The following is a 57,671-nucleotide window of genomic DNA, read 5'->3' on the forward strand; positions in this document are numbered from 1 at the left end:
GCATGTATTAGGCACGCCGCCAGCGTTCATCCTGAGCCAGGATCAAACTCTCCAATAAAGTTAGTTTGTCTAGCATCATAAAATAAAAATTGACGTTTCACGTTGTTTGTTTCGTTCAGTTTTCAAAGAACTTGTCCGTCGCTCAGAAGCGACTTCATCATATTAACATCTTCATTTTTCGATGTCAACTAAGTTTTAAAATTTCTTTTTTTGTCGTTTTCTGCATTTCCGCATCAGCGACGTTTATTAATATACCATCATGGTTTTTAAATAACAAGTGTTTTTTTTAAAAAACACAAAAAATATTTGCCCTACTTTCTTCTATATAGATACATCTCATCTCCTCTACAGAAAACAACTAACTTAAATTGTATACCAATACACTCTAATTAACCAAACTACATTTCATAATCCCTCCCCAGCTTTTCATTCTCTTCTATATTAAAGTCCATAATCAATTGCTTCTCTTTAGACTAACTAAAAAAACAAATCAATCCACACTCAAAAAGAAAATAACTTCCCCACTTCCTAATAATGCGAACATGCTGATTTTTTGTCCCTCCACACAAATCATTACTAGTTGAAAGAACCAAGTGTTGGCAGATAGCTCCACCCCAACCGAATTCAAGGTGAGAATCTTATTGTCCGACCAATGGCGGGATCGATAACGAAATTCCAACAAAACATCACCTTAAGATTATTGTTAGAATTTTTTTACATTTAATTAATGAAAAATATCCATTTTTTGTTATATAGTAAGAGAGGACGTACTCAACTATAAATAAACCAATGGAGGAATTACTTTATGGATAGGTTAACGAAGTTTTCATTAAAAAACCGCGCCGCTGTTATCATCATGGTTTTTCTCATTTCCATACTCGGTGTTTATTCCGGCTCTAAATTACCTATGGAATTTTTACCTAGCATCGATAATCCCGCAGTCACCGTCACAACCTTATCTCCAGGACTCGACGCTGAAGCAATGACAAAAGAAGTAACCGATCCTCTTGAAAAACAATTTCGCAACTTAGAACACATCGACAACATCACCTCTTCTACTCACGAAGGATTATCACGCATCGATATCGCGTATACATCCAAAGCAAATATGAAAGATGCCACACGTGAAGTTGAAAAGGCCATTAATACAATTAAATTACCTAAAGATGCAACTAAACCGATAGTTAGCCAATTAAATACTTCTATGATTCCACTGGCTCAAATTGCAATCCAAAAGCAAAACGGATTTTCAAAAACAGATGAAAAACAAATCGAAAAGGAAATCGTACCACAACTCGAAAGCATTGATGGCGTTGCCAACGTTATGTTTTTTGGAAAATCAACTACCGAATTATCTATTATACTAGACCCAAACCAATTAAAAGATAAAAACATAACAACGGAACAAATAGTAAAGGTTTTACAAGGAAAAGAAACTTCCACTCCAGCTGGAGCTATTACCGTTAATAAAGAAGAATATAACCTTCGTGTCATCGGGGATATAAAAAATGTAGATGACATTAAAAACATCACTGTTGCACCTCAAATTAAATTACAAGATGTTTCTCAAATTGAACTTAAACAACACTACGATACAATCTCACATATAAACGGCGAAGAAGGCACTGGATTAATCATCATGAAAGAGCCAAGTAAAAATGCAGTTGCAACTGGAAAAGAAATCGATAAAAAAATTAAAGATATAAGTAAACAATATAAAGATCAGTTTTCTATTAAACTTTTAGCATCAACTCATGAGCAAGTTGAAAATGCTGTTACTAGCATGGGAAAAGAAGTAATCCTTGGAGCAATTGCTGCAACTCTAATTATCTTAATCTTTTTACGTAACTTCCGAACGACACTCATTGCTGTTGTCAGTATTCCATTATCTATTTTATTAACACTCTTTTTACTACACCAATCTAACATCACACTTAACACTCTAACACTTGGTGGTTTAGCCGTTGCAGTTGGACGTCTCGTCGATGATAGCATCGTTGTCATTGAGAATATTTTCCGCCGGTTACAAAAGGAATCTTTCTCTAAAGATATTATTCTCGATGCAACGAAAGAGGTCGCCGTCGCAATTACTTCTTCCACCTTAACAACGGTCGCTGTTTTTCTACCTATCGGCCTCGTATCAGGAGTAATCGGAAAATTAATGTTACCTATGGTATTAGCGGTCGTATATTCTATACTATCGTCCTTAATCGTTGCACTAACAGTTGTTCCACTTATGGCTTTTTTACTACTCAAAAAAACAAAACACAAAAAGCCAAGTTCTTCACCACGATATGTGGCTACATTAAAGTGGGCTCTTTCGCATAAATTCATTATTCTACTTACTTCTTTTTTATTATTCGCAGGATCGATTGCTGCCTATGTATTACTACCGAAAGCGAATATACAATCTGAAGACGACACAATGTTATCTATTAATATGACTTTCCCAGCTGATTACGCTCCTGAAACACAAAAACAAAAAGCCTTTGATTTCGAAAAGAAGCTACTTTCTAATTCAGATGTAACGGATGTTATTTTACGAATGGGATCTAGCGCAGAAGATGCACAATGGGGGCAAACGACCAAAAATAATCTCGCAAGTATATTGGTAGTCTTTAAAAAAGGTTCTGATATTGATCAGTATATTAAAGAGTTAAAGAAAGAACATAAAACTTTTGAACCCGCTGAACTTGATTATATAAAAATGAGTTATTCAAGCTCTGGCGGCGGCAATAATTTGCAATTCAACGTAACAGCCACTAACGAAACGAATTTAAAAGAGGCTGCTACTATCGTCGAAACAAAACTAAAAGATATGGATGATCTTTCTAAAGTAAAAACGAATTTAAAAGACTCTAAGAAAGAATGGCAAATCCATGTTGATCAAACAAAGGCCGAACAACTAGGATTAACACCAGAATTAGCAGCTCAACAAGTAGCATTCCTTATGAAGAAATCACCTATTGGTGAAGTTTCAATCAATAACGAAAAAACTACTATTATGATAGAACATAAAAAAGAAAGCATTACTAAACGAGAAGACATTTTAAACACAAACATACTATCACCTATTAATGGAGCAATTCCTTTAAAAGACATTGCAACTATTTCAGAAAAGCAACTTCAAACAGAAGTCTTCCATAAAGATGGGAAAGAAACGATTCAAATTACCGCAGAAGCTTCAAATGAAGATTTAAGTAAGGTAAGCGCAGAAGTGAACAAAGCAATAACCGACTTAGATTTACCTAGCGGAGCAAAAGTAAACATCGCAGGCGCCACTGAATCTATGCAAGAGAACTTCACAGATTTATTCAAGATTATGGGGATTGCAATCGGGATTGTATATTTAATTATGGTTATTACCTTCGGGCAGGCGCGTGCTCCTTTTGCAATCTTGTTCTCCCTGCCATTAGCTGCTGTCGGCGGTATTTTAGGATTAATCATTTCAGGAACACCAGTTGATGTAAATTCCTTGATTGGAGCATTAATGTTAATCGGGATTGTCGTTACAAACGCTATCGTATTAATAGAAAGAGTACAACAAAACCGGGAACACGGTATGGAAACAAGAGAGGCCTTGCTTGAAGCAGGTTCCACTAGACTACGTCCAATTATTATGACAGCTATTACAACAATTGTTGCTATGCTACCACTCCTATTTGGCCAATCACAAGCAGGAAGTATGGTATCAAAAAGTCTAGCCGTTGTTGTCATCGGTGGTTTGGCAGTCTCAACTGTTCTTACATTAGTAGTCGTTCCAGTTATGTATGAACTATTAGATAAAATCGGGAGAAAAAGGCGCTCTCGTAGAAAAATAAGCACTTCTACAGAAACACCTGATATTTAAAAGAAAAGGGTTATCTTCATGAATGAAGATAACCCTTTTCTCTACCTATTCATATAATCCATCATTTTTTCCGCATACCGTTCTAGAGATTCACTAGAATCCACAATAATATATTCACTATTTAAAGGTCTTTTACTACCATTTAACCATTTTTTAAAAGCTACTTCTGACTCTACCTTTTCAATTTGACTGACCATACGCTTACGTGTTTGCAACCTATTATTAATCTCTTCCATATCATTCACATAACACTCAATATATTTATATTTCACACCATGTTTATTAGACAGCTTAATTCCTTTTTCAACCATTCCTTCATATAGACATGGACTATCCAATATCACACTATGCCCTTGTTCTAAATAAGAATCAATCAATACCCATTCAACATCGTATGATACTCCTACAACAATCGTCGATTCAATCCCTTTCATTTCTAATGATTGCAACAATGCGGATTTCAAAACATCATGATCTACAATTACAGCACCTGTTAACTTCGCAATATACTTAGAAACTGTCGATTTTCCTGCCCCAGGAAAACCTGACATTTGTAAAAAAAACAATTCCTCCACTCCTTCAGTTGCACCTATTCGTCTATACAATCAATTACAAATTCAACAATCATTACATCCATTCCTTCTATCATTAAAATACAAAAACCCCCTACTTATAAGTAGAGAGTTCCCCTTTACAGCTTATGCAGCTTTTACCTTCTTCGTCGTTTTACTTTTTCTTTTCGCTCCTGTAAAACGTTTGTGCAATATAGATGCTACTAAGCGTGAAATAACATTGAATAGTAATACCATAATAATTAATACAGCTGCAGATTTTGTCGCAATTAACTTCGCATCTGGGATAATCCCTTCAGAATTTAACTTCCAAATGTGAACCGCTAACGTTTCAGCTGGTCTAAATGGATTTAAAGGATGAGCAGGACTTGAGAAATCCGCTGCTGAATTTAAAATTGGAGATGTTAAACCCGCTGTATAAATTAATGCCGCCGCTTCACCAAATATACGACCTGCCGCTAAAATAACACCTGTAATAATTTGTGGTAGTGACGACGGAATAATAATACGAGTAATCGTTTGCCACTTTGTTGCACCTAATCCAAGACTCGCCTCTTTCACATTAGAAGGAACCTCTGAAATCGCATTTTCACAAACACGCGTTAAACCTGGCAAGTTTAAAATCGTTAAAGCAAGGGCACCACCCATTACTGTGTATCCCCATCCTGTCATTGTAACGAACACTAACAAACCGAACAAACCAACAACAATAGAAGGTAAAGATGCCATTGTCTCAATACATAAACGAACAAAATTTAAAAAACGCCCTTGTTTTGCATATTCTGCCAAATATATTCCAGCACCTAATCCAAGGGGAATAGATATAATAAGCGTTATAACAAGCATATAGAAGGAATTGAATAACTGCGGACCAATCCCACCACCAGCTCTTGTATTGCTTGGTTCTCCAAACAAGAAATTAGGATCCCAAAAACCCCATCCCTTTTGTAAAATCTCAAATACTAAGAACACTAGCAAAGCTACAACTAAAGCCGCAACCGCATAAAAGATACCTGTCCAAACTTTATTTACCGTTCTTGCATTCATTATTATCGCTCACCTCTTTGCCCAATTGCTCGAATTACTAAAATAAACAGGAATGAAATAACAAGTAAAATCATTGCTAAAGTCCATAGCGCATTGTTCCAAGCAGTTCCGTTTAATGTATTTGTCATGTCCATTGTCAAAATACCAGTTAACGTTGCTGTCGGACTATATATTCCTTCTGGTAATTTAATCGTATTCCCAATTACCATTTGAACCGCTAACGCTTCACCAAAAGCACGCGCTAAACCTAAAACAACACCTGTTAAAATCCCTTTTTTCGCAGCAGGAACAATTACCCGGCTAATCGCTTGCCATTTCGTTGATCCTAAACCATAAGAAGCTTCTAAATAATCAAATGGAACAGAGCGTATTGCATCAGAAGCGATACTAGCAATAGTAGGTAAAATCATAATACTCAGGACAATAATACCCGCAATTAAACTAAACCCTACTCCTCCAAACGAATCACGTAATAGCGGTACTAAAATTGTAACCCCTAATAATCCGTATACAACCGAAGGAATACCAACTAATAATTCTAAAACAGGCTTCAATACTTTATTTCCAAACTTCGGCGAAATTAAATTCATGAATATAGCAAGAGCTATAGCAATTGGCGCACTAATAATAACCGCACCTAACGAAACTACCGTTGAACCTACAATGAAAATTACAGCCCCGAAAGTTCCCTCATCAGCATTTGGACTCCATTTTGTCGATGTTAACATCTCAGTAAACGAGATACCACTTTGCGTAAAAGATTGAATTCCTTTACCGCAAATAAATGCAATAATAGCTAATGTAACTAAAACAATAAAAATACCACAAAACGTAACAAGTGATCTTCCTATATATTCACTTTTCACGTAATTAATTTGTTTTTTCCCCTTCATCACAGGACAGACCCCACTTCATAAATTGAAATGAACAGGACTGGCCTTGCAGCCAGCCCCATAAATTTTATTACTTATTTAATTTAGACATTGGAATATAACCCATATCTTCTACTTGCTTTTCAAAATCTTTCCCTTTTACATAGTCAATGTAAGCTTTTGTTGCTTCTTTTGCCTCACCTTTCGTTACCATGTACTCGTAAGACCAGAATGGATATTTACCAGACGCAATGTTTTCAACTTTTGGTTCAGCACCATCAATTTTCACTGTTTGTAGCGCACCTTTTTTCTCGCCAACCATGTAAGACATTGCTAAATAACTTACTGAACCTGGAGTAGAGTTAATCGCTTGCTCTACTGCACCGTTAGAATCTTGTGTAGTACCAGTTCCGTCATTAATTTTCGCGTCTTTCATAATTGTTTTTTCAAATGTAGCACGTGTACCAGAAGAAGCCGGACGGTTAATTACGTTGATTTTTTCATCTTTCCCGCCTACCTCTTTCCAGTTCGTTACTTTTCCAGTGAAGATATCTTGTACTTGTTGTACTGTTAAATTATCAACTTTTACATCTTTATTTACGACAAGTGCGAACGCAATACCCGCTACCTTGTTATCTACTAATTCTTTCGCCTTATCAGCATCTTTTATTTTATCTGCAGATGGAACATCTGAGTTACCAATTTGGACTGCACCAGAAGCTACTTGGTTAATTCCAGTTCCACTACCGCCACCTTGCACTTGAATAGAAACGTTTGAATTTTTCTCCATAAATTTCTTTCCAGCTTCCTCTGCAAGAGGTTGAAGTGCTGTAGAGCCTGCAGCTGCTATCGTACCTGACAATTCTTGTTTTGCATTATCGCTTCCTTTAGCATCTTTACCTGATGTCTCTTCTGCTTTTCCACATCCCACTAATGAACCCGCTACCACTAAAGCTGCTAAAGAAAATTTAATACCCTTTTTCATAACCATGTCTTGTACCCCCATTTGGATTATCACTTTTCACATTTGTCTACTTCTTTCGAACACAAATTCATTGTAGGACAATAATATTATGTGAGTGTTAAGCAATTTTTAATTTTAAGTAAATGACGATAATACTCCTTAAAAACTAGGAATCCCAACATTTATAGTTAAAGAACCCAACAAAATCCACACTAATTAAGCTGTAATGTAAATTTACTCTTAACAATGTAAATTCAATGTAAATGTTTTTCGCTCTTTTCCCCTTTTAGTTAAAGTTACATTTACAATTCCGCTGTATTTTGTTACTTTTACACACCTAATTTATGCACATTACACAGAATTTCAGTAATATTTTTTAGTACAACTAAATAAATTGGAACAATTCTAAAAATAAATGAATATTTTTAAAGTACCAATTGACAGCATCATCCAATGTAGTCTACTATATTACTAACAAAAAGTTTACCTAAGGAAACTTTTTAAACTTAAACTAACAATATAGAGATGAGGTAACTTTTATGGTATCGGCTAATATAAAACCACTTTCCGAATTTAAGACTGGAGAGTTTGTACAAATTGAGAAGATACAATTAGAAGGAACTATGAAACGACGTTTATTAGATTTAGGATTTATCCCAGGCGCAACGATTAAAGTATTACAACGCAGTCCACTTGGAGATCCGGTCGCTTATCAAGTAAGCAACACCACTATTGCACTACGCAAGGAAGAAAGTTCCCTTATTTTCGGGGTATTAATAGGAGATGATTTCAGATGAGCAAACATCGCATTGCTTTAGCTGGCAACCCGAATACCGGGAAAAGTACATTATTTAATACTTTAACAGGCTTAAAACAACATACTGGAAACTGGACGGGAAAAACTGTTTTAAAAGCTGAAGGGGAATATGAACATAACGGTAGTAAATATACATTAATAGATTTACCTGGAACTTACTCACTATATTCAAATTCTGCGGATGAAGAAGTAGCAAGGGATTATATTATATTTGAAAAACCAGAAGTAACTGTAGTTGTTATCGACGCAACTGCTATGGAGCGAAATTTAAATTTAGCACTTCAAGTGATGGAAATGACGAGCAACGTAGTCATTTGTATTAACTTAATTGATGAAGCTGAGAAAAAAGGCATCGTTATTAATGAAAAGAAATTAGCAAAATCACTCGGTGTACCTGTAGTTAAGATTTCCGCTCGTAACCGAGTAGGCATCGGTCATTTACTAAATGTCATTGCCAAAGTAGCAAATAAAAAACTAATTCCAACACCAATTAAAATTTCTTACAGCGAAAAAATCGAGAATATGATTCAGGAATTAGAACCACAAATTTATAAAGTGTTCGGTGATACGTATCCAGCACGTTGGATTGCGTTACGTATATTAGATGGAGATAAAAATTTCTTAACTACACTTCAAAAACACCATAATGAACCACTTGTAAGGGAGGTCGTAATGAATGGAATCTCACTCAGCCAGTAAAGCTCTTCCATTAGACTATATTATTCAACATGCACAAGCACTATCAAAAGAAGATATACGAGATGATATTGTCGGAGATATTTATCGAACATCTGCAAGCATATGTAAAGAATCTGTTCAATATACAAATACGGATAAATTGTATCGTTCTGAAAAACTAGATAAAATTTTCACATCTCCAATCTGGGGATTCCCAATTATGCTCGGTATTTTATCTATCATTTTTTATCTTACAATTGCAGGCGCTAACGTACCATCTGATATGATTGCTGAATTCTTCGGATGGGCCGAAGGATATTTAACATCTTGGTTCCAAGCAGCACATGCACCTGAATGGTTACATGGCATTTTAATACTTGGTTTATTCCGTGGTATCGGTGCTGTTATTAGCGTTATGTTACCACCTATGGCCATCTTTTTCCCTATGTTTGCACTATTAGAAAACTACGGATACTTACCACGCGTTGCGTTTAATATGGACCGCTTATTCAAACGCTCTGGTGCACACGGTAAACAATCTTTAACAATGGCAATGGGCTTCGGTTGTAATGCAGCAGCCATTATGTCAACACGTATTATTGAATCACCACGTGAACGTATGCTTGCAATCTTAACAAACAACTTCGTTCCTTGTAACGGTCGCTGGCCTATGTTAATTTTAATGGCTTCATTATTTATGGCTGCTGGTTATACAGGTAGTATGCAAACATTGGTTACTGCTGGCGTTGTAGTTGGAATGGTTGTAATTGGTATCGTTATGACATTAACCGTTTCTTGGGTACTATCAAAAACAGCTTTAAAAGGCGTTCCAACTCACTACACACTTGAGTTACCGCCGTACCGTAAGCCAAAGGTTTGGAATACAATTGTGCGTGCAACACTCGATAAATCAGTTTATGTTTTAAAACGAGCTGTAGTTGTAGCTGCCCCTGCGGCTGCATTAACTTGGTTACTAGCTAATATTTTCATCGGTGACACAAGTTTACTTATGTATTTTGTAAACTTCCTAGATCCATTCGCTAAAATGTTAGGACTTGACGGCTTTATTCTAGCTGCTTTCATTCTTGGACTACCAGCGAATGAAATTGTTATCCCGATTTTATTAATGTCTTACTTATCAACCGGAGCTTTAACTGAAATAGATGATTTTAATCAAATTAAAAATCTATTCTTAGAAAATGGTTGGACTTGGTTAACGGCGTTAAACACAATGTTGTTCTCACTTCTTCATTTCCCATGTGGAACGACACTGGTTAACATATATAAAGAAACAAAAAGTGCAAAATGGACATTCTTATCGTTTGCAATCCCTACCGTTATCGCAATTGTTGTGACATTCCTCTCTACACAATTGGTACATTGGTTAGGGCTTGTATAAAAACAAAGCATACATAGAAGGTATCCCCCTTCACATATGCTTTGCGCGAAAGAAACCTGAAATTATTCAGGTTTCTTTTTTTGCACATCAGTATTCCAAGGCTGCGCTCCATACGTTGTGATTTTTTTATGAATGTAGTATACGGTTCCCGGAAGAACTGCCATTAATATTGTGCAACTAATCCCTAATCCAGTAAACACCTTCCATCACCTTACTTTACTCTTTTTGGTAAAGCTGAACCCGAATGTTCAATTGTTGGATGAACATGAACAGTAACCTCAGCATCACTAAAGTAATTTTCACCTTGATCCCAATTCTTACTTATTTTTTTCCACTCCTTATAATTATGCCGCTTATATACTTCCCCTAACTCTAATACATCTACCTTATATTTTTTTTGAACAAGCTGAATGGATTTTCGGATGCGCGTCTCCATTTCCTTCGAAATATCCTTCTCTAAACGTTTTTCATTCAAGACCTTTTTATGATCACTAAAGTGTAACTCAGCTATTGTACCTTCCAAATATAAGTGAATATTAAACTTTGGTTTTGTAATATTCTTTGTAGATACTTTAATTTTCCGACGCAACTTATGAATTTCATATGTAATAAGTTGATTCTTTTTGCGGATGGTAAAAAAACCTCCAATTTTTTTACCTATTATATAATTCATCCCTAATGTTTCTTCCCCATTCAAACTACCTACACACTTATTATCCTTCCCACGGAACAACGCTGCCCCGTTCATTTGTACACCTTGCTTTGTTAATTCAAGAATAGGTAATACGAAACTTCGGTTCGCAATCATCTTTTCCTGAACCTCACCAATTCTTGCAGCCTCAACCATTTGAGCATTTTTCGGAGGATGTTCAGCTAACATATCAATATACTGCGCTGGTAAATTTTCAGGCTTAGCGCTCTGTTTCAAAATAGCTTCTGCATCTTTGTCAGAAACGAACAAACGAATATTTCGTCTCATCTCATGATCACGAATATATACATCTAACGTATTTTGTAAAACATATGGATTCCTTAATAAATCTTTAGAAAAAATTATCACTTGTATATGTGGAAAGAATAATGAGCGACTAATTTTTTTTGCGATAATTCGTATTTGCTCAAAGACACTATCTGCTTTCGCACTCACATTAATATAATTTTCGCTATCTCCACCACCTTGTCCCCCTTGTTGCGCTAGCTTACTGGGAAGCACCATCTGATACGTCCCTTTCATAATCGGATTTGATTTATTTTTTTTCACGATATCATAGGCTGCACCTACTACAAATCCTCTTTCTTCTATTTCTTCTAGCTCAGAACACCCACTGATAGATCCAACTAAAACCATAAGCATTATAATTTTAAGAAGGTGTTTCATTTCTACCATTCCTTCTTTTTATTTTATATACAATAAAAACTAACAAAGGTGCTAACACGACAAACCCCATATCTATCCAAGCTAAATAAGTTCCATAATTTGATAAAGCATTTAAACTACTAGGTATCATATTCACCATAAAAATAATCGGGGCACTTACAAAAATGAAAACATGTTTCTTCACTTTTGGAAACATAGCGCAAAATAATAAAGATGCGACGTCATAATACATGGCCGTAGTGTTATAAATAGTAATAATCCATGTTGTAAAAAAAATTGCATCAAATCTTTCTAAAAACCCTCCACCAATTTCAATTTCTTTCCCTAATTCAATTGTTGGGTACGTCAATCCACGAGTTGTCATATACGTAAAAACACTAATACAAGTTACATAAATTAAAATGTACGACAACACATTTACCATTACCGCTTTCGCAACTGCCAATGGTGCTTTTTTTGCCGCCTTATCATTCAGCAACACAGCATAAAACAGAGCTACTTCAAATCCAATAAACGTAAAAATAGAATTTTTAACTCCAACAGCATATTGACTTACTTTCGTTTGAAAAGCTGGTAGTAAATTATTTATTTCCATTAAATTTATATTCAGTAAAGAAAGAAGCACGATCGCAATTAAAACAATAGGTAAAAATAGAACATTTAACCTTAATAAGGCCGCTCTTGATCCCGCTATTCCATAAATAACAACTAATAAGAAGAAGAAAGACAGTAGTTGTATTGGTGTATCACTAAATAAATATGTTTGAGAAATGACTGAAATCATTCTCGATTCATATGCTGTCAACGCAGCAAACGTTAATACTAAAATGCTACTAATCGTGTATGCAACAGGCTTTGTCAAATGCGCACTCGTATATTGAACAAAGTTTTGTTTCGGGAATAAAATAGCTACCCTCGTTACAAACCAACCTAAAACTGCACAAACCAATCCACCCAAAAGCAAAATAATCCAACCGTCCGAAAATAAGGTTTGGTTAGCGATATCTCTTGGCATAGACAATGCCCCTATACCAATAATGGTCGAAGATACCGCAAACCCAATTTCCCGAGATCCAATCTCTTCATCGCCATACTCAAATGGTTTCAATTATTCTCGCTCCTTTGGACGTATTGTAGAATCCTTCGTTTGTAAATATTCCGGTCTCTCTTTCAACATTGATTTTGGCAAACGAATAAGCTCTTCTTTCCAATCTTTATAAAAAGCTGGAGCTATAGGTGTTGTATAAGGAATACCAACACTCTTCAAGTTTGTAATATGAACCGCAAGTGCAATAAGCGCTAAAATAATTCCATACAATCCAAAAGCAGTCGCCGCTAATACAAAGACAAAAAGTAAAATTCGAAACGTAATTGTGATGCTATACACCGGAAGTGAAAATGTAGCAATTGCTGTAACCGCAATAATGATAACTAAAAATGGATTTACAATTCCTGCGTTCACCGCTGCTTCTCCAATTACAAGCCCACCTACAATCCCAATTGTTTGTCCCATCGGTTTCGGCAACCTAATTCCCGCTTCTCGTATTAACTCCATCGTTAATGCCATCATTAATGTTTCTATATATGCAGGAAACGGAACACCTTCTCTTGCCCCAGCAATCGAATAAGCCAATTTAGAAGGAATAAGTCCTTGGTGATATGAGACGAGCGCTACATACATCGCCGGCATTAAAACTGCAACTATACCAGAACCCATCCGCAAAATTCTTAATAAAGTCCCTATTACCCAACGCTCATAATGATCTTCCACAGATTGAAAAATATCAACAAACACTAGCGGAGCTATAAGGGCAAACGGTGATCCATCCACCAAAATAGCTGCCTTTCCTTTCGCTAATGAGGCCACAATATTATCAGGCCTTTCCGTATTCAAAAACTGCGGAAACGGTGACAAATTATTATCTTGAATTAATTGCTCAATTGTACCCGTCTCAAAAACAACATCTGTCACTATGGATTGAAGACGCCGATCTAGCTCTTTTACAATGTAAGGATTAATAATGTCTTCTATATATACTAAAGTCACTTCTTTTTGGGATCTCTTCCCCATAATATAAGATTGAAATCTCAGCTTTGGGTCACGTAAACTACGGCGAATTAACATTTTATTCACGTTAATATCTTCATTTAATCCTACCCTCGGTCCACGTATTAAATCTTCTGTTACTGGCGGTTCTAAACTTCTTTTTTCCCAAGCTCTACTATTTATCACGATAGCAGTTTGAATATTATCAATTAATATAACTGTATCTCCCGCTAAAATCGCATTTATAATATCCGGAAATGTTGTCTTCTTACCAACTTCTGCAATAGAAATAAAGCGATCTAATAATGTTTGAACAACAGCTTCATCTTTTTGTATTTCTTCATATTGAAGTGTACGAACTACATATTTATAAACATTATCCTTATCTGTTAACCCACATAAAAAGACAACAGCACAGCGTGTAAAACTACCAGCAAGGGCAACTTCCCTAATTGTTAAATCATTAGGCGAACCTAACTCATCCCTAATTTCTTTCATAACTTCAAATAAGTTACCTTTTAACTCTAACAAGTCCCCCACCTAACTTCCTTTTTAACAAGTTTTTAGTTAGATTCCGCTAATAGAAGAAAATATATACAAAAAAGAGCTATCTCTTTTCAAAGATAGCTCTAGCATATGGATTACTTTTCTACTATTATATTGTCCGCTTTTATAGACACATTTTTCGTGAACCCGCTAACGATAAACATCACAATCATATTCATTAACAACGCAACTATACCTACATTTAAATCTTTTATATATTGAGGGAAACCCGGAAACATCGTAGCTATAGTTGAACCAGATAAAGTAATATACGCCACCACTAACAACCCAATCCCCATGCCCGCAATTGCTCCTTGCTTCGTAATAATCTGACGTGGAAACAAACTACATACAAGTGCAGGGAAAAGTTGTGTCACTATACTATATCCCATTAAAAGAAGTGCCCCTATCGTTTCTCCACCTTTAAAAGTAAACAAAACAGCTACAAGCGTTACTACAGGAACAAATAATTTCGCTGCTTTTGCCACTTGTCGATCCGAAGCAGATGGGACCATTGTTCCGTAAATATTTTTCGCTAATAATGTTGAAGCGGCCATGACAAGCATAGAACCCGGAACTAATGCCGTTAAAACTCCAGCACTACCAATAATCCCAATAAACCAAGGATCAAAAGTTTGAAGAGCCAGACGGAATAACGAAAGGTCTACATCCCCTCCCTTCAATCCAGGAACTTGTAAGATAGCTGCGAACCCTGCAAAGAACACGAAAAGTAAAACTAAAGAATACAGTGGCATAATGGCCGCATTTTTACGAAATACTTTTTCATTTTTTGCAGAGAAAGCAGAGGCGAATGTATGGGGCCACATATAGAAACCGAGAGCTGTTAATACAATAGTAGAAACAAACCAAGAAATGCTCATTCCTTCATCAGGTAAAGATAAAAATCCTGGTTTTGCTGCTTCTACAGCTTCAAACATCGGCTGAAATCCTCCGTAATAATGGTACGGTAAATATATACCTAAAAACATAACGATAAACAGGATCATAATATCCTTCAAAGCGGCCGTCCAAGCAGAGCCGTGTATACCTGAAACCATTACATATATCGTTATAACAATTGCGCCAATCCACACTGCGATAACTGGTGATACCCTTCCGTAAGACGCTTCCGAAACGATAATTCCTAATCCTTTTAACTGTAAAACAAGGTATGGGATAATCGAAATAACCCCAATGATAGAAACAATAAGGCCAAGTGCCTGACTCTTATATTTCTTCACAAAAAAATCTGGCTGTGAAACTAGATTATGCTCTTTTGCATATTTCCAAACTGGTGGTAATAAAAAATAAGATAAAATATAAGCTAATGCACCATAACCTAAAATATAAAAAGTAGGTGCTCCTTTACTATACGCCCATCCACTTCCACCTAAAAATGTGAATGTCGTATAAATTTCACCTGCCATAAGAAGAAAAACAAAAATAGTACCAAAGCCTCTTCCTCCAACTGACCATTGCTCTAAATTCATATCTTTTCCATGTTGTGCCCGAATTCCTAAAAATAGTGCGAGAAACAAAAATAAAATAATAATAAGTAATGCGGTCATTTTATATCCCCCTTATTAGCAGGATCAAATACGTACACAATCCCCATACAAAGAGATGCAATAAGCACTGATAATAATACCCAAAATAATAAAAATGGCATCCCTAATATGTAAGGAGTAACTGAATTAGCAAATACGGGTCCAACAACTAAACAAAAAACTGGAATAAGCGCTAATACGTGTATTTTCTTCATCTCATTCTCCTTTACTTATAAAATTCATAATGGATGATACAAAAACTTCCACGCCAATCGGTAATGCATCTTCATCAATCGTAAAACGAGGGTGATGGTGAGGATATATAATTCCTTTCTCTTTATTTCCCGCTCCGATAAAAAAGAATGTCCCTGGCGCCTTTTGTAAAAACGCTGAAAAATCTTCTCCAGCCATCGTCGGCTGTAAACGAGTAACTCGTTCCCTTCCATAAAGCTGTAATGCTGTTTGCTCAATAATCTCTGTAACTTCATAATCATTTACTACTGGACGATATCCATATTCATACGAAAACGCATATTTCGCTCCATAAGCTTCCGTTACATGCTTTACAATCTGTTCAATCCTTTTCTCTGTTTCTTCTCGCAACTCATGTCTTAAACTCCGCACTGTCCCTTCAATCTCCGCTTGTTCTGGAATCACATTATGGGTTGTCCCAGCGTGAAACTGCGTAACAGATACTACAAGAGAATCTAACGGATTCGTGAGGCGAGATACAATTTGCTGAAGCTGCGAAACCACTTGTGTACCAATTGCAATACTATCAACAGTTTCATGAGGGATTCCAGCATGTCCGCCTTTTCCTTCTATTATAATTTTAAAAACATCTGGGGCAGCCATTGCAGGACCATAAATTACACCTACTTTTCCAACCTCTAACGATGCCCAAAGGTGAGCACCAATAATATAATCGACCCCTTCCATTACACCCGCTGCAACCATTTCCTCTGCACCACCAGGAAAGTTTTCTTCAGCATGTTGGAATAGAAAACGAATCTCCCCTTTAATCTTCTCTCTTGCTTCTACTAACTTATGTACAACTCCAAGTAATATCGCTATATGTCCATCATGGCCACATGCATGCATCACACCCGGATATGTAGAAATAAAGTCAAACTCATTTTCTTCATGAATAGGAAGAGCATCCATGTCAGCTCGAACCGCAACTATTTTACCAGGCTGCTTTCCAATCAACCTTGCCATTACACTATATTTTGTAGGTCTTGATACTTCTAAACATGGGATTTCCCGAAGTATATCGAACACAAACTGCGATGTTTTCTCTTCTTGAAAAGATAACTCTGGATACTTATGAAAATGCCTTCTCCACTCAACTAACTGATCCTTTGACAAAACAAGTTCTTTTGCAACATCCATTTCTCTTCTCTCCTTCTTCACCAAGTTAAATGTTATTATAACGTGAATTGTTAACTTTTAAAAGAATCTTCTGAATTTTCCGTTATAATAACTTAAAAATAAAAAGCCATCAAAAAGACGGCTTTTTCATTATTATAAAATAGTAATTGCTTGTTTCCCCATTTGCTCCCAGGCTTTCTCAAACTCTGCTCGTGGAACAGCGAAACGCGGATTATTTTTTAGAGGATCATTTACATATACAAAGTTTTGATCGTATCCAACTACTACTACACTATGCTCAAAATATGTAATTTTCACTTCACCAGAGCTTGTATTCCATGTTTCAAAACTACTTTCAGCTAGCGGCTTAAACGTTGTATTAATAATAACCCATACTGGAGAACCAGAACTAATTACCTTATATAGATCATTCACGTCTCTATCTGTTAAATTAATTACTTTTTCAGAAACATATTTTTCTGCTAAATTAAAGATTGGTTTATTGTATACACCATATCCCGGTTCAGCTTTCGTATAAATATTTCCAACAAATCCCTCATAAGGATTTCCACGCAAACCATTTTGTTCAAATGGAACTCGATGAATTTCACTAGCAAGCTGCATCTTATCCACTTGCACACCTTTATATTGTAGCAACATAGCTAAACTTGTCACTTCACATCCACGAGGTAATTCTGGTAACTGCTTTATAAACGGAACATTTTCAATCATAGCCGCTTCTTTCATTTCAGATAGAAAATCTAAGCGTAGCACTTGTGCCTTTTGTATAATCTTATCTTTCCCTATAAAAAACGCTGCAGCAAATATAATTCCAAAAACAAAAAGATATTTTAACTTTTTCATTTTAAACAAAACTCCATTAATTATTATTTTACAGACATACCTTCTACCATTGTACCTTTCTTCTTACTAGTTTGCTAGAAAGATTCTGTGAATTATTGTTCACAACTACATCGTTATAAAATTCTAATTATTTTTAATAAAAAGAAAAAACAATATACTTTTTAGCAACATTTTGCTAAAATCAAAATTATTAACATGGTGAAGATATCACTTTGTTAATAAACACATTCTTAGAGTATTTAGTCATAGTTCGTTTTTTTACATACTCCATTCATTTCATAGCAAATAAACTGAGTATGTGTCACATCCCCCACTAATGATTAAAAACTCAGAATGAAAACCAATTAACACATTTAAGAAAATAACGGGGTGAGGGGCATATGAATCAACAAGTAGAACAAACAGATTTAAAACGTACAATGAAAAGTAGACACCTATTTATGATCGCACTTGGTGGTGTTATCGGAACTGGCCTATTTATGGGATCTGGTCAAATCGTCCATAACGCCGGCCCTGGTGGTGCTATTCTTGCATTTTTAGTCGGTGGATTTGTTATGTATTTAACGATGTTATGTCTTGGTGAATTATCCGTAGCTATGCCAGAAGCAGGTTCATTCCAAAGCTATGCAAGCAAATTTATTTCACCTGGTTTTGGTTTTGTTGTCGGTTGGATGTATTGGTTAAATTGGGCTGTTACAGTTGGAGTAGAGTTAACAACTGTAAGTATTTTAATGAAACGCTGGTTTCCAGACGTTTCTTCGTGGATTTGGTGTGTCACATTTGCGGCAGCACTCTTTCTTGTAAACGCTTTATCGGCAAAAGCATATGCAGAAGCAGAATTTTGGTTCGCAAGTGTAAAAGTCGCAACTATTGTTGTTTTCATCGTACTCGGTGGTGCAGTTATGTTCGGTCTACTAGACTTTAACGGAAAACCAGCTCCAATGCTTCATAATTTCACTGAAAATGGCGGCCTATTTCCAAATGGTGCATTAGCTGTTCTTCTTACGATGATTACAGTAAATTACTCCTTCCAAGGAACAGAATTAATCGGAATTGCTTCAGGAGAAAGTGAAAATCCTGAAAAAACAATTCCTAAAGCAATCAAAAATACTATTTGGCGCACGCTATTCTTCTTCGTCCTAGCAATATCAGTTGTTGTAGGTTTACTCCCGTGGCAAGAGGCTAATCTAGTCGAAAGTCCATTTGTACTTGTATTTGATGTAGCTGGTGTTCCATATGCAGCAGACATTATGAACTTTGTTATTATTACAGCTGTATTATCCGTAGCCAATTCTGGTCTATACGCAAATTCGCGTATGCTTTGGGCGATGGCAAAACAAGGAATGGCAAGTCCAGCATTTACGAAATTAACTAAAAAAGGCGTACCACTAAACGCATTGATTTTCAGTCTAATCTTTGCAAGTCTATCCCTATTAACAAGTGTATTTGCAGCAGATACTGTCTTTTTAGTTTTAACATCTATCGCAGCAATGGCTGCTGTTGTCGTTTGGATGTCAATTGCGGCTTCACAGTTTTTCTTCCGTAGAAACTTCGTGAAAAGCGGTGGTGACATAAATGATTTAAAATATCGCACACCACTTTATCCGCTCGTTCCAATCGTAGCGTTCTCACTCAATTTCATTACATTTGTTAGTTTAGCTTTCATTCCAGATCAGAGAATCGCTCTTTATTGCGGCATTCCATTTATGGTCATTTGTTACATTTTATATCAAGTGAAATATAAAAAAATTGTCACATTTGAACAACAACAGACTATTTCACAAGAAATAAACTAAATATACGAAATATTCAGCTATCTTTCTTATGATAAGATAGCTTTTTTCTATTTCTTGGGTATCCTGGTATAACTTTATTTATCTTAAAATTTTCACAATCGCATTTTTCTCTGGAAAATAGTTTACAATGTAATCAAGTTACAAATGATATTCACCTTAAAAAGTGTGCATTTGTGTCTATTTTTTAACAATATCTCAAAAACTATTGCCTTCTATAAATTAATAGGTTTATATTGTTTTATTGGCATAGTTTCAATCCAAGGAGAAAGGAGATTTTCAATCGTGCAACTAAAGAAAGCGTTTTGGAAGTTGGCTTCGCTTCTTCCGTTATCATTACTTCTGTTCCTCGGTGGCTGTGATAAAAAACTCGCAGTATTAAATCCGCAAGGACCTGTTGCAAAAGCACAGTATGATTTAATTGTTTGGTCATTCTTGCTTATGTCATTAATTATCGCAATTGTATTCATCTTGTTTACAGTCATCTTGATTCGTTATCGTGAAAAACCAGAGAATATGGACTATGAGCCACCTGAACAACACGGTAACACATTATTAGAAATCATTTGGACGCTTGTTCCTGTTATTATCGTTATCGCATTATCGATTCCAACAGTAAAAGCAACTTATGCTTCGGAAGAGGTTCCGAAAGAGTCCAAACATATTAAACCAGTGGAGATTTATGTTACATCTGCAAACTGGAAATGGTTATTCAGTTACCCAGAGGAAAAAATTGAAACCGTTAACTATTTAAACATCCCAGCTGGTGTACCAATTCAATTCAAACTGACTTCTGTCGGCCCAATGAATGCTTTCTGGGTACCAGAACTTGGTGGTATGAAGTACACAATGGATGGCATGATTATGGACCTTTATTTACAAGCTGATAAGCCAGGTTCTTACCTAGGTCGTAGCGCGAACTTCTCTGGTGAAGGATTTACTCACATGGAGTTCGAAGTTGAAGCAAAAACTAAAGAGAAATATGACAAGTGGGTTAAAGAAGTACAACAAACTGCTCCTAAACTAACAGAAGATAAGTACAACGAAATTGTTAAACCTGGTGTAGTTGGTCGTATGACATTCTCTAGCCATCACTTAAGTTATGTAGATCCAAAATCACTTGAATATTGTGATTACAACTACTACAAAAACAAAAAATAATAGCTATAATTCCAACAGATTGGAGTGAACACAGTGAAGCTTGATGAATTCTTTGTCACAGGTGACCCGATTATTTACGGTGCAGACGCTTCTATCGTTCTTGTGACATTAGCAATCATTTTCGTACTAACAAAGTATAAAAAATGGAAATGGCTTTGGGACGAATGGTTAACAACTGTTGACCATAAAAAGATTGGGGCCATGTATATTATCTCTGCGGTTATTATGTTATTCCGTGGTGGTATGGACGGTTTAATGATCCGTGCACAGTTAACATTCCCAGAAACAACTTATTTAAACGCTGAACACTATAACGGAATCTTCACAACACACGGTACAGTTATGATTCTTTTCATGGCGATGCCATTCGTTATGGGATTAATGAACCTTGTAGTACCATTACAAATTGGTGCTCGTGACGTTGCATATCCGTTCTTAAATGCTTTAAGTTTCTGGTTATTCTTTGTCGGAGCAATGTTATTCAACATCGCTTTCGTAATCGGTGGTTCTCCAGACGCTGGGTGGACTTCTTACTTCCCAATGGCAGGTACAGAGTTTACTTCTGGTGTAGGAAATAACTACTACGCAATTGCATTACAGATTTCAGGTCTCGGTACGTTAATGACAGGTATTAACTTCCTTGTTACTATCTTAAAAATGCGTACACCTGGTATGACTTTAATGAGAATGCCAATGTTTACTTGGTCAATCTTAATTACAACGATTATCATTATTTTCGCTTTCCCAGTATTAACAGTTGCTCTTGCATTAATGACATTTGACCGTCTATTCGATGCTCACTTCTTTACGATGGCGAGCGGCGGTATGCCAATGTTATGGGCCAACCTATTCTGGGTATGGGGTCACCCTGAAGTATATATCGTTATTTTACCGGCATTCGGTATTTTCTCTGAAATCATTAGTACATTCTCACGTAAACGTCTATTCGGTTACAGTGCGATGGTATACTCAATGGTTGCAATTTCTTTACTAAGTTTCGTCGTATGGCTTCACCACTTCTTCACGATGGGTGCAGGTCCAGCGGTTAACTCATTCTTCTCGATTTCGACAATGGCGATTTCGATTCCAACCGGGGTTAAGATCTTTAACTGGTTGTTTACACTGTATAAAGGACGTATTCGTTTTACAGTTCCAATGCTTTGGTCATTGGCATTTATTCCAAACTTCGTAGTCGGTGGGGTTACAGGGGTTATGCTTGGTATGGCAGCAGCTGATTATCAGTACCATAACAGCTACTTCCTAATCGCTCACTTCCACTACGTATTAATCGCAGGTACAGTATTCGCTATGCTTGCTGGATTCACATTCTGGTATCCAAAAATGACTGGTCATATGTTAAATGAACGCCTAGGTAAATGGACATTCTGGATCTTTATGAGCGGATTCAACATCTGTTTCTTCCCAATGTACTTCTTAGGTTTAGACGGTATGACTCGTCGTATGTACACTTACTCTGAAAGCCTTGGATGGGGATGGCTAAACCAAATCGCATCTGTCGGCGCAGTAATGATGGGTATTGGTTTCGTACTTCTTTGTTACAACGTAATTTGGAGTGCTCGTCACGGTGAACGTGACACAACTGGAGATCCATGGGACGGCCGTACACTTGAATGGGCAACTCAATCTCCTGTACAACATTACAACTTCGCGCAACTTCCTGAAATCAAAGAAGCTGATGCTTTCTGGTACATGAAAAAACGCGGAGAAACAGTTACACCAGCAGCAGAAGATATCAAACCAATTCACATGCCAAGTAACTCTGGTGTGCCTATTATTGCGTCTTTATTCTTCGGTCTTGCAGGTTTCGCATTAGTATTTAGCTGGTTCTGGCTTGCAGCAATCGGCGGCATTGGTATTTTAGCTTGCTTAATCTATCGTTCATTCGATTACGATGAAGGTTACTATATTAGTGTTGATGAAATTAAAAAATCAGAACATGTAGCATGAGAGGTGAAATGATATGGCGGCTTTAGATAAAAGCTTACCTTTGGAATATCAATCCGAACAAAGCAGATTGAATATCCTAGGATTCTGGATTTTTCTTGGGGCTGAAATTATGCTGTTCGCAACACTTTTCGCCTCTTATCTAGTACTCGCTGGTCGTACGGCAGATGGCCCAACACCAGCACAACTGTTTGAACTTAAAACGCTTTTAATTCAAACATTATTACTTTTAACAAGTAGTTTCACATGTGGTATCGTGATTCACGAAATGCGTAAGCACAACCAAAAAGCAATGCTTGGATGGTTCGTCCTTACATTACTTTTAGGTGCAGGCTTCCTATTCTTCGAGATTGAAGAGTTCATTATGTATATTGGTGAAGGCGCAACAATTCAAACAAGTGCCTTCCTATCTGGATTCTTCGTTCTTCTTGGAACACACGGAGCCCACGTAACAGGCGGTATCATTTGGGCAATTTGTGTTATTATCCAAATTTTAAAACGAGGTTTAACACCAGTTACAGCTCGTAAAGTATTCATTATCAGCTTATACTGGCATTTCCTTGATCTAGTTTGGGTCTTTATTTACACACTAGTTTACTTGAACGGGATGGTGGCGTAAATGGGTCAAAATAACAACCAAGCAAACGGGCATGCGCATAGCGGATTCCCTTGGTCACACGTTTTCGGATTTATTTTATCGCTTGCACTAACGTTTCTAGCTCTATACGTGGCACTTTACACAAACCTGCCACTATCAACGATCTTAACTACCATTATCATAATGGCTGTTGCGCAAGCGTTGTTACAATTAATTATGTTCATGCATTTAAAAGAAGGAGAAGGAAGAGTTCAAATTCTTACTATGATTTACAGTTTCTTCGTTGCAACTGCAACAGTTGGTTTAACTGTATGGATCTTCTTCTCAATGTAATGTACATGAAAAAGACTGCTGAGATTCCTCAGCAGTCTTTTTTTATTCCCTCTCCTATTACATCCACATTACGGAATTAACAACAGAATCATGAAAAATATACTTATTATGACAAATGTTAAGAAAACTCTTTCTTTATGAAATCGAATCCATATGCGTTGCTTTTCTACCTATTATATGGCTAAATAGGTACTATATTTATTTGAAGGGAGAGAACGCAATGGAACATCACACTTCTGTTCTATCACTTATGGTTGTCGTTGCAATCGCGTTTTTCGTTCCCCTTTTGTTACAACGCTTTAAATTAAAAGCACTTCCTGTCGTTGTTGCAGAAATCATCGCAGGAATCTTTGTAGGTAAAAGTGGGTTTAATATTATTGAGCCAGATATGTGGCTTCAAGTCTTATCGACACTAGGATTTATCTTTCTTATGTTTTTAAGCGGTTTAGAAATTGATTTTTCTATCTTTAAACAAAAAGGGAAAAAGAACACGACAAACGAACCAAACACATTCCAAGCAGCAAGTATTATCTTCTTATTTATTTTCATCTTATCTTATGCCCTATCACTACTATTCGTATGGCTAGGATTTGTAGATAATGCAATGTTTATGACTTTAATCATTTCAACAATTTCTTTAGGTGTTGTCGTACCAACATTAAAAGAGAATAACTTAGGAAAAACAGCAATTGGGCAAATCATTTTATTAGTCGCTGTTATTGCGGATTTAGTTACAATGATTTTACTCGCTGTATTCGTCGGATTAAATTCCGAAAGCGGCCAAAGCATGTGGCTCCTTCTTCTTCTATTCGGCGCTGGTATTGTTATTTACTTCGTTGCAAAACGTTTTAAAAATATTCCATACTTGGATAGCTTAAAAGCTGGAAGTGTACAAATTGATACACGAGCTGTTTTTGCACTCATCTTAATATTAGTTGGGTTATCTGAATCCGTTGGAGCTGAAAATATTTTAGGTGCCTTCTTAGCAGGTGTACTCGTATCATTATTATCACCAAATGAAGATATGGTTGAAAAACTGGATTCTATCGGATACGGTTTCTTCATTCCTATTTTCTTCGTAATGGTTGGTGTAAATTTAGAGGTTTGGTCTATTTTTAAAGAGCCTTCTAGTATGCTAATGATTCCAATTCTAATTGTAGGACTCTTTATTTCAAAGCTGTTACCATCACTCGTTTTACGAAAATGGTATCCACGTAATATCGTACTGGGGAGTGCCATCTTATTAACATCGACACTTTCTTTAGTTATTGCAGCTGCACAAATTGGTGAAAAGCTAGGGATCATCAGTCCAAGTTTATCTGCTTCCCTTATTTTAAGCGCAGTTATTACTTGTATTTTTGCGCCTATATTATTTAAAAAGATGTTCCCAAAAGTAGAAACGCAAAAACCAAAAGTTTCTATTATTGGTGCGAGCAGAATTACCCTTCCGTTATCACTTGATTTAAAACGAGAAGATTATGACGTAACACTATATATGATGCGTCAAAACAAAATAAATGATGAGGAAGCGAAATCACATGACTTCCCTATCGTGAAATTAGATGACATCACAATCGCATCGTTAACTGAACAAACAGCCTTTCATGCAGACCGAGTTGTTGTTGCAACAAGCGATGATGAACAAAACTTACTATTAGCAGAACACGCAAAAGAACTAGGTGTTGAACATGTTATTGCAAGTGTAGAAGATCCACTTCTACAAGAAAAAGCAACACAAGAACATATCGCCGTATTCTCAACAATTAACTCTACACGTATTCTATTACGTGCGCTAATTGATAAACCGAGTCTCGTTCGCTTAATTACAACAGCAAACGAAACAGTCCGTGAAGTTGAACTACGGAGCAATAAATATAACGGCGTTGCACTTCGTCGCCTTCCGTTTTTAGGTGATGTACTAGTCATTCAAATTTATCGTGGGAATAAAGCATTAATCCCACATGGTGATACAAGACTACAACACGGTGATACATTACTTGTAACAGGCTCAAAAGAACATATCGATACACTAAAAAACATATTAGAATAAAAAATGCCCCTCACATAATTGAGGGGCATTTTTTTCCATTTCATATGGTAAAATGTTACTATCACATATTATGAGGATGGATTACATTATGTCTATTATAACTTTAGCTCTCTTATTATTAGCCGAAATACTCGTGGCCATTATTCTCATCGGTGTTAGTATTGAAATTTGTAGTTACGGATGGAAAAAGTCAAATGGAATAAAATACTCTTGCCTCTTACTTTCACTCCTTCTCGGAACCACTAGCATACTCGGGCTTTTCGCTGCCCCTGCCTATTTCTTTATACAATTAACAGAAAAAGCGTTATAAGAAAGGATGTTAATATGATTACCGTGAAAAATATTGATGGATCTGAAACTTACGTATTACGTCAAAAAATTTTGCGCCCGAGTCAAACATTAGCAGATTGTAAATACCCTTCCGACTATGAAACAGACAGCTTTCACTTAGGAGCATTTATAAATGATAAACTGATTAGTATCGCTTCCTTCTCAAAAGAAATATATCCTGACCTACCTACAGGTATTCATTATCGACTACGAGGAATGGCCACATTACCTGAATTTCGAAACAACCACGCTGGAAGCTCCTTAATTCAGAAAGCAGAACAAATCTTACAAGAGCGTCAAGCAAATATGCTATGGTGTAATGGCCGAATTACTGTAGCTGACTATTACAAGCGCTTAGGTTTCCAAGAACATGGTGAAATCTTTGAAATTGAACCAATTGGCCTTCATAAAGTACTTTATAAAAGAATATAAGAAAAGCTTTCCTCAATACGGGAAAGCTTTTCTTATATTTCAATCTTCACTTTTTATTTTTTTCATATATATGTATATAAACAGGCTAGGAACTAAAAAACAAGCAAACATAATAAGTCCTGTCATACTAATTTCTTTTATTGAAATATCTGGTGTTACAAAGATACAAATAGCTAAAATTCCAATAACAATACTTACTGGAACGAATAATAGCTTCATAAAATAACTACGTGGTACTCCCCCTGTATGCTCATACACTTCCACTGAATTTTTCAAGTTTAAAAAGTTAATAACTATGATCCCGCCCATAAACACCATTAATAAATCCGAAACACTTTCATATCCTGCATCTTGCAAAACGTAGCGGTAAAAAACAATACCTAGTATGAAAATATTTTGTAAGATGAAAACGAGCCTAATATGTTTTAGCCCCTCAATCATTAAACGTTCATCTTTCATGATTCTCATTCCCTCACTCCTCTTCCTCCCAAAATAAATCATTCAATGTTTTGTCTACCGCATAACAAATTTTCAAACACAAATCTAACGATGGATTGTATTTCCCCTTCTCAATTAAACTAATCGTTTGCCTTGTAACTCCTACTTTTTCTGCTAATTGTTGCTGTGTTAAATCTAACTGAACACGCGCGACTTTTATTTTACTTACAGCCATTCATGTTCCCCCTCCATCTATATTGTAACATATATATTCCATTAAGTAATTTATATTTTGCGTGACTGATTATAGTTTCACTTTATTATACACAAAAAAGGGGCCTCTCATAAGAAGCCCCCTCTCCTATATCTATATTATAAGAATAAATGACATCCAAATAAAATTGTAAATAAGTAGAGTAGCGGATGTACTTCCATCCCTTTCCCCTTCACAATTTTTAAGACTGGATACACTAGAAATCCAATTGCAATTCCATTCGCAATACTAGATGTTAACGGAATACCAACAAAAATTAAAAATGCTGGTAATGCATCTTCAAATTCATTCCAATTAATATCACGAATACTTTGTGCCATTAAACTACCTACAATAATTAATGAAGGAGCTGTAATAGCGGCTACACTTGATAAAGAAGCAATAACAGGGCTAAAGAATGCTGTTATAATCGTTAGGCCGACTACTACAATACCTGTTAATCCCGTTTTACCACCTGCAGCAATACCAGCTGACGATTCGATCGTCGCTGCTGTTGGGCTTGTCCCAAAGATAGAGCCTGTAGTACCGCCAATTGCATCCGCAATAAATGCTTTACCAAAACGTTTCTCTGTATTATCTGTAATTAAACCTGCTTGTTTAATTAAACCGAGTAATGCTCCTGTTGTATCAAATAACAGTACAAGTAAAAATGAAAATACAACGCCATATAATCCGTATTCAATTACATCTGAAAAGGCGTTAATTGGATTTGAAACGATAATCCCCTCTGGTAAATGAGGCATCGCAACAATTTTATCCGTAAACTTCAGCTGCCCTGTAAAGAAGGCGATAATTCCTGTCACAATCATACTAATAAATAATGCACCGCTCACACGCAATGTCATTAATACCGCCGCCAAAATCAAACCAATTAAAGTTAAAATAACGGCTGGAGAATGGAAATCACCAATCGTAACTAAGTTAGATGGATGATCAACGATAATTCCAGATAGACGTAATCCAATAAAAGCAATAAATAACCCAATTCCACCTGCAATTGCATGTTTTAAACTGTCAGGAATTGCGACAATTAGCTTTTGCCTAAATGAAGTGAAAGATAATAAAAGAAAAATGATACCTGTTACAAATACTGCTGAAAACGCAATGACATATGTAATCCCCTCTGCCTGTTGAACAACAGAATAAGCAAAATACGCATTCATTCCCATAGCTGGAGCAATAACAATCGGATAGTTAGCTAAAAACGCCATACATAGCGTCCCTACAACAGTCGCAATAATAGTTGCCGTAAAAGCTTGATCAAATGGTACACCTGCATCAGATAATATTTTCGGATTGATGACAAGAATATACGCAAATGTAAAAAAAGTTGTGATGCCAGCTAAAAGCTCTTGCTTCACAGAAGTGTTATATTTTTGTAATTGAAACATGGTTATGTACCCTTCCTACATCTGAATTATTATCACACATTCTTTTCTTACTAGTATGTGAGAAAATATAATACTTAATCTTAACAATCAATAAAAAGAAGAGTCAATATATTCGCTAATAGTTCGAATTTTAAGTTTAAGTCTGACAAGCACAGATGTAGTACAGTTAATAATGATTATTTTTGTAGCATAACAGATAGAAATGTTTTATAATTTGAAATAGTTAAATATTTAGTAAACGCATTCAAATATCGTTCACTCTACAAGGGGGATTCTTCTTATGCAGCACACAAACAAATCTGGAACTTTAAACCGCGGTTTAAAAGAACGACATATTACTTTAATGTCACTCGGTTCAGCTATTGGCGTTGGACTATTTTTAGGATCTGCTTCTGCTATTAAACTAGCTGGCCCTTCTATTTTACTAGGCTATATGATTGCTGGACTCGTTATTTTTTTCATTATGCGAGCACTCGGAGAAATGGCAATTGAACAACCTGTTGCTGGCTCTTTTAGTAAATATGCATATGATTATATTGGACCACTAGCTGGCTATATTACCGGTTGGAACTACTGGTTCTTATGGGTTGTTACTTGCATGGCTGAAATTACGGCTGCTGGCATTTACATGCAGTACTGGTTCCCAGATATTCCGCGCTGGACTTGGGCGTTACTCGCTCTATTATTAATGAGCGCTTTCAACTTCTTATCCGTAAAAGTATTTGGAGAACTTGAATTTTGGTTTGCTCTCATTAAAATTGTCACAATTATCTGTATGATAGTAGTCGGAGCTGGTATTATTTTATTCGGATTCGGAAACGGTGGTATCGCCACTGGTATTTCAAACCTTTGGTCACATGGTGGCTGGTTCCCAAATGGTTTTTCTGGGTTACTCCTCTCCATGCAAATGGTGTTATTCGCTTATTTAGGCGTTGAATTAATCGGTGTTACAGCGGGTGAAGCTCAAAATCCGAAAAAAACACTCGCAAAAGCAATCGATAACGTATTTTGGAGAATATTACTGTTCTACGTTGGGGCTCTATTCGTTATGATGGCAATTTATCCATGGAACGAACTTGGTGAAAAAGGAAGTCCATTCGTATTAACATTCCAACAAATCGGTATCGCAAAAGCAGCAGGAATTATTAACTTTGTCGTATTAACAGCAGCTCTTTCTTCTTGTAATGGTGGTTTATTTAGTACAGGCCGTATGCTATATACATTAGCTCAGCAGAAAAAAGCTCCTGAAAGATTCGGTCGTTTAAATAAAAATGGCATTCCAAGTCAAGGAATTGTAGCAACGGCAATCGTTTTACTCATTGGCGTTATATTAAACTATCTTGTACCTGCAAAGGTATTTACATGGCTCACTAGTATTTCAACTTTCGGAGCAATTTGGACTTGGGGCATTATATTAGTCGCTCAAATCAAGTTCCGTAAAAGTTTACCTGCGCAAAACAAACAAAAGTTATCGTATAAAATGCCTTTATACCCAATAAGTTCATACTTCTCACTCGCTTTCCTTGCACTAGTCTTATGTATAATGGCGTATTCAGAAGATACAAGAATTGCATTGATTGTTGGCCCAATTTGGCTTATTGGTTTAGCTATTGTGTATTACATGAAAGGTTTTCATAAAATTGATGAAACACCTAATTCAAAAATTAGTTAAACAAAACATCCCTTCCTTATTACTTGGAAGGGATGTTTTTATATCTATATAAATATTTCTCAACAAAATTCACGGTATTTTTACAATTTTTTAATATTTTTTATGTTTTCCGTCTTTATTTTTACAGAAAAATAAATTACATTATTAAAGCACATATATTTATTATTAGGGGGATTCTTCTATGAAGAATAAAAAATGGATTACATTTTCTTTAGCAACAGCAATTACACTAAGTATAGGGGGTTCGTTCATACCATCTACTTATGCCGAAAGCTCTGTAGACCCAGCTCCTGAAATTGCTGCAAAAGTTGTAAATCAAAACAATGGGAAGAAAGTATTATTCGATAATACACACGGTCAAACGGCTGGGACAGCTGACTGGGTTATTGATGGTGGCTTTTCTGATTTCGGAAACGGCATTGCCCAAAACGGATATCATGTAAAAGAACTACGTAAATCAACACCGATTACATACGAAGATTTAAAAGGCTACAATGTGTTTATCGTTCCAGAAGCAAATATTCCTTACAAAAAATCTGAACAAGATGCTATGTTACAATACGTGAAAAATGGCGGTAGTATCTTCTTCATTGCCGATCATTATAATGCAGATCGTAATAAAAATCGGTGGGACTCTTCTGAAGTATTTAACGGATATAGACGCGGTGCTTGGGATAATCCAGCAAAAGGAATGTCTAACGAAGAAGCCAATTCACAAGCTATGCAAGGAGTAGAAAGCTCTGATTGGCTATCTGACAACTTCGGTATTCGATTCCGCTATAACGCAATCGGCGATGTTTCCGCTAAAAATATTGTATCACCTGAACAATCATTCGGAATTACAGAAGGGGTTTCATCTGTAGCAATGCATGCTGGTTCTACTTTAGCAATTACAAATCCAAAACTAGCAAAAGGACTTGTTTATCTTCCAGAAAACCCATCAAAATGGAATAACGCTGTTGATAGCGGTGTGTATAACGGCGGTGGTGTTGCAGAAGGTCCTTATGCTGCTATCGCAAAAGTAGGACTTGGAAAAGCTGCCTTTATTGGAGACTCTTCTCCTGTTGAAGATGCTACGCCAAAATACGTTCGTGAAGACTCTGGCCAAACAAAGAAAACTTACGATGGATATAAAGAAGAAAACGATGCGATCTTACTAGAAAATATCGTAAATTGGCTATCAAATAAAGAAACATTTACAAGTTTAGACCAAGTAAATGGTTTACAACTTGATTTACCTACCACTTTACAAACATTTGAACAACCAAGCTTATCAACTGAGCCACAACCTGAACCTTGGAGTGCGCCAAATGCAGGTTATCAATGGTTTAATACAAATACTTTTAAACCTGGTTCATATGGCTATAACGGTGCAGTAACAGCAAATGACTACGTAGTTACACACCCTAGCACTCTACCAAACAATGAAGTGTTCCAAATCAAAATTCAAGTAAATAACTTACTACCAAACACAACCTACAATAATTATTCTTTAGGTATATTTACTACTGGCGGTACACAAGTAGCAAAAGTTCAAAATACAAACGGCACTTGGCCATCTACTTTCGGATATAGTAGTGCATTTTCTTTCACAACAAATAGCTTAGGTTCTGCTGAAAAAATTGTGAACGTACAAATCGATCCAAATACGACTGGACAAGCAACACTTCGTCTACGCCAAAATACAACAGCGAAATATAATGAAGCTGTAACGATTAATAAGAAATAATGAAAAAGGCCATCCTTATACGGATGGCCTTCTTCTCACTTCTCTTCTTTTGAGAAAAACATTCTTGAAATAACGATACCTATACTTCCTACGATTAAGAATAACACTGCCCTAATCATCATTGAAACTTCTGGTAAGTCTAGAAGGAATAACTTTCCTATCGTTACGACTAACACGACTAAGCCGGCATATAATATTTCATTCATATTTTTATTCCGTCCAAACCAAACTGCAAATAATGCATATACCATCCATAATAACGATACGGATACACTTATTATGCTTCCATCTGTGGACAAAACTTCACCGATTCTCGTAATTGTAATAAATACAATCACCATAAACCAATAGAGTATTATAGAATACATGTACTTGCCAAAGCTCGCTAATACTTCTTTCGCTTGTCTCATGCAATAATAGAATGTTCCTATTAAAATAAGATGAGCAACAAAGCCTGCCGAAATAAATTGATCAAACGGACTAAAAATAGTCTGTATCATTCCAATTGCGTAAACCGTCGCACTAACATACAATTTTATCTGTTGTTTTCCTTTAATAGAAGTCACCATACCGAGGAAACCTTGTAATAATAGTACAATCGCTGCATTCACTAAACTATACTCATATAAAATCGCTAAACTAAATGCTCCCATTGCGAAACCAAATAAAAGATCTGTAAATGTAGAATGTCTATTCTTCCTATATTCAAACACGAACATAATAGCGTGCACGAGTGCACTTATCATTAACCCCCATGTTGTAAATTCAGGTATTCTTGAAATGGCTATTATAAAGAAGACTGCATTCGCACTAAATATCGCCAAGCGTGGTTCTACTATAAAACTTCTCTCCGTAAACATATGCCAAAATAATAGTAAGTGAATCAAACCATATACTACTGTTAACTGGACTTGCAAATCCTCTACTAACATTGACATAACAGCAAAGAAAACAAAAAGCACAATAGCAGCGACAACATAAGAAATCATATATAAATACTGATAACGATTTTTCAACGCATACCATAATAAGCTAAGCGTTAGTATCGTCTCATATCCAAAGAAAATATACGGATTAGGAGTCGTACTATTTAATAAGAATGGCACGAAGAAAGCTCCTACCGCTACGAAGATAGTAAGATATTCCGATTGATACCTCTTCGCTATATAAATACCTAAAATGACCCATACGATATTACATAGAAACGCGACGTTCGCTGGAATAAATCCATATAAATAATGTGCCGCAAATGTCGTTAAAACTATACCTGTAATACTTCCTCCTGCTAATACTAACCCTAACGCTTGCCGCTCTCGTTTAATTTGAATATCCCCTATATAATAAAAACCGATTGATAGGACAATACCAAACATAATTCGTATTGCTGGTGTTAATAGTCCAGCATCTACCCCTGCTTTAAATAACCAGATTACTCCAAGTAACATAATACCGACAAATATGCGTGGCAACCACGTTTGGCAAAACTTAATAATATTAAATGGTTCTGGTTTAAAAACAGCTATATCTACTTGTTTTACCTCACGCTCTTGCACAGGCTCTTTTATTGTAACTACTTCTTCTTTTGTTTTTTCTTCCATTACCGTTTCAATATATTCTTTCTTTTCCGTCTTAACATGTTGCTGAGCATTTTCTACTTTTATTCCTCTTTGTTTTGCTTTCAATTCAAAAAGCGCTTCTTGCATTGTTTCAATTGCCGTTTCGAGCGCTTCTATTTTTTTATTTAAATCCTCCTTCATATACTCCCCCCTCACCACTAATTTTTTCACTCAACCTATATATTACCAATTACCTTTATCATACTCTTAGTCTATTCATTTCCAATGCTATTTTTCCAAAAAAAGAAAGGTGTTTTCCGAAATAGGAAAACACCTTTTACTTATTTATTCTTATTTAAAACACTACTCACGATAACACCAATACAAGCACCTATAATAGCTGGAGCAATCCACCCAACACCTTCTGTATAAAACGGAATGTATTTTAATACTGATGCCCACTGATTCAACATTACATTTTTATTGAAAATATCAACTGCACTAAATACCGCTACAATTACAATTGTAACTGGATATATGCATACATACTTCCCAATATACTTGTGAAATAGCCCTAAAATAATAAGCGTTAGTGCAACTGGGTAAATAAATCCAAGAATTGGTACTGATACTTTTAAAATTTGTGTTAATCCTAAATTAGCTAAAATCATACTAACAAAACTTAAGATAAATGCCCAAACTTTATACGCTACTTTTGGAAATGCACTTGCGAAAAATTGACTACAAGATGTAACAAGCCCGATTGAAACACATAAACACGCAATCGTAAAAATAAGGCCTAATAAAACGACTCCGCCTTGTCCAAATAATGTAGTCATCACTTGTGCTAACACTTGCGCGCCATTATCAAATGTCCCCAATGAACCACTCATTGAACCAACATATCCAAGTATGACATAAATAATAGATAATAATAGTCCTGCACCAATTCCAGCAATACTCATATATTTCGCTAAACCTTTATCATCTTCAATACCTTTTGCACGAAGAGCATTTGCAATCACAATCCCAAAAATTAAAGCTGCTAATGCATCCATCGTTAAATATCCATCTAAAAACCCTTGGAACATAGGTGCTTGTCCATAGTTTCCAGTAGCCTCTTTCACACTACCTACTGATGTAAACATGCTTTTTATAAAGATAAGAGCAATCATACCTAATAATAACGGTGTTAAAACCTTTCCGAACAACCCCATTAATTTAGACGGTGATAAACTTAACCAGTACACAATACTAAAGAAAACAACTGTGTAACATAATAAGATTACGCTACCTGCTTCCGGGAATAGCTGACCCGGTCCCATCTCAAAAGCTAGACTTCCTGCACGCGGAATGCCAAGGCCTGGTCCAATAAATAAATACACGATACACGGAAAAATAATGGCGAATGAAGAATGAACTCTACCCGCTAGCGTTTGAAAACTTCCTGCTTTCGCAATCGCAATAACTCCCAATATAGGAAGACCTGTTGCTGATATAATAAATCCTACTAATGAAATCCACACATGTTCTCCTGCTTCATACCCAAGAAAAGGCGGGAATATAAGATTCCCTGCTCCAAAGAACATTGAGAATAACATAAGACTAATAAGTAAAATTTCTTTTTTCTGTAACAATTTCATCTCTTTCTCCTTCTTTAATTTCATCTTTTATGAAATCAATTCCACATATAAAAAGTGCAAAAACCCGCTTCCTTACAAAGAAAACATAGTCCATAGTCTAACACAAAAGAAACACCCATTCTATAGCTATCCCTCTTTTCCAATTTATTCTGAAAAATCAACCTTTATTGACTTATAATAGTTAATAAGGTAAAATATTAAATGTACAAAATTATTAACTTTGTTTTTGTTTGTGTCAGGAGGAAAATAACATGGAATCAGCGATACAACTAGAAAGAGAACAACAAAGAAAAAAGAAACATCCTCCCGGTTTATACTTACTCTTCTTTACAGAAATGTGGGAAAGATTTAGTTACTATGGATTACGAGGATTATTAACATTATATTTAACGACAGCTTTAGTAAGCGGTGGTCTTGGGTTTAGTCCCGCATGGGCACTCTCTATTTACGGATTTTATACTGGAGCCTGTTATTTCACACCAATGATTGGTGGATACTTAACAGACCGTTTTCTAGGTAGACGAAAAGCGATCACAATTGGTGGTATAACAATGGCAATCGGTAATCTTACACTATTTGCCTTACAAAACCAAGTCGGCCTATACCTCGGATTAGCGCTTATTATTATCGGTAACGGATTCTTCAAACCGAACATCTCTACACTGGTTGGGGAATTATACGAAGAGAACGATCCAAAACGTGATAGTGCATTTACCATTTTCTATATGGGTATTAATGTCGGATCATTTTTAGCTCCACTCGTTTGCGGATTTTTATCAGAAAATTTATTCAAAACAACGGTTGATGGCGTTGTACATTACGGATTCCGTTACGGATTCTTAGCCGCTTCAATCGGAATGATCATTGGACAAATTTTATTTACAACACTATCAAATCGCTTCCTTGGTGATATCGGTAAAAAACCAACTCGCGATTTACAAACAACAGATGGACAACCATCAGTAGGAGATACACCGTTAACAAAAAAAGAAAAACAACGTACTGCAGTTATCGTCATTTTAACATGCTTCGTTGTCTTCTTCTGGGCTGGCTTTGAACAAGCTGGTAGTTCATTAACATTATATACAAACAAATTTGTAGACCGCTCTGTGTTCGGATGGGAAGTTCCAACATCTTGGTTCCAATCGGTCAATCCATTATTTATTATTTTACTTGCTCCAGTCATTTCGGCATTATGGGCAAAACTTGCAACTAGAAAAAAAGGGGACCTAAAAATCCCAACAAAAATGGGACTTGGTATGATCTTGCTCGGTATCGGTTATATCATTCTCGTTATTGCTACATTAAAAACAGGTAGTGATGAACATAACATTGCAGAAAAAGCAAACTTACTATTTATCGTCTTTACGTATCTTTTCCATACGTTAGGTGAGCTATTCTTATCACCTGTTGGACTATCAATGGTTAGTGCACTTGCCCCAGTAAAACTTGCTTCTTTATTAATGGGAGTATGGTTAGCAAGCTCAGGAATCGCCAACATTTTAGGTGGACAACTTGCAAGCTTCACAACTTCACTTGGATATGCTGAAGTATTTACAGTTATTGGCGCTGTAGCAATTGTATTAGGTTGTGTTTTATTATTAATTTCTAAGAAATTAGTGAAATGGATGGATTAAAAAAAGATGAGGGATTTCCCCTCATCTTTTTTATGCTTTCTTACCTTTTTCTATAGCTTGCTCATACAGCTCTTTATGTTCTTTATATTCACTTGGCACGAAATTTTTATAGAAGAATGAGAGCCAGCTATCTCCCTTTTTATATCCTTCCTCTCGAATTTCCGCTGCTTTTTTATTTGATTTAAATCCTTCAGTAAACCATTTCTTTAACGATTCATTCTTTTCATACTTAGCAGGAACTTTCAAATCATAGTTCTCAAATGCATACTTATATCCAGATTTTTCCACTGCCTTTTTTGTAGACTTATAGCCTTTTTCATACGCTGTTTCATATGCTTTCACGTATACATCTTTCTCTCTATTTCCAGGATTCTTCTCAGCTAGTTTCTTACCAGCATTCTCTCCTAGTTCAGCTTGCTCTTTTTCAATTCTTTCTGTTCTTTCTTTATTCCCTACTTTGAATCCGTCTGCAAAGTTCGACTTAAACTCTGGGACAACTTGACTATCATCCATTGCCTCTTGCGCTAAACCTTGTTCTTTTCCTTTTTCGAAATGCGTTTTCTTCTGCTCTTCTAAAGACCATGCCGCAACATAAGCAGTTTTAAAAGCTTCTTTATATGTATCTGATTTTCCAGCTAAATGTGATTCCGTATCATTTTTCCCTGCTTTAAAATCAGTTTCTCCATCCTTTTGTCCCTCAAGCTGTCCTTTTTCCATATCAGCTTGACGCTGTGCTTCCTCTCGCTTACGTGCCTCTTCTGCTTTTCTTTGTTCCTCGGCTACACGTTGACACTCCTCTTCAGCTTTACGTTGCTCTTCTGCCGCACGTTGTTTCTCTTCCTCTACCTTACGCTGTGCTTCTGCTTCACGTTGTTTTTCAGCCTCTGCATTGCGCTGTGTTGCTGCTTTTCTTTCAGCTTCTACAGCACCATTATTATTTTGACTAGGAGCTGGACTCGTTGCACCACTACTAGAAGCTGGTTTATTGTGATAATGATATTCCCCGTACTGTAATCCCCATTTTTCACAATTTGTACGACATGTATGCCCACCATTAGCATCTGTACGCCCTGGATGCGCATAGACTGAAATTGGAGCTACTAATAATGCTACACTTGTTGTTAAAAGAAGTTTTTTCGCCTGTTGTTTCACTCTTGTTCCTCCCAAAATATAGAATTCTAACTTTATTATACATAAATAGAAAAATACTTAAATATCAACTAAAATATTCTATTATTTCTTAACATTAGTAAAAAAGAAGGTCAACTCTTTAAAGAGTTGACCTTCTTTTTACTTCTTCGCCTTCGTTCCTACTAAATCACCAGCAACAACATAACGTTTAGAATTATCTTTCACTGATACACATGTAATTAGCGTTATCTCATCTTTCCCATGATCCTCTACAACTTCCCATTTATCAGGAGTTACTTCAGATACACCAGTAACCGCATATTCATATTCATTTTCATTATCATACAAATAAATTTTATCACCTTTTTTTAGAGACGCTATATCACTAAATAAAACACCTTTTTTAGACATGTTATGTCCTGCTAATGCATAATTCCCTTTTCCCATTACTTGATTTTCTTTTACTGTTGCTGCACCTGATAATAGGTTTTTCTCAGTAGAAGACTTTAAAACAGGAAGTTCTAATGAAACACTTGGGATCGAAATACGACCAATTACTTGTTTCTTATCTAAAGATGCGTTCGCTACTTCTGCCAAGTCTGGTTGATTAATTTTCGAAGCATCTACAAATTCCGTCTCATGTTTTTCATAATCCATCTTTTGGACAGCCTGTACATTTTCAGTCTGTTTCTTTTCAGCTTGATATCCATCATAAAATGGCTTGCCGATTAATACACCACCTACAACAAATAGGAGGATTGCTACTATACTATAAATTCTTTGCTTATTCATATACAATTCCTTTCCCTTACAAAATCTTACTCTACATAAAATGATAAGATAATATTGCTATATGTACAAGTATAAGCTGAAAAGAAACCTTCTTGCCGGTGCAAGAAGGTTTCTTTTCAGACTAACTTATTTCTGTACAATGATACATAAAAAACTGTCATTTGAACAAAAAGCATAAAAAACAAAATATATAATGGATATCCAGGAATATATAAATTTGCTACAGGAGAAAGTGTTAAAAATCCAATAGCAATAACTACTCCATACCAAAATGAAATAAACGTTGTCCGGCATGCCTTTTGCGTGATTTCTTTTTCCCGTTCATCTTCTTGTGGAAATAATAATGGATACATCCAATAAGAGAGAGCTTTATGTTTCTTCTTTTGAAATTTATAAAAAATCGACGTTATAATAGCTACAATTATTAACAATCCTAATGGTATCATATTGATTGTTACTTCAAATGGAAATTTCTCAGTTTCAATAATATTTGCCAGCTCTATCCAAGCATAATAGAGTTCAATAAATGCCCAACAAGCAATCACGAATCTCATCACATTTACAATATAAGAAACAGCAAGTTTATTCATCCTCTTCCCCCTCCTTATTTAAAACAAACACATCTTCCATCTTTAACTGAAATACATCGCAAATCGTAAGCGCTAATAACAAGGAAGGAACATAATCTCCTTTTTCAATTGCCGCGATTGTTTGTCTCGTCACTCCAACCTTTTCTGCTAATACACTTTGCGAAAAATTAAATCGAGCTCTTAATTCCTTCACTCTACTTAAAATGGTCAAATTTACCACCTCTCACCACCATTGTATGCTACCCTTAACAAAATGTAAACTCAACTTAACATTATAATTACAAAAAAATCCAACTTCACATATTGTAAAGTTGGATTGCATATTAATTTAAAATTTTAACTTTAACTGTTCTTCTACCCCACTCATTAGCTTGAGCTGAGTTTGGCATTAATAAATCAATAATATGCCCTTTTATTGCACTACCAGTATCTCCAGCAATTGCTGTTCCATATCCTTCTACATATACAGTAGAACCTAGTGGGATAACAGATGGATCTACAGCAATTAATTTCATGTTTGGATTTGCAGTTAAATTATGTCCTAACCTAGATTTTACAGTTTCACCCGGTTTATAGCCGTTTTCAGATGGGTCAGCTGTATAAGCGGTTGCTGTTACGTAAAATTCTTTTCCACCTTGAGTTGGTTTCGTATCAGGCTTAGACTCTGTTTCTGTATTTTTTGCTACAGGTTCAGCTGGTTTACTAGCTTTCTCTTGCTTTTGCTTTTCAGCAATTTCCGCTTGTGCTTTCGCTAAAGCTTCTTGCTCAGCCTTTGCAGCTGCTTCTGCTTTTGCACGTTCTTCTGCTGCAATTCTTGCTGCTTCTTGTTCACGAGCAATTGTTTCTTGTACTGCCTTCATATTTGACTCAATTTTAGCTTTTTCTTCTGCTGCTAAATTAAGTTGGCTTGCAATCTGGTTATATTTAGCTTGAACTGTTTGTAAGTTATCTTGACGCTTTTTCAAGTTATCTTGCAAATCAGCTTGCGCTTTTGCTAATTTTTGTTTGTCTACTACTAAAGATGCTTCTTTTTCGTCAATTGTTTTCTTGTCTGCTTCAATTTGACGAAGATCTTGTTCCTGTAGACGTAAAATTTCTTTATCAGCTTCTAGAATAGTAGAAACTGCGTTCATACGTTGTAAGAAATCTGCAAAGTTTTTTGACTCTACTACAACTTCTACTACTAAACTTGTATTTGAACTGTTTTGAACAGAAACCATACGTTTCCTCATAATATCTTTACGAGCAAGGACTTTATCCTCTAAAACGACAATTTCTTCCTTTTTTTGCTCAATCTGCTTATGTGTTTCATCAATTTTACGTTGAATAGCAGCTTGATCCTCTTTATTTTTTGCAATTGTATTATTTAAATTATGTAGTTCGTTTTCGATACCTTGAATTTCTTTACTAACAGCTTGCTTCTCTTGCTCTTTCTTTTGCATATCTGCATCGTTTTGCTGCAATTGCTGTTGCATGTTGTTAAGTTTCTCGTCGTTTGACTCTGCTTTAACAGCGACTGTACTAGATAGACCGATAATGCCTGCTAATACAAGACTACTGATTCGCTTAAAATAGTTCATAATCCGACTCCCTTCTTATACAGTTATACATGATTTATTTTACAGTTTGTTTACAATACCATTAAATACAGTTTATTTTTCATGACGAAAAAAAGGGAATTATGCATAAAATGTAATAGATTCTTAAATATTTAACAATTCCTATATTTAAAAATTATAAAAGATGCTAAAATCCAAATATAGAGAAAATATAACTTCTAAAGGCGGTTGAAATAAATATATGTTTACGCAAAAGAAATCTCTCCAACATAAAATTGATCAATTAGAAAATCGTATCCAGGAACTTGAAGCAAAATTAAAACAAAAGGATATTGAACAACAAGAGACCATTTCTTCTATCCACGATCGTGTACAAAGCGTTGTTCAAGAGCATAAACTTGTAAATAACCAGCACAATACGCTTCAAAGTTTAGTTCAACAATTAAGCTCATGTTTCGAAAATGTTTCAACACGTACGACACATTCCAATGAATTGAATAACGAAATGTTACAAAAAGAACAAAGCTTAATTCAATCTATTGAAGAAATTATTGATTGTTCTAACGAAGGAAAAGAATCTGTTCATCGTTTACTTATTGTAATTAATAAATTAGGTGAACAATCTCAGCGCACGTCTAATAGTATGAATCATTTAAGTGAACGCTCAAAAGAAATCGAGCAAATTGTAGAAGTCATTCAAAACATTGCAGCACAAACAAATTTACTTGCTTTAAATGCAAGCATTGAAGCTGCACGTGCTGGAGAACACGGTAAAGGCTTCGCTGTCGTTGCCAATGAAGTAAGAAAACTAGCGGAAAGTACAGCAGAAAGTACAAAAAACATTGGTAACTTAACGAAAAAAATTCAAGAAGAAATTGAAAAAGCATACGATAATACAAAAGATAATTTGCATTTAGTCGATGAAGGTGTAGAAATGAGTGCTGATACAAATGCTAGAATTGAAAATATTTTAATTATGATTCAAACGTTACAAAACGGTGCTACTAATGTTATTAGAGCTATTGAAAACCAAAAGTCTTGTAATGATGATATATTACGAGAATTCGCTAATACACAACAAATGTTCCAAAAGTTAAATACTACTATTATGAATCACATTCATGATGCTGAGAAAGTCGATGTTCAATTAACGAAAAGTCTTGAAGAAACAGTAGGTTCTCATTAATAATAAAAATCCCTTATACTGTTATAAGGGATTTTTATTATATTTCGAATATTTATTTCTTCTCAATATTCATCCGTATCTTTGTTATAATGGACAAGTTGTTTCTTTCAACTATTAAACAAGGAGGTTATTATGGAACAATTTTACTACATTTTAAAATATTTAATTCTTGGTCTGTTCCAAGGACTAACAGAACCGATTCCGATTTCTTCAAGCGGTCACCTCGTTTTAGCACAGCATTTGCTAGGACTAAAAATAGAAGGGTTTAGCTTTGAACTACTTGTTAATTCAGCTTCATTATTAGCTGTATTACTTATTTATAGAAATGATTTAATTCGTCTAACGAAGAATGGTCTATCTTATATATTTACAAGAGCAGAAGATGCAAAATCAGATTTCTTCTTTATTATTTACCTTGTTATTGCGACCATTCCAGCAGGTGTTATTGGTGTTTTATTTAAAGATTACATCGATCAGTACTTAAAAGGTGTGAAAATGGTTGGGATTTCCCTTCTTATTACCGCTGTCGGCCTTTGGATTATTAGAAACTTGCGTGGACGTAAAAATGATGGCGATCTTTCTATGAAAGATGCAATCATTGTCGGATTAGCACAAGCTTGCGCACTAATTCCTGGAATAAGCCGATCAGGTGCAACAATTGTAGCAGCGATGTTACTTGGTATGAAGCAGGAAACGGCTCTTCGTTTCTCATTCTTACTATATATCCCTGTTAGCTTAGGTGGTTTATTACTAAGTATTACAGACATTGCAAAAGATCCAAATCTAGACACATTATTCGTACCATATGTCGTTGCATTTATCGCAACATTTATTATGACGTATATTTCGTTAAAATGGTTTATGAACATTATGGCAAAAGGAAATTTAAAATATTTCTCTTTCTATTGCATTATCGTAGGTGTACTTACTCTTATTTTCTTATAAAGTGAAACTTGCAAATCAAAAGCGAGTCATTCTATTACACTAGGATGACTCGCTTTTTTATGCGTATACTTTCTTTTCTTGACAATACAAACGAATAACATGTTTATTTTGTTGAAATACATCATGCGTTAGGCGGATAATAATAAAATTTCGTTTTATTTGATCATCATGAACAAAAATCTGTTCTCCCTCCTGAAAACGCCATGCACTTTCAAAAGTTGTAATATGATCCCCACTTACAGAAAAAAGTTCATATCGCATATCTTGTACCCTCTCTCAACTTATAATAATCATAATATCCTCATATTAAATTTAGTATAACTTAATTCTATTGAAATTTGTAATTTTTTCTATTTCTAAATATTTCAATTTTGTTTTTAGGCTCTTTTAACGTTATAATGATAAACGAATTTTCATTGAAAGGAGCTTCATTTTGACTGCATATTTATTTCCAGTAAAAACAGCATTTATTTTATTTCCTATTTTAGCAATGTTTCTCTTAATACCTTTTTTAATATTTAACTACCGAAAGTATGGTTATTTAAATAAATGGCGTTCATTGATTTTGTACTCATTATTACTTTACTTATTAAATGCCTATTTTCTTGTGATTTTGCCGTTACCACAAACATATGATACTTGTAGCCTACAACCGGCTAATACGCAGCACATGCAACTATCACCATTTTATTTCATACAAGAAATTAGTAATCATACTTCGGCAATTTTAACGAAACCAGCTACTTATTTCTACCTATTAAAAGAATCTGCGTTTTTACAAGTAGCATTTAACGTTCTATTAACCGTTCCATTCGGTATTTACTTACGTTATTATTTCCGACGTAGTTTCTTACAAACAATTTGTATTTCTTTTTGTCTTTCACTCTTTTTCGAGCTAACACAAGTGACTGGACTATACGGTATATACAATTGTGCGTACCGCTTATTTGATATAGACGATCTGTTTTTAAATACATTAGGCGGCATAATCGGCTTTATCATTGCACCAATATTTACGTACTTCCTTCCGAAAGCAAGCGAATTAGATAGTCATATTGATTTAGAAACGAAACCAGTCGGATTCGTTCGTCGCTTTATCGCGATGCAAATTGATTGGATTTTCTTATCCATCGTTGTACCTGTCATTAAAAACAAAGGAAATTCTTTCTTTGTTTCTAATATTCAATCTTACACGAACATATACGAACTCATTTTCATAACGTGTTCGATCTTTATTTACTTTATTATCATTCCATACTTTACGAATGGAAAGACAATTGGTAAAGCTTTACTTCGTATTTACGTGAAAGGAAAATCAGATCGTATTACGTTGAAGGAACTATTCATCCGTTATGGTATATTCTATTTCGTTTTAGGTGGAATCAATTATATTCTTTCTAGTAGCTCTATCTTAAATCTTAAAGAACCTTTAGTATTAGTAGTTATATTATTATTCCAACTCGTAATTAACGGTCTATTTATTATTCATGTTTTATTACATATATTTAGTCGTGATAAGTTACTATTTTACGAGCGAATTAGTCAAACAAGAAATGCGATCGTACTAAAAAAAGCTGACAAGTAATACTTTGTCAGCTTTTTTTCATAATCGTAAATAACTTTTCTGTGTAAGGGTTTGAAAACATTTCTGCTTCATCTAATAATTTCCTCACCTTTAGAAACGAATGCAATTCTGGATATATATTTTGTAATTTTTCATACGTTAACGTATGCATTTTCCCCCAATGCGGGCGTCCTTCATACTTTAGAAAAATTTTCTCCACCTCACCAAAATAAGCAGCATACTTCATACCTTTATACATATGAACAGCTATATACGCAGAATCTCTTCCATACGCTGGACTGAGCCATATGTCATCCCTTTTCACATAACGGCATTCAATTGGGAAGTGTACTTTATACTTTTTCTTTTCAATAAGGTTTGAAATTTCTTCTACAACGGCCTGCATATACTTTGAAGGAACACTATACTCCATTTCATAAAATGGAACCGCACGCGATGTAGCAAATACTTCATAACTCGGACCAATTATTTTTGTATTCGGTACAGCTTTAGCCGATAATCGACTTACTCCTTTACTTATAGAAGGAAACCATTTACATCCTTTAGATAACAAAGAAAACATCTTATTTTCTAGTAACTCTACCTTTAATTTATGCCATTTCAAATCACTTTTTTTACCCGTTGTTTCGTTTGTAACTTTCACTTGCACTTCATCTGAATAAGGAAAAACAAAAAATTCAAAGTGGCGATTCTTCTTATATTCTTCTAATTTGTTCATTACAGTAGATAATGATTGTTTTTCACTTTCATACACAAGTGAATACGCCCTGATAACTTTCAATTTTATCCTTACAATGATACCTAGCATCCCAAGTGACAACTGAAAGGCCCTCCAATATTCTACATTCTCCGTTTCCGAACAAACTATAGTCTCACCTGTAGATAAAACTGCCGTAACCTCTATAACTTGTGTTGATAAACTTCCAAAGGTAATACCCGTTCCATGCGTCCCCGTACTAATTGCTCCTGCAATAGATTGTGAATCAATATCCCCTAAATTTTCTTGCGCATAACCTTTTTCCTCAAGTAACTTCCCTAGCTCATGTAACTTTGTTCCTGCCCATACTTCGGCAACCATTTTCTCCGTATCAATATTCACAATTCCCTTCAATTCATCTAAAGAAACTAAAATTTCTTCCGTTTGCACAAGGGGTGTAAACGAGTGTCCTGAACCGACAACACGAATTTTCTTCCCTTTCTTGTGCGCAAGCTCTATAACTTCTACTACATCTTGTATACTTTCTGGATACATCGTATAATGCGGTGTTCCTTCTACATTCCCTGTCCAATTTCTCCATTTTTGTCCCTTTATAGAAAGCATTGCCCATCCCCCCGATATGTTGAATACTCCCCAACAATCTCTCCTTCTTTCACACGATATAAAAACGGAAACCGCTCACATAATTCTCCAGCTTTACTATGGCGAAACAAGATAGAATCTCCTATCTCTACTCGTTCCTCACCATTATAGAAAATCGGTGTTTGCACTTCACCCGCGCCTTCTACAGCTAAGAGTTTGGCACCACCCGGCCTCCAAATTTCAGGTTCTTTATCTTTCCCAATTGCGCCTGAGGCAATATATCCACCACCTAGACAAGTGTAAATTGTTGGGGCTGGTTTACGCACAACTGGTAAAGCAAATCCGACAGCTGGATGAAATTGCACCTCTTTATAATAATCAAACAGCTTCGGGGCATAAAAAGCCGAACCTATTGTAATCTCTGAAACTGAATGATCTTGCTCAGTTGTTTTTATACTTCCTGTGCCTCCCCCATTTACGAACCTTAGTTCAATACCTAGATTTTGTATTTCTTTTACGATATGTCCTCTTCTTTCTTTAACTTCTAACACTGATTTCTTCTTTAAATGTGAAATTACTTTACTTTTCACTCGTTGATTCGGTATGCGATCTCCTACACCAGCAATTTGGGCTTCATATCCCATTACACCATCTAATATTAAAAATGATGATTCTTTCAACCTTTTTACTATTTTCAAAGCACCTTGCACATCTTTTACCGGTGATCTTTTGACCCCAAAATGGAACTTAAGAAAACGACTACTCATATCAATATCTAAACAAACACGAAAACATCCTTTAGATTTCTCAGCAATTTTTTCTAAATAAACAATATGATCTTCACAATCCACCATACAAGTTATAATGAGCCCTTGCTTTGTTAGCAAACTTATTTCATGTAACGCTCTTTCATCATAAGCAGGATATCCGAGCAATAAATCATTGAATCCTTGTTCAATTAAAAATAAAGCTTCCCTAGGTGAAAAACACATGATACCTTGAAATCGTTCATTTGCAGATAAAATCTTTTGCATAACCGGAACAGAACGTAACGATTTACTCGCTATACGAATCTTCTTATTTCCACTTAATTCTATAATCGATTGAATATTTCTATCTAAAGCCACTTCATCCAAAAATGCACACGGTAATGGAACTTCTTTAAAAATTCCTCGATCCACATATTTCTCTCCTCTTCTCTATATGTCTTATACATATTGGAAAGAAAGTTTAAATTTCCTCTTACAAAATAAAAAAGTTTCTTCCTATTAAGAAGAAACTTTTTAGGACTACTTCATAGAAATAGTCGCCTCTACTGGATAATGATCAGAGTAATCATTATATGTATATTTTTTGAGCCATGATGTAACAGTCCACTTTGGAGATTTCGGTTGTAATACTTTATTCTCTATAAATGACGGATTCGCATGGTCCTTACTTGCAATAATATAATCTAAATACTCGGCAGGGCTATTAGGAAAATTATATTTTGCAATACTGTTTGTCGTTGCATCCCAAGTTGCTGTATGTCCCGTATAAGATGGAATTGACGCATGTAATGTTTTAAACATCCATGCGTACTCTGAGTCACTATTGTTCTCAGCATTTATTTTATTCACGTTCATATCACCACCAAATAGGACGTACTCGTCATTTGGTATATTCTTATTTTTAATAAAATCTTGAATTTCTTTTAGCTGGTTTGTACGTACAGATGCAGGTGAAGTTTTTCCGCACATACTATCTTCAGCCTGCAAATGCGTCCCAATTACATGAACGAAATGATCATTTTTCTTAATTTTCGTGTATACAAATCCTTTATTCGATAAATTATCCGGTCCGCATCCTTTTGCAAATACATATTGAATCTTTTCAACGATCGGCCATTTGCTCACGATTGCAACGCCCCCATCTTCAGGAGTTGAAGATGAATAGCTACCTAACGTTTTATCCCATTCATTTCCGTTACTACGACCTAATACCGCTGTTTGATTTGGATATTCTCGCTTCAAATTTCCTAACAAACGATCTGATGCGCTATTATCAAACACTTCATTTAATATAACAACGTCTTGATTCTTAATATAATCTGCCGCCCCAATTAAATCAGCACGCTCACTTTGTCCCCAGTTCGGATATAAGTTAGTTGATAACATGTACACATTATGCGTCATCACTTTCAAAGTGTTGTTTTGATCTGTAGACGTGTCTGCTTGAGCTGAAGATCCTCCGTATAAAACTCCTAAACCAATCCCAAAGCTAAGTACACCTTTTAGCAATTTACCTTTCATGTTCCATACCTCCATGTGTATAGTAATAAAAAGGTCAAATACTCTATTGTGAGATTTGACCTTTTTTAAATACTTAACGATCTCCGTACGTATCAAACCAAAGCTGAATGTATCCAGCAGTAACACGTTGTGCATCCATTAATCGCTTACCTGTCATTGGTGTAACTTCAGCGCGCCATTTATCTGCATATTCTTGTGATACAGCTGCTTTTACGAACCAATCTTTCGTATTATCATTTACAATTCCAGAGTAATCTTGTTTCGCTACTACTGCCGCTCCATGAATCCACTCTTCTGGATTTGTACCTTTCCAGTTCCAATATCCATTTCCATCCGTTACTTTATAATTATCTTTTATCGTATCTACAAAGTTTTCATATTTAGAATGGAACCCTTGTGGATATGAAAGATTTGTAAAGTTTGCCGCATGCATCGGTTGGTTTACATCTCCTAAATAATGAAGAGATAATCCTAAATAGAAGAATGCTTGTTTCATATCTTTATTTTTGTATGATTCACCAGCTAATTTAAAATATTTAGCCCCAGTTTCTTTTGCCTGCTTTGCAAATGGAATATATGTTTTTCCATTGTCTGGATCATAGAAGTGTGAAGCAAATGTGCTATTATCATAATAAGGATTTTCATAGTCAGCAGCATAAATACCGTTCTCTAACTCCGTACGCCATTCATTTAATTGTGCTACTCGATCTTGTTTTACAAGTGTTGTATTGCGAGACATAATATCAATAGCACGGTTTACAATCCATAAATGAGAGTTTACGCCTTCTTTATGTTTATCTTCAGCAGACCAGCGGTGAACTATTTTTATTTTACTTCCCCCATCGTTCTCATGAGCAAATGCAACGCTTTGTAACGGAGCTACTAACGTAATAGCTGCTGCTAAAGCAAGTACTTTCTTTTTCATCTGAAATCCTCCATTTTATAATTGAATTATTGTAAACTTTTTGTTAGGATCCTATGATGTCTTCTGGTTAACCTATGACTAGAATATCCCACCTTTCATGAAATTTCTATCACTAAATTAAAATATGCAAATGTTCATATCATTATAACTTTATACACAGTGAATATAATGAATGAATACACTTTCATTTTAATAAACTATTATTAAGGCTTGTCTAAACTAATGTAAAAAAAGAGTAAAGCATCTGAATGCTTTACTCTTTTTTTCTACTCGATAATATACTTGGCAATTGCACATTAACTGCCAACTTATGAATAAATCCAAACACTAATCCAATCCCAATAAATATGTATAAGATTGTAAATATCTTTCCGAAATCAGTTTGCGGACTAAAATTCCCATCACCAACAGTCGTCAACGTGACCACACTAAAATATAAAGCGTCAAGAGGACGTAATCCTTCAACTGTACTATAAAAAATCGTACCCGACGTTAATGTTAAAAATGTTAATACGAATAATACTTGAAATTCTTTATCTTTCCATGCTCGTAAACAAGCTTTTAGCATCCGTTTCAATGTCAACATAAATGAAAGCATTAGACTTCCCCTTCCAAACAAAATACCTTTAGTTACAGGAAAGTCTATCACCTTTCTGTACAGAAAAAAAGTAGCCCTCTTCTATTTCTAGAAAAGAGCTACTTTTTACTATTCTATATTATTTAGGTGAAACAAGAATTTTCACTTGTGTTTTATCTTTTACAAGTGCTTCAAATCCTTCTTCAACAACTTGATCTACTGTGATTTTTTTCGTAATTAATTTCTCTGCTTGAATTTGGCCAGAGCTAATTAATTTAATAACAGCTGGGAAGATATGACGGTATCCTAAAATACCAATCACTTCTTTTTCTTTTAGTACAAGATTGTTTGGAGTAATTGTTGCGTCTTTTTCCCATACACTAACAATTACAGTTTGTCCTTCGAAACTTGTACTTTCAATCGCTTGACGAAGTACTACTTCAACACCTGTTACTTCAAAGCTCACATTTACACCTAAACCATTTGTTAAGTTACGAATTTCTGCTAATACATCTTGAGTAGCTGGATTTAATACGTAATCCGCACCTGCTAATTTTGCTAACTCTTGACGTTCTTTAGAAAGCTCGACTGCAATAACAGGAGTTGCTCCTGCTGCTTTAGCTGCTTGGATAACAAGAAGTCCAATTGGACCACAACCAAATACTGCTACAGCTTCCCCTTCTTTTAATTTACTTTGACGTACTGCATGAACTGCTACAGCTGCTGGTTCTACAAGTGCACCTTGTTCATACGTCATTTCATCTGGAATATGGTGAACCATATCTTCTGGTACTACTGTATATTCAGAGAAACCGCCGCCTTCTCCGCCAAGACCGTGGAAAACAAGTTGTTCACAAACATTGTAATGTCCATGTTTACAAGCTTCACATTTACCACAAGAATAAATTGGTTCTACAACGACGCGGTCTCCCACTTTATGAGATGTAACACCTTCACCGATTTCAACTACCTCACCGCTAAACTCATGACCTAAAATAACCGGTGCTTTTACATGTGTTAATGGATGCTCTTCTGTTGGAATAAAAATAGGTCCTGCTAAATATTCATGCAGGTCTGTCCCGCAGATACCACACCATTTCACTTTAATCTTAACTGCTCCTGGTTTTACAGTTGGTTCTGGTACTTCTTCTACTCTTACATCACGTTGATTATGCCAAAGTAATGCTTTCATTTTATACATCCCTCTCTATGTATATACTTAACCTGGTGAAGTTTACAAATCTATTATAATACTTCTATCCATATATTTCAAAAAAACAATCTCATTTCCACTAAATTTTAACAAATAACGTTCAATATTTTGTCACTTTGTACTTTTTTCCACATCTGTTAATTCAATTTCATTGCGGTTGAAATTAGCATTATGCCATAATAGCATAGGAGAGGTGAATATCGCTTGAAATATTTTATTTACTTTATTGTTATCGTAGCGTTTCTAGATACATTTTCACAATTACCTATTATGAGTACGTTCGCTCAAAGTCTTGGAGGATCCCCTCTTATTATTGGACTAGTTGTCGGCATGTACTCATTTGCTAATATGATCGGTAATATTATTGCTGGCGTTGCTGTCGATAAATTTGGTGCAAAAAAAATACTTTATATAAGCATGGGACTTACGAGTTTCATAGTCTTGTTATACACCGTTGTTCAAAGTGGTGAACAACTATTAGTTGTGCGCTTTATGCACGGCTTTAGTGACGGATTTTTAATTCCTGCTGCCTTTACGTTTTTATCAAAACAAACAAATTCAGCAAGACAAGGTAAGGCAATGGCTCTATCTGGTGCTGCTGTTGGAACAGCAGCAATTGTAGGACCTGCTTTCAGCGGGATTATGAAAGCAACTGCTGGTATAGAGTGGGTGTTCATTACCATTTCTATTTTAATGGTTCTTGGTACAATCGTATCGCTCTTCTTCTTACCAAATAACGTATCAAGAAAAGATACTTCAAGAACACAAATGATGAACAAAGAGGATATGTTTGAACTATTGAAATCAGAACCGTTATTACAAGCATATATTGGTGCTTTCACACTCATGTTTTCACAAGGAATTGTCACTTATATGCTACCAGTGAAAGTTGAGGCATTAGCACTTAAAGCATCTACAACAGGCATGATGTTAAGTGTATTCGGCATTACCGCTATCCTCTTCTTCTTACTACCAACAAATCGTATTTACGATCGATTTAATCGTTCAAAACTAATGCTAATTGGTATTGCAGTAATGGCATTAGCATTATCTTTACTTGGATTATTCTCAACAAAAGGTATGCTCTTTATCGTTATGATGATTTATGGCATTGGATTCGCTATCCTTTTCCCATCCATAAATGCATTACTTGTTGAAAATACGACAGATGATAAACGCGGAAAAGCATTCGGATTGTTTTATGCTTTCTTCTCATTAGGAGTTGTTGCTGGATCCTTTACAGTTGGAGCAATCGGGGCATCCCCTAGCGTCAGCTTCGTTATTGGAACTGCATTCTTATTAACATTTGCCGGAATGATTTACGTAAGAAGCAAAGTAAAAGGCAGAGACAAAGTAAAAAAGACAATGATAGGATAATTCCATCATTGTCTTTTTTTAATGATAAACTTCTATTCAACTTTTAACTTTCAATAAGCCGTATTTAATAAACAATATGGCATTATATTTTTCATAGAGATAATACAATGGATAACAAAATAAGAAGAAAATAAGTACAGTTGGTACACCGTCTATAATAGAAAAATATTTTACTAGTAATTCCTTAATACTCTCTCCAATTATAATAAACAGTGGGATTATACAAATTGCTGCTAATATTAAGCACGGTGTGATCCTCATTTCTTTTAGCCTCACTTTACAGTGTGGACACCTGAATGAAAAAGGATGCGGGAGATCCATAATATGTTGCGCAGTAATATTCCCTTCACACTGTGGACATTCAATTACTTCTTTCATTTTACTCACTCCTTTCTATTCATAAAAAAGAGCACTATCCAATAGCGCTCTTTTATTACCGAATATATTACTTTTGTGTATAGCCAAGTAACAATGTAAATAAATTAAACTGTAAAGGCAATACTACATTTCTTCTTTTACAAAAAAGTGTATCAATACCAACGATACTTCGACAATTTCCTCGGAAATATTTCCTTTACCTACATAATTTGATAAACTACATACGAACAGACACTTGTATTACATAAGCTAAAATAATAACTTAATGTACAAATTAAAAAGCACATTCTTCATATGAAGAATGTGCTTTTATGTTATTAACGTTTAATCCAAACAGCGCCTGCTGATTTATCCTCTGCCTGTCCAACAACTTGGAATTTAAGTCCAAGGTTTGGAACTTTTCTTCCTGCGTCTGCAATTTGTTTGTTACTATATACTTTTGAATCATCAAAAGTTGTAACACCTTGTAATCCAGAATAGTTAAACTGTCCACGTGTGAATGAATTTACACTCCATGCTGGTGTTTGATCAAATGAAAATGCAGCGTCTGCAATTTGCATACCAGTATTACCGTAAGTTGGTTTTCCGTTTAAATTGCCAACAAGTGCCTCTGGGTGAGAATCTACAACACCAAGGAATCCTTCACCTGGATGCATCCCAACCCAGTTATCTTTAAAGCTATCATCTGCATACCAAACGACAAGACCTGTATTATACACTGGACCTTTTCCTGCTTTTAATCCATTATCTGATCCTGCATAGTTTCTCCACTCTAAGTAGTAATAATGAGCTTTTTTCTCTGTCCCATCAGAAACAACGAATCCATTTAACTGCATGTTAGATGTTCCTTCTGCATCATCAGAAAATACTACTTGTCCATCAACAGTTACATTTACATTATCCATCGCGAAACCTTTATATGTTACAGCTGGATCTGTAATATAATCGAATTGCAGTTTCACTTTTTTCCCTTTAAATTGACTTAAATCATATGATTTATCAATCCATTTTCCATCTGTTGTATCTTTATCTCCTTGGACTACTTTTTCCCCAAGTCTATCAATTAATGTTTTCGTTCCATCTTCTGTTACTGCATGCACTTCGACAAAATCGCACTCTGCTTCTAGCTCAAAATTTGCTTTATAATCAAATTTTGCATTTATTCCTTTTGTTAAATCAAAGAACGGTGTTTCTAATGTTGTATGCATATCATCGCCTCTTGTACTATAATATGCATGCTTTCCAAACTCTGGTTTAATCGTTTCAACACTTTTACCTGGTAAGTTAACACGTACAACGCCTGGACGATTTGATTTCGTAACACTTTGATCAATATATGTAGGAACTCCTACACCACGCTTAATTTTATCGTAATCTACTTCTAAAATTTTTGCCCAGTTGCCACCCATATTCTTTTGTAAGAAATCTTTATTTTGTGGTGAGAAACTAGTTGGCTCTGTTCCTGCAATTTTCCCTGTCCAACTTCCCCCACTCATTAGTGACCAAGCTTCGACAGGTGAACCAGTTCCAGTATATTTCGTATCATATTCATCTGGTAAGCCAAGGTCATGTCCAAATTCATGCGCAAATACACCCACTGCTCCATCTTCTGGTTCAATTGTGTAATCATGCGCTGCTACTTTCCCGCCAAAGTAATCTACCTTTGATTTTGTCCCTTCAATTGCTACTGGATCTATTGCTAATTTTGAACGATGTGACCAAATGGCATCATCGCCTAATTTACCGCCACCAGCTTCTTGACCAACACCAGCATGGATTACCATTAAATGATCAATTACACCGTCAGGCTCATTTTGATTCCCGTCACCATTTGTATCATATCTATCAAACTGATCAAATTGAGATAAATCTAACCCTTTCTCAGCAGCTGCATGTAAAGCTTCTTTCACTAAATCACGTGCGCCTTTTGGACCTTTGTTATCATGCCCACTGCTACCATCAGCTCCATAATCAGATGCTTTTCCTGGAACAGTTAGCCACTCCGTTACATATCCGTCTGTCGTATAACTACCACCAGACTGCTCTTCGTAATATTGTTTAAATGTTTTTACTTTCGAACCATCAAATAACGTGTACGGTTCATTACCAAATAGCATTTTTTGATAATGCTCTCTACTAAAGTCATTCGAATACATATACCCTGGCGTTTGATCAATATTATTATGCTTATAATCACTAAATTCAACGAGTAATACTAATACTTTATCATTTCGAACCGGTCCCTTATACGGTGCTTGCTTTGCTTTAGAAGTTGGGACTTGTCCATTCAACTGTTTTTTATTTGGTTCTGGCTTTTGCTCAGGGCTAACATTTTTTTCAGGTTTCTTTACCTTTTCCTTTTCTTCCATTTTTTTCTCTTTTACTTTTTTCACGAAATCAGATGCCTCTTTAGCAGTATCCGCTGGAAGAATTTCTTTATTCGCCTGATCCCCTTGTTTCTTTTCAATATACTTTTCTACAGCTTTTTTCGTTTCTTCTTTAGAAGATGCGGGATTAATTGCTCCTCTTTCTTTCAGAGCTTCGGCTAGACGATCTTCTTGAATTAAATTGTAATCAATTGGTGTTGTAGACACATTTTCTTTCTCTTTTGCTGGCGTTTCTGCGTATGCTAATGGGGCACTCATTACAGATGTGCATCCGATAATTGCCGCAATTGCTAATGACGATAACACTTTAAATGGCGCTTTTCTTCTCATTCCATTTCTCTCCTTTTATAAAACTTAAAATTCAGATAACTAAGTGCATTTTTGTCGAAATCCCTGTTTACTGCCCTCCCTATATAAAGTGAAACTTTAATCAGTGGGGAGTTTGTTCATCCCCACTGATTATTAGTTGAACCAATCGGGCATTTACGGGCAGTTGATTTCCCACCTAACTTCTTTGCCCCAGCTGAATTTTGAGGTGGGAGTCTTACTGACCGTTAATGCGGGATAAAAAGGCATAATTCTATAAACGTTAAGCTTTCTGTTATAGAATCATGCCCTCCAGTTTTCTGGTCAGACCCTCTATCTTCTTATATCAAAATATGAAAAATAAAGAGTGATTTGTATATATTAAATAGTTTATATAACAAATTTAAAAGACAATATGCAAAATTGCATGAAAATTCTTTTAAACAAAAAAGAATCCTAGCCAATTAAACTAGGATTCTTGATTTTCTATTATTTCTCTTGTGTTTTTTCCCAATCAGCTAAGAATTTCTCAATTCCTTGATCTGTTAATGGATGCTTCACTAATGAAGCAATTACGTTTGCTGGGATTGTTGCAATATGTGCACCGTTTAATGCTGCGTCAGTTACGTGAACACTGTGACGTACAGATGCTGCGATAATTTCTGTTTCGATACCGTGAATGGCAAAGATTTCTGCGATTTGGCGAATTAAGTCCATACCGTTATGACCGATATCGTCTAAGCGACCTAAGAATGGTGAAACGTATGTTGCACCAGCACGAGCTGCAAGTAACGCTTGAACTGCTGAGAATACTAATGTAACGTTTGTACGAATTCCTAAGTCAGAGAATGCTTTTACTGCTTTTAAACCTTCTGTTGTCATTGGAACTTTTACAACAACGTTTGGAGCAATTTTCGCTAATTCTTTTCCTTCTTCGATCATTTTATCAGCTTCTAAGCTAATTACTTCTGCACTTACAGGACCTTCTACAACGTTGCAAATTTCACGAATGCGCTCGTGAAAATCTACGCCTTCTTTTGCTACAAGTGATGGATTTGTCGTTACTCCAGCTAATACACCTAATGCATTTGCCTCTTTAATTTCGTTAATGTTTGCTGTATCAATAAAGAATTTCATTTGTTATTCTTCCTTCCTAATTTTCATTTTATATTTATTTGTTTTTCTTAATAAGCTCTAATTCAATCGGAATAGATTTGTCCACTTTTTTACCTTGCGTGATCTCTTTTGCTGTTTGCATCGCCTTCTCTCCGATTAATTCCGGTTTTTGAGCAACTGTTGCAGCCATACGCCCATCGTTAACCGCTTTCACAGCATCTTCTGTTGCATCAAATCCAACAACGACTACATCCGTTTTTCCAGCAGACTTCAATGCTTCAAGTGCACCTAATGCCATCTCATCGTTATGCGCAAACACGGCTTTAATATCACCGTTTGCTTGCAAAATGTTTTCCATAACAGATAATCCTTTCGCTCTATCAAAATCAGCCGCTTGTTTAGCAACTACTTTTAAAGACTTATCGGCTACGTTATGGAATCCTTTCCCACGTTCACGAGCAGCAGAAGATCCAGGGATGCCTTCTAACTCAGCAACATTTGCTCCCCCGCCAACTAATTCACGAATGTAATCACTAGCCATTTGACCACCTTCAATGTTATTAGAGGCAATGTGAGAAACAACTTTACCTGAATTTGCAACGCGGTCTACTGTAATAACAGGAACGTTCGCTGCATTTGCCGCACTTACTGCTGAAGCAACAGCATCTGAATCGGTTGGATTAATAACAACTACATCGACACCTTTTTGAATTAAATCTTCAACATCGTTCGTTTGCTTTGCTGCATCATTTTGTGCATCAACAGCAATCAATTCAATGCCGCTTTCTTTCGCCTTCTTTTCTGCACCCTTTTTCAAAGTTACAAAGAAGGGATTATTTAAAGTTGAAACAGAGAATCCAACTTTAATAGTTTTATTTCGACCTTTATCGCTAGAATCCTTTGCCCATTCTGGCGGTTCCATTGAACAACCAGCAGTAATGACCATAATACATGCAACGAGTATAAGTAACCATTTCTTCATGAACTGTCCCTCCATTACGCTTCTTTTCTGCGATCAATTAATACAGCTAGTAAAATTACAAGTCCTTTTACAACTTG

The 57,671-nt window shown here is 35.6% G+C and carries 52 protein-coding genes and 1 pseudogene (1 of these 53 running past the window's edge); 19 read left to right on the forward strand and 34 right to left on the reverse strand.

Features of this window, described 5'->3' with window-relative positions; genetic code table 11:
* The first annotated feature begins 805 nt into the window (after positions 1-805).
* Positions 806-3,850: an efflux RND transporter permease subunit gene (locus AC2CGR_RS24840; RefSeq protein ID WP_087966975.1), complete on the forward strand. Its 3,045-nt coding sequence runs from the start codon at positions 806-808 to the stop codon at positions 3,848-3,850.
* Between the two features lie 41 nt (positions 3,851-3,891).
* Here the strand turns inward: AC2CGR_RS24840 and AC2CGR_RS24845 are convergent, their stop codons facing one another.
* From AC2CGR_RS24845 to AC2CGR_RS24860, 4 genes are all read right to left on the reverse strand, one after another.
* Positions 3,892-4,416: a P-loop nucleotide/nucleoside kinase family protein gene (locus AC2CGR_RS24845; protein ID WP_087966977.1), complete on the reverse strand. Its 525-nt coding sequence runs from the start codon at positions 4,414-4,416 to the stop codon at positions 3,892-3,894.
* 132 nt (positions 4,417-4,548) lie between these two features.
* Positions 4,549-5,469: a phosphate ABC transporter permease PstA gene (pstA, locus tag AC2CGR_RS24850; RefSeq protein ID WP_000994142.1), complete on the reverse strand. Its 921-nt coding sequence runs from the start codon at positions 5,467-5,469 to the stop codon at positions 4,549-4,551.
* Positions 5,470-5,471: 2 nt separating this feature from the next.
* Positions 5,472-6,362, reverse strand: coding sequence for a phosphate ABC transporter permease subunit PstC (gene pstC, locus AC2CGR_RS24855; protein ID WP_000676679.1), 891 nt, complete (start codon positions 6,360-6,362; stop codon positions 5,472-5,474).
* 70 nt (positions 6,363-6,432) lie between these two features.
* The gene (locus tag AC2CGR_RS24860; RefSeq protein WP_000245119.1) at positions 6,433-7,332 is read right to left on the reverse strand and encodes a phosphate ABC transporter substrate-binding protein PstS; all 900 of its coding nucleotides are present in this window, start codon (positions 7,330-7,332) and stop codon (positions 6,433-6,435) included.
* 512 nt (positions 7,333-7,844) lie between these two features.
* Here AC2CGR_RS24860 and AC2CGR_RS24865 point away from each other — a divergent pair.
* The 3 genes from AC2CGR_RS24865 to AC2CGR_RS24875 are packed head-to-tail and all read left to right on the forward strand — an operon-like array spanning position 7,845 to position 10,199.
* On the forward strand, positions 7,845-8,102 hold the full coding sequence (locus AC2CGR_RS24865; RefSeq protein ID WP_000252984.1) for a FeoA family protein: 258 nt from the start codon (positions 7,845-7,847) through the stop codon (positions 8,100-8,102).
* Positions 8,099-8,821 (forward strand): FeoB small GTPase domain-containing protein, encoded by a 723-nt coding sequence (locus AC2CGR_RS24870; protein WP_087966979.1) that lies wholly within the window; start codon positions 8,099-8,101, stop codon positions 8,819-8,821. Before AC2CGR_RS24865 ends, AC2CGR_RS24870 begins: the two co-directional genes overlap by 4 nt.
* Positions 8,799-10,199: a nucleoside recognition domain-containing protein gene (locus AC2CGR_RS24875; protein ID WP_000443586.1), complete on the forward strand. Its 1,401-nt coding sequence runs from the start codon at positions 8,799-8,801 to the stop codon at positions 10,197-10,199. Before AC2CGR_RS24870 ends, AC2CGR_RS24875 begins: the two co-directional genes overlap by 23 nt.
* 62 nt (positions 10,200-10,261) lie before the next feature.
* Here AC2CGR_RS24875 and AC2CGR_RS24880 read toward each other — a convergent pair whose 3' ends face one another.
* From AC2CGR_RS24880 to AC2CGR_RS24915, 8 genes are all read right to left on the reverse strand, one after another.
* On the reverse strand, positions 10,262-10,399 hold the full coding sequence (locus tag AC2CGR_RS24880) for a hypothetical protein (protein WP_087966983.1): 138 nt from the start codon (positions 10,397-10,399) through the stop codon (positions 10,262-10,264).
* A gap of 11 nt (positions 10,400-10,410) precedes the next feature.
* Complete coding sequence (locus AC2CGR_RS24885) at positions 10,411-11,577, reverse strand: Ger(x)C family spore germination protein (protein WP_131101415.1); 1,167 nt, start codon at positions 11,575-11,577, stop codon at positions 10,411-10,413.
* Positions 11,561-12,685 carry a spore germination protein GerLB gene (gerLB, locus tag AC2CGR_RS24890; protein ID WP_087966986.1) on the reverse strand — a complete coding sequence of 375 codons (1,125 nt, stop codon included), beginning with the start codon at positions 12,683-12,685 and terminating at the stop codon, positions 11,561-11,563. Before gerLB ends, AC2CGR_RS24885 begins: the two co-directional genes overlap by 17 nt.
* Positions 12,686-14,164, reverse strand: coding sequence for a spore germination protein GerLA (gene gerLA, locus AC2CGR_RS24895; RefSeq protein WP_131101413.1), 1,479 nt, complete (start codon positions 14,162-14,164; stop codon positions 12,686-12,688). It abuts the gene before it with no gap.
* 101 nt (positions 14,165-14,265) lie between these two features.
* A complete protein-coding gene (locus AC2CGR_RS24900) occupies positions 14,266-15,738 on the reverse strand; it encodes a sodium:solute symporter family protein (RefSeq protein WP_087966989.1) in 1,473 nt (490 codons plus the stop codon).
* Positions 15,735-15,932 carry a DUF3311 domain-containing protein gene (locus AC2CGR_RS24905; protein ID WP_087966991.1) on the reverse strand — a complete coding sequence of 66 codons (198 nt, stop codon included), beginning with the start codon at positions 15,930-15,932 and terminating at the stop codon, positions 15,735-15,737. The genes AC2CGR_RS24900 and AC2CGR_RS24905 overlap by 4 nt, the downstream gene beginning before the upstream one ends.
* 1 nt (position 15,933) lies before the next feature.
* Complete coding sequence (locus tag AC2CGR_RS24910; protein WP_087966993.1) at positions 15,934-17,109, reverse strand: amidohydrolase; 1,176 nt, start codon at positions 17,107-17,109, stop codon at positions 15,934-15,936.
* A 132-nt stretch (positions 17,110-17,241) separates the two neighbouring features.
* The gene (locus tag AC2CGR_RS24915) at positions 17,242-17,952 is read right to left on the reverse strand and encodes a C39 family peptidase (RefSeq protein ID WP_046197145.1); all 711 of its coding nucleotides are present in this window, start codon (positions 17,950-17,952) and stop codon (positions 17,242-17,244) included.
* A gap of 380 nt (positions 17,953-18,332) precedes the next feature.
* On the opposite strand from AC2CGR_RS24915, the gene AC2CGR_RS24920 reads away from it, so the two are divergent.
* The 8 genes from AC2CGR_RS24920 to AC2CGR_RS24955 all read left to right on the forward strand — a co-directional run bounded on the left by AC2CGR_RS24920 (position 18,333) and on the right by AC2CGR_RS24955 (position 26,614).
* A complete protein-coding gene (locus AC2CGR_RS24920) occupies positions 18,333-19,748 on the forward strand; it encodes an amino acid permease (protein ID WP_087966996.1) in 1,416 nt (471 codons plus the stop codon).
* A gap of 282 nt (positions 19,749-20,030) precedes the next feature.
* A complete protein-coding gene (locus AC2CGR_RS24925; protein ID WP_001176167.1) occupies positions 20,031-20,906 on the forward strand; it encodes a cytochrome aa3 quinol oxidase subunit II in 876 nt (291 codons plus the stop codon).
* 33 nt (positions 20,907-20,939) lie between these two features.
* Positions 20,940-22,874: a cytochrome aa3 quinol oxidase subunit I gene (qoxB, locus tag AC2CGR_RS24930; protein ID WP_131101411.1), complete on the forward strand. Its 1,935-nt coding sequence runs from the start codon at positions 20,940-20,942 to the stop codon at positions 22,872-22,874.
* 13 nt (positions 22,875-22,887) lie between these two features.
* On the forward strand, positions 22,888-23,490 hold the full coding sequence (gene qoxC / locus AC2CGR_RS24935; protein ID WP_000729317.1) for a cytochrome aa3 quinol oxidase subunit III: 603 nt from the start codon (positions 22,888-22,890) through the stop codon (positions 23,488-23,490).
* Positions 23,491-23,802 (forward strand): cytochrome aa3 quinol oxidase subunit IV, encoded by a 312-nt coding sequence (gene qoxD, locus AC2CGR_RS24940; protein ID WP_000531379.1) that lies wholly within the window; start codon positions 23,491-23,493, stop codon positions 23,800-23,802.
* A gap of 220 nt (positions 23,803-24,022) precedes the next feature.
* Positions 24,023-25,852 (forward strand): monovalent cation:proton antiporter family protein, encoded by a 1,830-nt coding sequence (locus AC2CGR_RS24945; RefSeq protein ID WP_484481320.1) that lies wholly within the window; start codon positions 24,023-24,025, stop codon positions 25,850-25,852.
* Between the two features lie 52 nt (positions 25,853-25,904).
* A complete protein-coding gene (locus AC2CGR_RS24950) occupies positions 25,905-26,162 on the forward strand; it encodes a DUF4022 family protein (protein ID WP_131101407.1) in 258 nt (85 codons plus the stop codon).
* 14 nt (positions 26,163-26,176) lie between these two features.
* Positions 26,177-26,614 carry a GNAT family N-acetyltransferase gene (locus tag AC2CGR_RS24955; protein ID WP_000633755.1) on the forward strand — a complete coding sequence of 146 codons (438 nt, stop codon included), beginning with the start codon at positions 26,177-26,179 and terminating at the stop codon, positions 26,612-26,614.
* Between the two features lie 39 nt (positions 26,615-26,653).
* Here AC2CGR_RS24955 and AC2CGR_RS24960 read toward each other — a convergent pair whose 3' ends face one another.
* The 3 genes from AC2CGR_RS24960 to AC2CGR_RS24970 form a co-directional block, all read right to left on the reverse strand.
* Complete coding sequence (locus tag AC2CGR_RS24960) at positions 26,654-27,082, reverse strand: hypothetical protein (protein ID WP_131101405.1); 429 nt, start codon at positions 27,080-27,082, stop codon at positions 26,654-26,656.
* Positions 27,083-27,086: 4 nt separating this feature from the next.
* Positions 27,087-27,287: a helix-turn-helix transcriptional regulator gene (locus AC2CGR_RS24965; protein WP_000301181.1), complete on the reverse strand. Its 201-nt coding sequence runs from the start codon at positions 27,285-27,287 to the stop codon at positions 27,087-27,089.
* A gap of 137 nt (positions 27,288-27,424) precedes the next feature.
* Positions 27,425-28,717: an NCS2 family permease gene (locus tag AC2CGR_RS24970; RefSeq protein WP_000487209.1), complete on the reverse strand. Its 1,293-nt coding sequence runs from the start codon at positions 28,715-28,717 to the stop codon at positions 27,425-27,427.
* 280 nt (positions 28,718-28,997) lie between these two features.
* On the opposite strand from AC2CGR_RS24970, the gene AC2CGR_RS24975 reads away from it, so the two are divergent.
* Together AC2CGR_RS24975 and AC2CGR_RS24980 are read left to right on the forward strand one after the other, a co-directional pair.
* A complete protein-coding gene (locus AC2CGR_RS24975; protein WP_087967002.1) occupies positions 28,998-30,389 on the forward strand; it encodes an amino acid permease in 1,392 nt (463 codons plus the stop codon).
* A gap of 181 nt (positions 30,390-30,570) precedes the next feature.
* Positions 30,571-32,118 (forward strand): DNA-binding protein, encoded by a 1,548-nt coding sequence (locus tag AC2CGR_RS24980; protein WP_087967003.1) that lies wholly within the window; start codon positions 30,571-30,573, stop codon positions 32,116-32,118.
* A gap of 35 nt (positions 32,119-32,153) precedes the next feature.
* Here AC2CGR_RS24980 and AC2CGR_RS24985 read toward each other — a convergent pair whose 3' ends face one another.
* Together AC2CGR_RS24985 and brnQ1 are read right to left on the reverse strand one after the other, a co-directional pair.
* A complete protein-coding gene (locus AC2CGR_RS24985) occupies positions 32,154-33,875 on the reverse strand; it encodes a DUF2339 domain-containing protein (protein WP_484481321.1) in 1,722 nt (573 codons plus the stop codon).
* A gap of 140 nt (positions 33,876-34,015) precedes the next feature.
* Positions 34,016-35,317: a branched-chain amino acid transport system II carrier protein BrnQ1 gene (brnQ1, locus tag AC2CGR_RS24990; RefSeq protein ID WP_087967008.1), complete on the reverse strand. Its 1,302-nt coding sequence runs from the start codon at positions 35,315-35,317 to the stop codon at positions 34,016-34,018.
* Positions 35,318-35,568: 251 nt separating this feature from the next.
* On the opposite strand from brnQ1, the gene AC2CGR_RS24995 reads away from it, so the two are divergent.
* The gene (locus AC2CGR_RS24995) at positions 35,569-36,954 is read left to right on the forward strand and encodes a peptide MFS transporter (RefSeq protein ID WP_087967010.1); all 1,386 of its coding nucleotides are present in this window, start codon (positions 35,569-35,571) and stop codon (positions 36,952-36,954) included.
* Positions 36,955-36,984: 30 nt separating this feature from the next.
* On the opposite strand, the gene AC2CGR_RS25000 is transcribed toward AC2CGR_RS24995, so the two are convergent.
* The 5 genes from AC2CGR_RS25000 to AC2CGR_RS25020 all read right to left on the reverse strand — a co-directional run bounded on the left by AC2CGR_RS25000 (position 36,985) and on the right by AC2CGR_RS25020 (position 41,047).
* Complete coding sequence (locus AC2CGR_RS25000) at positions 36,985-38,106, reverse strand: YHYH domain-containing protein (RefSeq protein WP_484481322.1); 1,122 nt, start codon at positions 38,104-38,106, stop codon at positions 36,985-36,987.
* Between the two features lie 138 nt (positions 38,107-38,244).
* Positions 38,245-38,877: a class A sortase gene (locus AC2CGR_RS25005; protein ID WP_001041721.1), complete on the reverse strand. Its 633-nt coding sequence runs from the start codon at positions 38,875-38,877 to the stop codon at positions 38,245-38,247.
* A gap of 116 nt (positions 38,878-38,993) precedes the next feature.
* A complete protein-coding gene (locus AC2CGR_RS25010; protein ID WP_001037094.1) occupies positions 38,994-39,467 on the reverse strand; it encodes a DUF2178 domain-containing protein in 474 nt (157 codons plus the stop codon).
* Positions 39,460-39,678 (reverse strand): helix-turn-helix transcriptional regulator, encoded by a 219-nt coding sequence (locus tag AC2CGR_RS25015; RefSeq protein WP_240588821.1) that lies wholly within the window; start codon positions 39,676-39,678, stop codon positions 39,460-39,462. The genes AC2CGR_RS25010 and AC2CGR_RS25015 overlap by 8 nt, the downstream gene beginning before the upstream one ends.
* A 112-nt stretch (positions 39,679-39,790) precedes the next feature.
* Positions 39,791-41,047, reverse strand: coding sequence for a 3D domain-containing protein (locus tag AC2CGR_RS25020; RefSeq protein WP_087967015.1), 1,257 nt, complete (start codon positions 41,045-41,047; stop codon positions 39,791-39,793).
* A gap of 661 nt (positions 41,048-41,708) precedes the next feature.
* On the opposite strand from AC2CGR_RS25020, the pseudogene AC2CGR_RS25025 reads away from it, so the two are divergent.
* Positions 41,709-42,212: pseudogene (locus tag AC2CGR_RS25025) on the forward strand (methyl-accepting chemotaxis protein); the annotation flags it as partial.
* Positions 42,213-42,344: 132 nt separating this feature from the next.
* A complete protein-coding gene (locus tag AC2CGR_RS25030) occupies positions 42,345-43,157 on the forward strand; it encodes an undecaprenyl-diphosphate phosphatase (RefSeq protein WP_000434784.1) in 813 nt (270 codons plus the stop codon).
* Between the two features lie 57 nt (positions 43,158-43,214).
* Here AC2CGR_RS25030 and AC2CGR_RS25035 read toward each other — a convergent pair whose 3' ends face one another.
* The gene (locus AC2CGR_RS25035) at positions 43,215-43,418 is read right to left on the reverse strand and encodes a hypothetical protein (protein WP_001268330.1); all 204 of its coding nucleotides are present in this window, start codon (positions 43,416-43,418) and stop codon (positions 43,215-43,217) included.
* 172 nt (positions 43,419-43,590) lie between these two features.
* On the opposite strand from AC2CGR_RS25035, the gene AC2CGR_RS25040 reads away from it, so the two are divergent.
* Positions 43,591-44,742, forward strand: a complete 1,152-nt coding sequence (locus tag AC2CGR_RS25040; RefSeq protein ID WP_087967019.1) for a VanZ family protein — start codon at positions 43,591-43,593, stop codon at positions 44,740-44,742.
* A 7-nt stretch (positions 44,743-44,749) separates the two neighbouring features.
* Here AC2CGR_RS25040 and AC2CGR_RS25045 read toward each other — a convergent pair whose 3' ends face one another.
* From AC2CGR_RS25045 to bdhA, 6 genes are all read right to left on the reverse strand, one after another.
* Positions 44,750-46,063 (reverse strand): D-arabinono-1,4-lactone oxidase, encoded by a 1,314-nt coding sequence (locus tag AC2CGR_RS25045; protein WP_087967021.1) that lies wholly within the window; start codon positions 46,061-46,063, stop codon positions 44,750-44,752.
* The gene (locus AC2CGR_RS25050) at positions 46,051-47,223 is read right to left on the reverse strand and encodes an amino acid deaminase/aldolase (RefSeq protein WP_087967023.1); all 1,173 of its coding nucleotides are present in this window, start codon (positions 47,221-47,223) and stop codon (positions 46,051-46,053) included. Before AC2CGR_RS25050 ends, AC2CGR_RS25045 begins: the two co-directional genes overlap by 13 nt.
* A gap of 108 nt (positions 47,224-47,331) precedes the next feature.
* Entirely contained in the window at positions 47,332-48,348 is a 1,017-nt protein-coding gene (sph, locus tag AC2CGR_RS25055; RefSeq protein WP_484481323.1) for a sphingomyelinase C, read from the reverse strand.
* 58 nt (positions 48,349-48,406) lie between these two features.
* Entirely contained in the window at positions 48,407-49,258 is an 852-nt protein-coding gene (gene cerA / locus AC2CGR_RS25060; RefSeq protein ID WP_000731010.1) for a phospholipase CerA, read from the reverse strand.
* Positions 49,259-49,511: 253 nt separating this feature from the next.
* Positions 49,512-49,856 (reverse strand): potassium channel family protein, encoded by a 345-nt coding sequence (locus AC2CGR_RS25065; RefSeq protein WP_029437480.1) that lies wholly within the window; start codon positions 49,854-49,856, stop codon positions 49,512-49,514.
* Positions 49,857-49,974: 118 nt separating this feature from the next.
* Positions 49,975-51,027 (reverse strand): (R,R)-butanediol dehydrogenase, encoded by a 1,053-nt coding sequence (gene bdhA, locus AC2CGR_RS25070; RefSeq protein ID WP_033691573.1) that lies wholly within the window; start codon positions 51,025-51,027, stop codon positions 49,975-49,977.
* Between the two features lie 225 nt (positions 51,028-51,252).
* On the opposite strand from bdhA, the gene AC2CGR_RS25075 reads away from it, so the two are divergent.
* Positions 51,253-52,425 (forward strand): MFS transporter, encoded by a 1,173-nt coding sequence (locus AC2CGR_RS25075; RefSeq protein WP_087967027.1) that lies wholly within the window; start codon positions 51,253-51,255, stop codon positions 52,423-52,425.
* 36 nt (positions 52,426-52,461) lie between these two features.
* Here the strand turns inward: AC2CGR_RS25075 and AC2CGR_RS25080 are convergent, their stop codons facing one another.
* The 5 genes from AC2CGR_RS25080 to AC2CGR_RS25100 all read right to left on the reverse strand — a co-directional run.
* Positions 52,462-52,803 (reverse strand): hypothetical protein, encoded by a 342-nt coding sequence (locus AC2CGR_RS25080; protein WP_087967029.1) that lies wholly within the window; start codon positions 52,801-52,803, stop codon positions 52,462-52,464.
* A gap of 317 nt (positions 52,804-53,120) precedes the next feature.
* Positions 53,121-55,520 (reverse strand): M6 family metalloprotease immune inhibitor InhA2, encoded by a 2,400-nt coding sequence (gene inhA2, locus AC2CGR_RS25085; RefSeq protein WP_484481324.1) that lies wholly within the window; start codon positions 55,518-55,520, stop codon positions 53,121-53,123.
* Between the two features lie 465 nt (positions 55,521-55,985).
* Complete coding sequence (fsa, locus tag AC2CGR_RS25090) at positions 55,986-56,633, reverse strand: fructose-6-phosphate aldolase (RefSeq protein ID WP_000667661.1); 648 nt, start codon at positions 56,631-56,633, stop codon at positions 55,986-55,988.
* A gap of 34 nt (positions 56,634-56,667) precedes the next feature.
* Positions 56,668-57,594: a ribose ABC transporter substrate-binding protein RbsB gene (rbsB, locus tag AC2CGR_RS25095; protein WP_000758990.1), complete on the reverse strand. Its 927-nt coding sequence runs from the start codon at positions 57,592-57,594 to the stop codon at positions 56,668-56,670.
* Between the two features lie 14 nt (positions 57,595-57,608).
* Positions 57,609-57,671, reverse strand: the final stretch of a protein-coding gene (locus AC2CGR_RS25100) for an ABC transporter permease subunit (RefSeq protein WP_001074633.1). Its footprint extends 873 nt past the window's final position; 63 of the gene's 936 nt are visible here — the last part of the coding sequence; the start codon falls outside the window, past its right edge; it ends in the stop codon at positions 57,609-57,611.

The sequence above is a fragment of the Bacillus sp. LSHTCR4 genome (genome assembly GCF_057197025.1).

Coding starts and splice junctions, on each gene's coding strand:
- AC2CGR_RS24840 (WP_087966975.1), top strand. CDS start 806: ATGGATAGGTTAACGAAGTTTTCATTAAAAAACCGCGCCGCTGTTATC.
- pstA (WP_000994142.1), bottom strand. CDS start 5,469: ATGAATGCAAGAACGGTAAATAAAGTTTGGACAGGTATCTTTTATGCG.
- pstC (WP_000676679.1), bottom strand. CDS start 6,362: ATGAAGGGGAAAAAACAAATTAATTACGTGAAAAGTGAATATATAGGA.
- AC2CGR_RS24860 (WP_000245119.1), bottom strand. CDS start 7,332: ATGGTTATGAAAAAGGGTATTAAATTTTCTTTAGCAGCTTTAGTGGTA.
- AC2CGR_RS24865 (WP_000252984.1), top strand. CDS start 7,845: ATGGTATCGGCTAATATAAAACCACTTTCCGAATTTAAGACTGGAGAG.
- AC2CGR_RS24870 (WP_087966979.1), top strand. CDS start 8,099: ATGAGCAAACATCGCATTGCTTTAGCTGGCAACCCGAATACCGGGAAA.
- AC2CGR_RS24875 (WP_000443586.1), top strand. CDS start 8,799: ATGGAATCTCACTCAGCCAGTAAAGCTCTTCCATTAGACTATATTATT.
- AC2CGR_RS24885 (WP_131101415.1), bottom strand. CDS start 11,577: ATGAAACACCTTCTTAAAATTATAATGCTTATGGTTTTAGTTGGATCT.
- AC2CGR_RS24900 (WP_087966989.1), bottom strand. CDS start 15,738: ATGACCGCATTACTTATTATTATTTTATTTTTGTTTCTCGCACTATTT.
- AC2CGR_RS24905 (WP_087966991.1), bottom strand. CDS start 15,932: ATGAAGAAAATACACGTATTAGCGCTTATTCCAGTTTTTTGTTTAGTT.
- AC2CGR_RS24910 (WP_087966993.1), bottom strand. CDS start 17,109: ATGGATGTTGCAAAAGAACTTGTTTTGTCAAAGGATCAGTTAGTTGAG.
- AC2CGR_RS24915 (WP_046197145.1), bottom strand. CDS start 17,952: ATGAAAAAGTTAAAATATCTTTTTGTTTTTGGAATTATATTTGCTGCA.
- AC2CGR_RS24920 (WP_087966996.1), top strand. CDS start 18,333: ATGAATCAACAAGTAGAACAAACAGATTTAAAACGTACAATGAAAAGT.
- qoxC (WP_000729317.1), top strand. CDS start 22,888: ATGGCGGCTTTAGATAAAAGCTTACCTTTGGAATATCAATCCGAACAA.
- qoxD (WP_000531379.1), top strand. CDS start 23,491: ATGGGTCAAAATAACAACCAAGCAAACGGGCATGCGCATAGCGGATTC.
- AC2CGR_RS24945 (WP_484481320.1), top strand. CDS start 24,023: ATGGAACATCACACTTCTGTTCTATCACTTATGGTTGTCGTTGCAATC.
- AC2CGR_RS24950 (WP_131101407.1), top strand. CDS start 25,905: ATGTTACTATCACATATTATGAGGATGGATTACATTATGTCTATTATA.
- AC2CGR_RS24955 (WP_000633755.1), top strand. CDS start 26,177: ATGATTACCGTGAAAAATATTGATGGATCTGAAACTTACGTATTACGT.
- AC2CGR_RS24960 (WP_131101405.1), bottom strand. CDS start 27,082: ATGAGAATCATGAAAGATGAACGTTTAATGATTGAGGGGCTAAAACAT.
- AC2CGR_RS24965 (WP_000301181.1), bottom strand. CDS start 27,287: ATGGCTGTAAGTAAAATAAAAGTCGCGCGTGTTCAGTTAGATTTAACA.
- AC2CGR_RS24970 (WP_000487209.1), bottom strand. CDS start 28,717: ATGTTTCAATTACAAAAATATAACACTTCTGTGAAGCAAGAGCTTTTA.
- AC2CGR_RS24975 (WP_087967002.1), top strand. CDS start 28,998: ATGCAGCACACAAACAAATCTGGAACTTTAAACCGCGGTTTAAAAGAA.
- AC2CGR_RS24980 (WP_087967003.1), top strand. CDS start 30,571: ATGAAGAATAAAAAATGGATTACATTTTCTTTAGCAACAGCAATTACA.
- AC2CGR_RS24985 (WP_484481321.1), bottom strand. CDS start 33,875: ATGAAGGAGGATTTAAATAAAAAAATAGAAGCGCTCGAAACGGCAATT.
- brnQ1 (WP_087967008.1), bottom strand. CDS start 35,317: ATGAAATTGTTACAGAAAAAAGAAATTTTACTTATTAGTCTTATGTTA.
- AC2CGR_RS24995 (WP_087967010.1), top strand. CDS start 35,569: ATGGAATCAGCGATACAACTAGAAAGAGAACAACAAAGAAAAAAGAAA.
- AC2CGR_RS25005 (WP_001041721.1), bottom strand. CDS start 38,877: ATGAATAAGCAAAGAATTTATAGTATAGTAGCAATCCTCCTATTTGTT.
- AC2CGR_RS25010 (WP_001037094.1), bottom strand. CDS start 39,467: ATGAATAAACTTGCTGTTTCTTATATTGTAAATGTGATGAGATTCGTG.
- AC2CGR_RS25020 (WP_087967015.1), bottom strand. CDS start 41,047: ATGAACTATTTTAAGCGAATCAGTAGTCTTGTATTAGCAGGCATTATC.
- AC2CGR_RS25030 (WP_000434784.1), top strand. CDS start 42,345: ATGGAACAATTTTACTACATTTTAAAATATTTAATTCTTGGTCTGTTC.
- AC2CGR_RS25035 (WP_001268330.1), bottom strand. CDS start 43,418: ATGCGATATGAACTTTTTTCTGTAAGTGGGGATCATATTACAACTTTT.
- AC2CGR_RS25045 (WP_087967021.1), bottom strand. CDS start 46,063: ATGCTTTCTATAAAGGGACAAAAATGGAGAAATTGGACAGGGAATGTA.
- sph (WP_484481323.1), bottom strand. CDS start 48,348: ATGGAGGTATGGAACATGAAAGGTAAATTGCTAAAAGGTGTACTTAGC.
- cerA (WP_000731010.1), bottom strand. CDS start 49,258: ATGAAAAAGAAAGTACTTGCTTTAGCAGCAGCTATTACGTTAGTAGCT.
- AC2CGR_RS25065 (WP_029437480.1), bottom strand. CDS start 49,856: ATGCTTTCATTTATGTTGACATTGAAACGGATGCTAAAAGCTTGTTTA.
- bdhA (WP_033691573.1), bottom strand. CDS start 51,027: ATGAAAGCATTACTTTGGCATAATCAACGTGATGTAAGAGTAGAAGAA.
- AC2CGR_RS25080 (WP_087967029.1), bottom strand. CDS start 52,803: ATGAAAGAAGTAATTGAATGTCCACAGTGTGAAGGGAATATTACTGCG.
- inhA2 (WP_484481324.1), bottom strand. CDS start 55,520: ATGAGAAGAAAAGCGCCATTTAAAGTGTTATCGTCATTAGCAATTGCG.
- fsa (WP_000667661.1), bottom strand. CDS start 56,633: ATGAAATTCTTTATTGATACAGCAAACATTAACGAAATTAAAGAGGCA.
- rbsB (WP_000758990.1), bottom strand. CDS start 57,594: ATGAAGAAATGGTTACTTATACTCGTTGCATGTATTATGGTCATTACT.